At 66.8% G+C, this 57,475-nt stretch carries 45 protein-coding genes and 2 pseudogenes (1 of these 47 only partly in view); 14 read left to right on the top strand and 33 right to left on the bottom strand.

Annotation, left to right across the window (positions count from 1 at the left end; all coding sequences use genetic code 11):
* Nucleotides 1-17: 17 nt before the first annotated feature.
* From ACSQ1X_RS15835 to ACSQ1X_RS15880, 10 genes and pseudogenes are all read right to left on the bottom strand, one after another.
* Nucleotides 18-1,340, bottom strand: a pseudogene (locus ACSQ1X_RS15835) (aspartate aminotransferase family protein); the annotation flags it as partial.
* Between the two features lie 27 nt (nt 1,341-1,367).
* A complete protein-coding gene (locus ACSQ1X_RS15840) occupies nt 1,368-2,534 on the bottom strand; it encodes an RtcB family protein (RefSeq protein ID WP_436058334.1) in 1,167 nt (388 codons plus the stop codon).
* Nucleotides 2,535-2,676: 142 nt separating this feature from the next.
* Nucleotides 2,677-4,500 carry a hypothetical protein gene (locus ACSQ1X_RS15845; protein ID WP_436058335.1) on the bottom strand — a complete coding sequence of 608 codons (1,824 nt, stop codon included), beginning with the start codon at nt 4,498-4,500 and terminating at the stop codon, nt 2,677-2,679.
* Nucleotides 4,497-5,564, bottom strand: coding sequence for a hypothetical protein (locus ACSQ1X_RS15850; protein ID WP_436058336.1), 1,068 nt, complete (start codon nt 5,562-5,564; stop codon nt 4,497-4,499). Before ACSQ1X_RS15850 ends, ACSQ1X_RS15845 begins: the two co-directional genes overlap by 4 nt.
* A gap of 433 nt (nt 5,565-5,997) precedes the next feature.
* On the bottom strand, nt 5,998-7,008 hold the full coding sequence (locus ACSQ1X_RS15855; protein ID WP_055802651.1) for a GTP pyrophosphokinase: 1,011 nt from the start codon (nt 7,006-7,008) through the stop codon (nt 5,998-6,000).
* Between the two features lie 172 nt (nt 7,009-7,180).
* Nucleotides 7,181-8,602, bottom strand: a complete 1,422-nt coding sequence (locus tag ACSQ1X_RS15860) for a sulfate adenylyltransferase subunit 1 (RefSeq protein ID WP_436058337.1) — start codon at nt 8,600-8,602, stop codon at nt 7,181-7,183.
* Nucleotides 8,602-9,681: a sulfate adenylyltransferase subunit CysD gene (gene cysD, locus ACSQ1X_RS15865; RefSeq protein ID WP_436058338.1), complete on the bottom strand. Its 1,080-nt coding sequence runs from the start codon at nt 9,679-9,681 to the stop codon at nt 8,602-8,604. Before cysD ends, ACSQ1X_RS15860 begins: the two co-directional genes overlap by 1 nt.
* Entirely contained in the window at nt 9,678-10,457 is a 780-nt protein-coding gene (locus ACSQ1X_RS15870; RefSeq protein ID WP_436058339.1) for a phosphoadenylyl-sulfate reductase, read from the bottom strand. The genes cysD and ACSQ1X_RS15870 overlap by 4 nt, the downstream gene beginning before the upstream one ends.
* The gene (locus ACSQ1X_RS15875; protein WP_055802657.1) at nt 10,454-12,199 is read right to left on the bottom strand and encodes a nitrite/sulfite reductase; all 1,746 of its coding nucleotides are present in this window, start codon (nt 12,197-12,199) and stop codon (nt 10,454-10,456) included. The genes ACSQ1X_RS15870 and ACSQ1X_RS15875 overlap by 4 nt, the downstream gene beginning before the upstream one ends.
* Before the next feature lie 54 nt (nt 12,200-12,253).
* Nucleotides 12,254-13,036 (bottom strand): annotated as a pseudogene (locus tag ACSQ1X_RS15880) (sirohydrochlorin chelatase).
* A gap of 61 nt (nt 13,037-13,097) precedes the next feature.
* On the opposite strand from ACSQ1X_RS15880, the gene ACSQ1X_RS15885 reads away from it, so the two are divergent.
* Both ACSQ1X_RS15885 and ACSQ1X_RS15890 read left to right on the top strand, forming a co-directional pair.
* Nucleotides 13,098-13,769, top strand: a complete 672-nt coding sequence (locus tag ACSQ1X_RS15885) for a trimeric intracellular cation channel family protein (protein ID WP_436058340.1) — start codon at nt 13,098-13,100, stop codon at nt 13,767-13,769.
* A gap of 14 nt (nt 13,770-13,783) precedes the next feature.
* Complete coding sequence (locus ACSQ1X_RS15890; RefSeq protein ID WP_055802665.1) at nt 13,784-14,209, top strand: hypothetical protein; 426 nt, start codon at nt 13,784-13,786, stop codon at nt 14,207-14,209.
* A gap of 139 nt (nt 14,210-14,348) precedes the next feature.
* Here the strand turns inward: ACSQ1X_RS15890 and ACSQ1X_RS15895 are convergent, their stop codons facing one another.
* The 4 genes from ACSQ1X_RS15895 to ACSQ1X_RS15910 all read right to left on the bottom strand — a co-directional run bounded on the left by ACSQ1X_RS15895 (nt 14,349) and on the right by ACSQ1X_RS15910 (nt 18,842).
* A complete protein-coding gene (locus tag ACSQ1X_RS15895) occupies nt 14,349-15,188 on the bottom strand; it encodes an endonuclease domain-containing protein (protein ID WP_436058341.1) in 840 nt (279 codons plus the stop codon).
* A gap of 421 nt (nt 15,189-15,609) precedes the next feature.
* Nucleotides 15,610-16,713: a polyprenyl synthetase family protein gene (locus tag ACSQ1X_RS15900; protein ID WP_055802669.1), complete on the bottom strand. Its 1,104-nt coding sequence runs from the start codon at nt 16,711-16,713 to the stop codon at nt 15,610-15,612.
* Between the two features lie 9 nt (nt 16,714-16,722).
* Complete coding sequence (locus ACSQ1X_RS15905; RefSeq protein WP_156372408.1) at nt 16,723-18,057, bottom strand: geranylgeranyl reductase family protein; 1,335 nt, start codon at nt 18,055-18,057, stop codon at nt 16,723-16,725.
* Between the two features lie 11 nt (nt 18,058-18,068).
* Nucleotides 18,069-18,842, bottom strand: a complete 774-nt coding sequence (locus ACSQ1X_RS15910) for a demethylmenaquinone methyltransferase (protein WP_436059350.1) — start codon at nt 18,840-18,842, stop codon at nt 18,069-18,071.
* 131 nt (nt 18,843-18,973) lie between these two features.
* Between ACSQ1X_RS15910 and ACSQ1X_RS15915 the strand changes: the two genes are divergently transcribed.
* The 4 genes from ACSQ1X_RS15915 to ACSQ1X_RS15930 all read left to right on the top strand — a co-directional run bounded on the left by ACSQ1X_RS15915 (nt 18,974) and on the right by ACSQ1X_RS15930 (nt 23,094).
* Nucleotides 18,974-20,392, top strand: a complete 1,419-nt coding sequence (locus ACSQ1X_RS15915) for an isochorismate synthase (protein WP_436058342.1) — start codon at nt 18,974-18,976, stop codon at nt 20,390-20,392.
* 188 nt (nt 20,393-20,580) lie between these two features.
* Nucleotides 20,581-21,384, top strand: coding sequence for an ABC transporter substrate-binding protein (locus tag ACSQ1X_RS15920; protein WP_436058343.1), 804 nt, complete (start codon nt 20,581-20,583; stop codon nt 21,382-21,384).
* Between the two features lie 94 nt (nt 21,385-21,478).
* Nucleotides 21,479-22,270: an amino acid ABC transporter permease gene (locus ACSQ1X_RS15925; RefSeq protein ID WP_055802677.1), complete on the top strand. Its 792-nt coding sequence runs from the start codon at nt 21,479-21,481 to the stop codon at nt 22,268-22,270.
* An 11-nt stretch (nt 22,271-22,281) separates the two neighbouring features.
* Nucleotides 22,282-23,094: an amino acid ABC transporter ATP-binding protein gene (locus ACSQ1X_RS15930; protein WP_436058344.1), complete on the top strand. Its 813-nt coding sequence runs from the start codon at nt 22,282-22,284 to the stop codon at nt 23,092-23,094.
* 160 nt (nt 23,095-23,254) lie between these two features.
* On the opposite strand, the gene ACSQ1X_RS15935 is transcribed toward ACSQ1X_RS15930, so the two are convergent.
* Together ACSQ1X_RS15935 and menD are read right to left on the bottom strand one after the other, a co-directional pair.
* Nucleotides 23,255-23,428 carry a hypothetical protein gene (locus ACSQ1X_RS15935; protein ID WP_436058345.1) on the bottom strand — a complete coding sequence of 58 codons (174 nt, stop codon included), beginning with the start codon at nt 23,426-23,428 and terminating at the stop codon, nt 23,255-23,257.
* Between the two features lie 981 nt (nt 23,429-24,409).
* Nucleotides 24,410-26,209 (bottom strand): 2-succinyl-5-enolpyruvyl-6-hydroxy-3-cyclohexene-1-carboxylic-acid synthase, encoded by a 1,800-nt coding sequence (gene menD, locus ACSQ1X_RS15940; RefSeq protein ID WP_436058346.1) that lies wholly within the window; start codon nt 26,207-26,209, stop codon nt 24,410-24,412.
* 329 nt (nt 26,210-26,538) lie between these two features.
* Here menD and ACSQ1X_RS15945 point away from each other — a divergent pair, with 329 nt between their 5' ends.
* Nucleotides 26,539-27,645, top strand: a complete 1,107-nt coding sequence (locus ACSQ1X_RS15945; RefSeq protein ID WP_436058347.1) for a LacI family DNA-binding transcriptional regulator — start codon at nt 26,539-26,541, stop codon at nt 27,643-27,645.
* A 79-nt stretch (nt 27,646-27,724) separates the two neighbouring features.
* Here ACSQ1X_RS15945 and ACSQ1X_RS15950 read toward each other — a convergent pair whose 3' ends face one another.
* The 8 genes from ACSQ1X_RS15950 to ACSQ1X_RS15985 all read right to left on the bottom strand — a co-directional run bounded on the left by ACSQ1X_RS15950 (nt 27,725) and on the right by ACSQ1X_RS15985 (nt 38,649).
* Nucleotides 27,725-29,167, bottom strand: coding sequence for a glycoside hydrolase family 32 protein (locus ACSQ1X_RS15950; protein ID WP_436058348.1), 1,443 nt, complete (start codon nt 29,165-29,167; stop codon nt 27,725-27,727).
* 23 nt (nt 29,168-29,190) lie between these two features.
* Nucleotides 29,191-30,093, bottom strand: coding sequence for a carbohydrate ABC transporter permease (locus tag ACSQ1X_RS15955; protein ID WP_436058349.1), 903 nt, complete (start codon nt 30,091-30,093; stop codon nt 29,191-29,193).
* Nucleotides 30,094-30,101: 8 nt separating this feature from the next.
* Complete coding sequence (locus ACSQ1X_RS15960; RefSeq protein WP_436058350.1) at nt 30,102-31,061, bottom strand: carbohydrate ABC transporter permease; 960 nt, start codon at nt 31,059-31,061, stop codon at nt 30,102-30,104.
* Nucleotides 31,058-32,479: an extracellular solute-binding protein gene (locus ACSQ1X_RS15965; RefSeq protein ID WP_436058351.1), complete on the bottom strand. Its 1,422-nt coding sequence runs from the start codon at nt 32,477-32,479 to the stop codon at nt 31,058-31,060. The genes ACSQ1X_RS15960 and ACSQ1X_RS15965 overlap by 4 nt, the downstream gene beginning before the upstream one ends.
* A 292-nt stretch (nt 32,480-32,771) precedes the next feature.
* The gene (gene argS / locus ACSQ1X_RS15970; RefSeq protein ID WP_436058352.1) at nt 32,772-34,571 is read right to left on the bottom strand and encodes an arginine--tRNA ligase; all 1,800 of its coding nucleotides are present in this window, start codon (nt 34,569-34,571) and stop codon (nt 32,772-32,774) included.
* A gap of 249 nt (nt 34,572-34,820) precedes the next feature.
* On the bottom strand, nt 34,821-36,905 hold the full coding sequence (locus tag ACSQ1X_RS15975; protein ID WP_436058353.1) for a PhoX family protein: 2,085 nt from the start codon (nt 36,903-36,905) through the stop codon (nt 34,821-34,823).
* A 165-nt stretch (nt 36,906-37,070) separates the two neighbouring features.
* Nucleotides 37,071-38,114 (bottom strand): o-succinylbenzoate synthase, encoded by a 1,044-nt coding sequence (locus ACSQ1X_RS15980; protein WP_436058354.1) that lies wholly within the window; start codon nt 38,112-38,114, stop codon nt 37,071-37,073.
* Between the two features lie 346 nt (nt 38,115-38,460).
* Nucleotides 38,461-38,649, bottom strand: coding sequence for a hypothetical protein (locus ACSQ1X_RS15985; protein WP_436058355.1), 189 nt, complete (start codon nt 38,647-38,649; stop codon nt 38,461-38,463).
* Nucleotides 38,650-38,854: 205 nt separating this feature from the next.
* On the opposite strand from ACSQ1X_RS15985, the gene ACSQ1X_RS15990 reads away from it, so the two are divergent.
* Complete coding sequence (locus ACSQ1X_RS15990) at nt 38,855-39,769, top strand: phosphatase PAP2 family protein (RefSeq protein WP_436058356.1); 915 nt, start codon at nt 38,855-38,857, stop codon at nt 39,767-39,769.
* Between the two features lie 8 nt (nt 39,770-39,777).
* On the opposite strand, the gene ACSQ1X_RS15995 is transcribed toward ACSQ1X_RS15990, so the two are convergent.
* Complete coding sequence (locus tag ACSQ1X_RS15995) at nt 39,778-40,605, bottom strand: hypothetical protein (protein WP_436058357.1); 828 nt, start codon at nt 40,603-40,605, stop codon at nt 39,778-39,780.
* Nucleotides 40,606-40,951: 346 nt separating this feature from the next.
* Here ACSQ1X_RS15995 and ACSQ1X_RS16000 point away from each other — a divergent pair, with 346 nt between their 5' ends.
* The gene (locus ACSQ1X_RS16000) at nt 40,952-42,169 is read left to right on the top strand and encodes an aminotransferase class I/II-fold pyridoxal phosphate-dependent enzyme (RefSeq protein ID WP_436059351.1); all 1,218 of its coding nucleotides are present in this window, start codon (nt 40,952-40,954) and stop codon (nt 42,167-42,169) included.
* A gap of 30 nt (nt 42,170-42,199) precedes the next feature.
* On the opposite strand, the gene ACSQ1X_RS16005 is transcribed toward ACSQ1X_RS16000, so the two are convergent.
* Nucleotides 42,200-43,537, bottom strand: coding sequence for a BTAD domain-containing putative transcriptional regulator (locus ACSQ1X_RS16005; RefSeq protein ID WP_436058358.1), 1,338 nt, complete (start codon nt 43,535-43,537; stop codon nt 42,200-42,202).
* Between the two features lie 276 nt (nt 43,538-43,813).
* On the opposite strand from ACSQ1X_RS16005, the gene ACSQ1X_RS16010 reads away from it, so the two are divergent.
* The gene (locus ACSQ1X_RS16010; RefSeq protein ID WP_055804416.1) at nt 43,814-44,425 is read left to right on the top strand and encodes a carboxymuconolactone decarboxylase family protein; all 612 of its coding nucleotides are present in this window, start codon (nt 43,814-43,816) and stop codon (nt 44,423-44,425) included.
* Nucleotides 44,426-44,479: 54 nt separating this feature from the next.
* Here the strand turns inward: ACSQ1X_RS16010 and ACSQ1X_RS16015 are convergent, their stop codons facing one another.
* Nucleotides 44,480-45,127 (bottom strand): TetR/AcrR family transcriptional regulator, encoded by a 648-nt coding sequence (locus ACSQ1X_RS16015; RefSeq protein ID WP_436058359.1) that lies wholly within the window; start codon nt 45,125-45,127, stop codon nt 44,480-44,482.
* Nucleotides 45,128-45,208: 81 nt separating this feature from the next.
* Between ACSQ1X_RS16015 and ACSQ1X_RS16020 the strand changes: the two genes are divergently transcribed.
* Nucleotides 45,209-46,297 carry a flavin-containing monooxygenase gene (locus ACSQ1X_RS16020; RefSeq protein ID WP_436058360.1) on the top strand — a complete coding sequence of 363 codons (1,089 nt, stop codon included), beginning with the start codon at nt 45,209-45,211 and terminating at the stop codon, nt 46,295-46,297.
* A gap of 55 nt (nt 46,298-46,352) precedes the next feature.
* Here ACSQ1X_RS16020 and ACSQ1X_RS16025 read toward each other — a convergent pair whose 3' ends face one another.
* The 3 genes from ACSQ1X_RS16025 to ACSQ1X_RS16035 are packed head-to-tail and all read right to left on the bottom strand — an operon-like array spanning nt 46,353 to nt 49,224.
* Nucleotides 46,353-48,029 carry an alpha-amylase family glycosyl hydrolase gene (locus ACSQ1X_RS16025; RefSeq protein WP_436058361.1) on the bottom strand — a complete coding sequence of 559 codons (1,677 nt, stop codon included), beginning with the start codon at nt 48,027-48,029 and terminating at the stop codon, nt 46,353-46,355.
* Entirely contained in the window at nt 48,026-48,760 is a 735-nt protein-coding gene (locus ACSQ1X_RS16030) for a hypothetical protein (RefSeq protein WP_436058362.1), read from the bottom strand. The genes ACSQ1X_RS16025 and ACSQ1X_RS16030 overlap by 4 nt, the downstream gene beginning before the upstream one ends.
* An 8-nt stretch (nt 48,761-48,768) precedes the next feature.
* Nucleotides 48,769-49,224, bottom strand: coding sequence for a DUF1579 family protein (locus ACSQ1X_RS16035; RefSeq protein WP_436058363.1), 456 nt, complete (start codon nt 49,222-49,224; stop codon nt 48,769-48,771).
* Between the two features lie 81 nt (nt 49,225-49,305).
* Between ACSQ1X_RS16035 and ACSQ1X_RS16040 the strand changes: the two genes are divergently transcribed.
* Entirely contained in the window at nt 49,306-50,298 is a 993-nt protein-coding gene (locus ACSQ1X_RS16040; protein ID WP_436058364.1) for a zinc-binding metallopeptidase family protein, read from the top strand.
* A 54-nt stretch (nt 50,299-50,352) separates the two neighbouring features.
* Here ACSQ1X_RS16040 and ACSQ1X_RS16045 read toward each other — a convergent pair whose 3' ends face one another.
* Both ACSQ1X_RS16045 and ACSQ1X_RS16050 read right to left on the bottom strand, forming a co-directional pair.
* Nucleotides 50,353-50,976, bottom strand: a complete 624-nt coding sequence (locus tag ACSQ1X_RS16045; RefSeq protein ID WP_436058365.1) for a dihydrofolate reductase family protein — start codon at nt 50,974-50,976, stop codon at nt 50,353-50,355.
* A 101-nt stretch (nt 50,977-51,077) separates the two neighbouring features.
* Nucleotides 51,078-52,295 (bottom strand): MFS transporter, encoded by a 1,218-nt coding sequence (locus tag ACSQ1X_RS16050; RefSeq protein WP_436058366.1) that lies wholly within the window; start codon nt 52,293-52,295, stop codon nt 51,078-51,080.
* Between the two features lie 117 nt (nt 52,296-52,412).
* On the opposite strand from ACSQ1X_RS16050, the gene ACSQ1X_RS16055 reads away from it, so the two are divergent.
* Both ACSQ1X_RS16055 and ACSQ1X_RS16060 read left to right on the top strand, forming a co-directional pair.
* Nucleotides 52,413-54,110 carry a multicopper oxidase family protein gene (locus ACSQ1X_RS16055; RefSeq protein WP_436058367.1) on the top strand — a complete coding sequence of 566 codons (1,698 nt, stop codon included), beginning with the start codon at nt 52,413-52,415 and terminating at the stop codon, nt 54,108-54,110.
* 1 nt (nt 54,111) lies between these two features.
* On the top strand, nt 54,112-54,900 hold the full coding sequence (locus tag ACSQ1X_RS16060) for a hypothetical protein (protein WP_436058368.1): 789 nt from the start codon (nt 54,112-54,114) through the stop codon (nt 54,898-54,900).
* A 254-nt stretch (nt 54,901-55,154) separates the two neighbouring features.
* Here the strand turns inward: ACSQ1X_RS16060 and ACSQ1X_RS16065 are convergent, their stop codons facing one another.
* Nucleotides 55,155-57,475, bottom strand: the end of a protein-coding gene (locus ACSQ1X_RS16065) for a peroxidase family protein (RefSeq protein WP_436058369.1). It continues 2,827 nt past the right edge of the window; the window shows 2,321 of its 5,148 coding nt (coding positions 2,828-5,148); the start codon falls outside the window, past its right edge; it ends in the stop codon at nt 55,155-55,157.

The raw sequence follows: 57,475 nt of genomic DNA on the forward strand, positions 1-57,475 counted from the left end.
GCCCTTAGGCAGCACGGCTAGGCGAGGTAGGCGTCGGCTGCCGCAAGGGCATCATCAAGAATGGCAAGGCCCGCGGCGGCGTCGGCGCGGTTCACGTTGAGCGGAGGCGCCACATGGACCCGGTTGCCCAGGACCAGCGGCAACAGGCCGCGCACAAGGCACGCCTTGACGACCGAGACCATCGGTGCGTTCGCCGTACCAGTGGCCCCGGCCGGCACAAGCGGCTCTTTGGTCTGCCGGTCGCGGACCAGTTCGAGGGACCAGAGGCCGCCGATGCCGCGGACGTCCCCTACGGACCCGTGCTTGTCGGCGAGCGCCCGGAGCCCTGGCCCCAGGACGTCCGCACCGAGGCGGGCAGCTGCTGCGACCGTGCCCTCCTCGTGCATGGCATTGATGGCGCCGACGGCGGCTGCGCAGGCGAGCGGGTGGCCACTATAGGTCAGTCCCGCCGGGTACGGGCGCTTGGTGAACATCTCGTAGATCGCATCCCCCACGAGCACGCCGCCCAGCGGCACGTACCCGGAGTTAACGCCCTTCGCAAACGCCATCAGGTCGGGCGCCACGCCGTCGTGGTCGACGCCGAACCAGGCTCCCGTGCGTCCGAAACCGACCATGACCTCGTCCGCGATGTAGACGATGCCGTGGCGGTCACACAGCTCGCGAACCCCCCGCAGGTAGCCGGCCGGTGGCACGATGACGCCCGAGCTGCCGATCACAGATTCCAGGACCAGGCCTGCGATCGTCGACGGGCCTTCCAGGAGGATGACCTGTTCGAGGTGGGCGAGTGCCCGCTCCGATTCCTCCTCCGGGGTGCTCGACCCGAACGCCGACCGGTACAGGAAGGGCCCGAAGAAATGGACGGCACCGGCCGAGCCCGTGTCCGAGGCCCAGCGGCGAGGGTCGCCGGTGAGGTGGATGGAGGCCGCCGTCGAGCCGTGGTACGACCGGTAGGCGGCGAGCACTTTGGGCCGTCCGGTGTAGAGCCGCGCCATCCGGACCGCATGCTCGATGGCCTCTGTCCCGCCGGTGGTGAACAGTACGTGCCCGAGGCCCTTCGGTGCGACCTCCACAATCAGCCGCGCTGCCTCGCTCCGGACATCGGACGCATAGCCGGGTGCGAGCGTGCACAGGCGGTCGGCCTGCTCCTTGATCGCAGCCACAATGCGCGGATGCTGGTGGCCGAGGTTGGTGAACACCAGTTGCGAGCTGAAGTCCAGGTAGCGCCGTCCGGTGTCGTCGATCACGTAGCTCCCGGAACCACCGACCAGGGTGGGCACGTCGCGCGGCCCCTGCACCACCCAGGGGTGGAAGACCAGGTCGTCGGGATTCATGACATCCTCCGTTTCTCTTCGTTGGGCTGCCCGGGTTCAGTCGCCTTTGACGTTGACGAGCTGCCGGAGTCTGTGACCGATCCTCACCAGGTCCTGCGCGTCGCGCATGACGACGTCGATGGGCTTGTACGCCGCCGGAATCTCGTCGATGAAGGCTTCGGTGGCTCGGAATTCAATCCCCTGCATGGCCCTTTTCAGCTCAGCAAGGGAGAACGCCTTACGCGCCGCTGTCCGCGAGTACTCGCGGCCTGCACCGTGCGGCGAGGAATTCAGCGCCACGCGGTTGCCAAGCCCGGCCACTACATACGACGCCGTTCCCATGGAACCGGGAATGAGTCCGGGATCGCCGCGCTCGGCTTTGATGGCCCCCTTCCGGGACACCCAGACGGACTTGCCGTAGTGCGTCTCCTGCCGGGTGAAGTTGTGGTGGCAGTTGATCCGTTCCCGTTCCAGCACCTTTCCGCCCGTCCAGTTGCCGAACTGGCTGATCACGCGGTCCATCATTTCCTCACGGTTCAGCAGGGCGAACTGCTGGGCCCAGTGCAGTTCCTCGATGTACCGTCTGAACTCGGCCGTGCCCTCTTCCAGGTAGGCGAGGTCGGCATCGGGAAGAGCGATGCGTTTCTCCCGCGTGACGCGCTGCGCGACGCTGATGTGGTGCTGCGCGATCTTGTTGCCAACACCGCGGGAACCGGAGTGCAGGAACAGCCAGATGGCATCCGTCTCGTCCGCGCAGACCTCGATGAAATGGTTGCCTGATCCCAGCGAGCCAAGCTGGAGCTCCCACTTCGGGACGTACTGGCCGGGATCAAACCTGGCCTTGGCAGCCTGCCTCCTCAGCTCCGCGATGCGTGGTTCGGCCGTGGCCATGACCCTGCGGTTGTTGTGTCCGGCCGAAAGCGGGATGACGTTCTCGATGGCCTCCCGCAGGCGTTTCCGGTCCGAAGGGAGGTCGTTGAGGAAGTACTGCGTCCTGACGGCAATCATGCCGCAGCCGATGTCCACCCCCACCGCGGCCGGAATCACGGCGCCCAGGGTGGGGATGACGGAGCCCACCGTGGCGCCCTTTCCCAGGTGGGCGTCCGGCATCAGCGCCAGATGCGGATAAATGAAGGGCAGCCGGGACGTTCTCACGGCTTGCTCCCGCGTCTGTGCGTCCAGGATGGAAGCCCAGTTGATGAGCCGGCTGTTGATGCGTTCCACGATCTTCCCTCCCGGCGGGATAGGGCGAAAGTAAGGCCGGGGCCCCGCTGTGTCAACACCCCCGCGGCGACTCATGGGAGGGCAGCCCGGCAGCCATTGCTGACCGGGCAGCGTCTTGCCTGTGAGCGGGAGAGTTACAAGGTCAGGGCGAGGCTGGGCGCACCACGATGGACGAGCCACACTGGTTGATGATGGCGCCCGAACTCGAGGCTGCGGAGGCGGTTTTCGTACCGGTGGCGGACGTGTCGGTCAGCGCGAGGGAGTCGACCTCGATGGCCGCGTTCGACTTGGAGGCAATGCTCGACGTTACATCGCCGACCTCGGCCGTCCCCAACGGAGGCGTGAAGGTCGTTGTCGCCGAGTTGGTGCCGTTCCTCACGCCGTGTGCGGTCAACAGCAATGCTCCCGGCGTCACCGGAGTGACCGACGGGGCCCTCACATTCGGGTAAGCCACCCCGCTGTTGGTGTCAGTGGAGGGCGTGACGTCCAGCGGTGTGGTGGGGTCTGCGCCCTGCACGGCAACCGTCGCCCAGGCATACCTGGAAGTGGGCTCAGGCACGCTCGGCGCTGTATCGCCTGACTGCATCACCCGATACCAGACCGCCTGGTGCGCTGAGGTGGATCCGGCGCTGGTGAAGTCGGCGATTGCCCGCGTCCACCCGGCGGGAGTCGTGCTGTTCGCGGACCCGGACACGGTCACCTGCGAGAACAGGAAGACTGTATCGCCGGGCTGCCAGCCTGCTGGCAGGGTGGGCGTGTAGGAGCCCGAAGCGGTCAGCTCGCCCGCTCCGGTTGCCGACGACCGGACAGAGAGCGGTGTCGATGTCGGTGTGGGGGTTGGCGTTGGGCTCGGCGATGGCGTTGGTGTTGGCGAAGGCGAGGGGCTCGGCGAAGGCGTTGGTGTTGGCGAAGGCGAGGGTGCCGGCCGGGTGAGCGTGAAACTGTCAGTGAAGGTCCCGCCCGAGGCGCCGACGAACTGGCCGGTCAGCGTCGTATCGGTCACGGACACCTTCAGGAAGCCATACGTCGGGTTGTTGTTGCTGCCCATGAACCGCTGGAAGTACGGCGCCGTCGTCGTGTTGCTCTCGCTGTTGATCGACTTGCCGCCCGAACCCACTGTGGCGAGGATCGTCCCGGTGCCGGCGGCGAACTGGCCGGTCGGGTTCGTGTCGGCGACACAGTCGGGGTTGAAGCTGCTGACGGGGATCGCTGTGCACGTGCCCTGGAGCGCGAGCGGGTAGCTGCGTGCGTACGCGTGGTCGTGCGCCTGAAGGTAGAGGTCCACCTTCTTGGCCACCAGCAGGTTCATCAGGTCAGGACTGGCGGCGCAGGGGTAGTTGACCATCGACAGGCAATACATGTGCATCCCGACGACGACGAACGGGATCCCGGCAGCCCGTGCTGCGTCGATTGCGGATGACACGAAGTTGTAGCCCTGCGTGCCGGCCTTGTAGGACCAGTCGAGGTTGGTTCCGTCGAAGGACAGCTTCGGGGACACCATGATTGTCCGGACCAGTGGGCTGCCCGCCGGGTAGTCCGAGTAGAACTGCTGGCCGTAGGTTCCGGTCACGCCGAGGCGGTCCGGGAGGCACTCGGCAAAGTTCGACCACACCCCGTCAGGTCCGTTGTCCTCATGGTTCCCGGACAAAAGCTCATAGGGCATCGTCCCGGCGTGCTGCGTGACGAACGAGCACCAGGACGACTCCGGGGTGATCTCGGAATAGGACATGTCGCCGAGGTTGTACATCGCCGCGAGCCCCGCACTGCTTGCTGCGTCGATCACCTTGCCGGTCCTCGTGTTGCCGCCGGTGTCGCCGACGAACCCCAGGCTCACCGAGGCTGCGGCGGTGGCCGGAGTCTCTTCCGATGTGGCGAGGACGAAGGCATTGGCGAGAACGAGTATGCCGCCGAGCAAGACGGCCATCGCCCGGCGAAGTGGGCGGCGCACGAGCCGGCGGTCGTTCATTGACAGCTCCATTCGGTCGCGCGGCGCAGCCCGTTGGCTGCCGCCGAGAACCCGACGACAACAGTGGTGGCGCCCTGCCGGGACACCGAGGTGGCCGACCCGGACACGCCGGTGAACTTTCCGTCCGAACCCGGAGGCAGGATCGAGACGCTCTTACCCGCCCACATCACCGCCTGCGGTCGGGACGCGCGGAAGGACGGCTTGCTGCCCGTTCCCACGGACACTCCCGAGACGCCCGCCACTGCGCCCGAGTCGGGGCCGGCGGCTGCCGCGCCCAGGTCGTTGATCCGGCCTTGGACGTCCCAGGCGACGGCGTGGGTTCCCCCGGGCACGGCACTCTGGCCGAGCGCCTGGCCGGCGGAGTCGATCCCGAGCACCACGCCGCCCCGCCCGGCAATGGTGGGCAGGGTTCTCGGGGTGCCAGCCTGCGTCCACAGGACCGGCGTACCGCCGTCGGCGAGGGCCACCCCGCCGATCGTGCCGTCCGCGCCGATCGCGAACGCATGACCGCCCTCCGCCCCGGAGGGAAGCCCAAGGTCGCTGGGTGCCGCAGTAACTGAGGACCAGACAGCGGGGCGCTCGTTCTCGTCGGCGCCCGGCCCGTCGGAGTGCTCCTCGTCGCTGATCAGCGCCCCGACGACGACGCCGCTGTCCGACACCATCGAGGGGAGCGCGATGTCACCGGGGCTCACGGGGAGTTGGTGGTACACCCCGTCCTGCCACCACCAGCCCACCAGCACCTCATGCGTGTCGTCATACCCCGTGCCGACGACGACTCCGCTCTGGTTCACGGAGGTGGGGGCCACAGCCTGGAGCGGGATCGCCAGCGGGGTCGGCTGGCCGTCCCGCCAGAGTACGGGTGCGGACCCGCCTGCAGCAGTGTCGGTGATGCCGACGACCAAGCCATTGCTGCTCGCAGCGATCGCGTTGCTCCCCGGCCCACCCAGGCCGGCGAGCAGCCGCACCCCACAGTTCATCGCAGGGCGCATGTCACTCCCGGCAGCCGACGCCGCCACGGGCACCATGACCAGGCCACCCTCCAACGCGAGCAGCAGCGCGGTCACCAGTGCCTGAGGCCGCGTACCCGGTGACCTGCGCGGGTGAGGACCGGCCGGGCGGTCACCTCCCCGCCCTACGCCAAGCCAGGAAGTCCTGCGGCCTGGACCACGTACGCCCATGTGAAGAAATCGATGGTCTATCAATGTTCCCCCCGGAGTTGAACCCTGCATATCCAGCAGCATCTGCAGCACAATCGATAATTGCCATGGCCGCCCTGTGATGACGAGCCTAGGGTTCAGCTCAAGCGGGTGTCACGAGTAACAGGTACCTACTTCGAAGCATATTTAGGAGGTACTCACCTCTGGTCCTTGCGAGTACTCACCATAGGGGTGTGACCTCGGGAGCTTGAGCAGGAGCCCCGTCACTGTCCGGTCCGTCCCCGCCCGGACGGCAACCCCGCCGGGACTTTAGCCACACCCCAGCGGGCTCAGGGGTAATTCAATCCTGCATGCGCTCCAGCCGGTACGTCAGTTTCGCCTCACGTTTGGGGTCGTCCCCCAGGGATTTGGTGCGCGCAATGTAGTCCACGCCCCAGGTCTTCAGCAGGAAGTCGTCGGCAATCCGGACGTGGCCGGCGGGGAACTTGTAGTCCATTCTCTTGGCCACCCCGGACCAGTCGGCGGTGCCGAAGAGCTCCTCGGCATCGGCCACTGTCCGCACACCGTTGGCGGCAAGCAGGTCCCCCAGCCAGCCGTACTGCCGGGCCTGGCTCCTGGGGTGTTCGGAGAGCAACCGGGCCAGCATGTCCTGGAGGATGTCCCCGGTGAGCTCGGTTGCGGCGGGGTTGGCGGCGAACTCGGCCGTGCTTTCGGCCTGACGGCGTTTGACGATGTCGTTGATCGCCGAGAACTGGGCGTCCGCGAGTTCGATGAGGGTTGACGCCATGGTGAACGCGCGGTCCACTTCCGCGTTGGCCTCCGCGAGGCTCTTGTAGCGGATGTCATGCTCGAAGGCAGCCCATGCATGCTGCAGCACGGTGCGGATTTGGACTTCGAAGCGATCCCCGATGAACGGCTGGCAGCCCACGGGAACGTTCTCGGCGGGGACTTCCAGGATCAGGTGCCGGCCGGCGTAGCCGATCTGGCCGTTGCGCCGCTGGGAGCTTGTTTTGTCATCGTCCTCGCGGCAGTTGAACTGCCCCTTGAGTGCCGTTGCAACGTCAGCGATGTCGGGTTCGAGGAACATGATCACCCGGACACCGATGAGGTCGTCGAGCTGCTCGAGTCCGTGTTCATACTTGAATCTGCCGTCCGCAGTGAGCCGGTCCAGCTTTCCCTTGACCGAACCGGGGTCCTTGACGCGGGCCTGCACGGTGTGGTGGTTGAGGCCGTCGTCGCGGAGCCGGGCCCGGATGGCATGCCCGATGGCATCGGAGGCCGCATTCAGCCGGGGCAGCAGCGCACTGTATTGCTCCAGGGAGCTGGCAACAACGGAATCATGATCTTCCAACCGGTCCCCCTCAGATCGTCGCGCAGCGCATCTACCCAGCAGAGTATCCAAGGCAGCGGTTTTCAGCTACTGCCGGGCTCCGGGTCCTCCGGACAAAAACAGCGGCCTGTTCGCAGAACCTGTCCTCGAGGGTCAGGTTTGGCGAACAAGCCGCTGTTTCGTGCTGCAGGAATCAGATCGAGTAGCGCTCATCCTCGTGGTCGCCCGGGTGGTCGTTGACCAGGCCGGCGGCCAGGGTGTTGCCGTCCAGCGGATCAATCACCAGGAAAGCACCGGTGCGGCGGTGGTGAAGGTAGTTTTCCAGCGGCAGCGGGGCGGCGAGCCGGAGCTGCGCGTGGCCGATGTCGTTGAGTTCCAGGCTGGACGCGCCCTCAAGTTTGAAGGTGGCGAGGTCCAGTTTGCCGCTGACGCTGCGGACCAGGGCCTGCACGGTCCGGGTGCCGTGCTTGACCAGCACCTTGGCGCCTTCGCGGAGCGGCTTCGGGGACAGCCAGCACAGCGCGGCGTAGAGGTCTGCCGAGGCTTCGCGGACGGTGCCTGCGGCGGCGATGGTGTCACCGCGGGCGACGTCGAACTCGTCTGCCAGGCGCAGCGCCACGGACTGCGGCGCAACAGCTTCGGTGAGCTCGGCGCCCGCGAAGTCGATGCCCGTCACCGTGGTGGTGCGCGGGTCCTGGCCGGGGGTCAGTACGCTGACCTTGTCGCCCACCTTCACCGAGCCTTCAGTGATCTGCCCGGCGTACGCGCGGTAGTCGCGGTAAGCCTCGACGTCGAGTCCGCCGGCAACCGCGTCGGGAGCCAGTGCCCCCTGCGGCCGGATGACCAGCTGCACGGGGAAGCGGAAGCTCTCCAGGTGGCTTTCCAGTTCGTCGGCGGCGGGCAGGGTCTCGAGCACCTCGAGCAGCGCCGGCCCGGTGTACCAGGGGGTGCGCTCCGAGCGCTCTACCACGTTGTCGCCGTCGAGCGCGGACACCGGAACCACCAGCAGGTCGGTGATCCCATCGGAACCGAGGCCCAGCTCGCGGCCCACCTGCTGCACGTCGGCTTCGATCTCGCGGAACACGGACTCGCTGAAGTCCACCAGGTCGATCTTGTTCACGGCCACAATCACATGGGCCACGCGCAGCAGCTGCAGCACGGACAAGTGACGGCGGGTCTGCTCCAGGACACCCTTGCGGGCGTCGATGAGTACGACGACGGCATCCGCGGTGGACGCGCCGGTCACCGTGTTCTTGGTGTACTGCACGTGCCCGGGGCAGTCGGCCAGGATGAAGCTGCGGCGGTCCGTGGCGAAGTAGCGGTAGGCGACGTCGATGGTGATGCCCTGCTCGCGCTCGGCGCGGAGGCCGTCGGTCAGGAGTGCCAGGTCGATGCCGCCTGCCGAGCCGCCGAAGCCGCGGTCTGCGGACGTGCGGGCAACGGCGTCGAGCTGGTCGGCCAGGATTGCCTTGGAGTCGTGCAGGAGGCGGCCCACCAAGGTGGACTTGCCGTCGTCGACCGATCCGGCGGTAGCGAAGCGGAACAGCGAAGCGTGCGCGAGCGGTGCCTCGTCAAGAAGGGCAGCCGCGCGGGCTGTATCGATTTCGGTGCTCATTAGAAATAGCCATCCTTCTTGCGGTCTTCCATGGCGGCCTCGGAGATGCGGTCATCCGCACGGGTGGCGCCACGTTCGGTGATGGTGGAGGCGGCAACTTCAATGACGACGTCGCGCACCGTGGCGGCGGCTGACTCAACAGCGCCGGTGCAGGACATGTCGCCCACGGTCCGGTAACGGACGGTTTTGGTGATGACTTCCTCATCGGGGCGCGGTTGGGACACTTCGCCCACGGCGCGCCACATGCCGTCGCGGGCAAAGACCTCGCGGTCATGGGCGTAGTACAGGCCGGGCAGCTCGATGTTTTCGCGCTCGATGTAGCGCCACACATCCAGCTCGGTCCAGTTGCTGATGGGGAACGCGCGCACGTGCTGGCCCACGGTGTGGCGGCCGTTGTACAGGTTCCACAGCTCGGGACGCTGGTTGCGCGGGTCCCACTGGCCGAATTCGTCGCGGAGGCTCAGGATGCGCTCCTTGGCGCGGGCCTTGTCCTCGTCGCGGCGGCCGCCACCGAAGACGGCGTCGAACTTGTTGCGCTGGATCGCGTCCAGCAGCGGGACGGTCTGCAGCGGGTTGCGGGTTCCGTCGGCACGCTCGGCCAGTTCGCCTGAATCGATGAATTCCTGGACCGAGCCGACAACCAGCTTCAGGCCAAGGCGCTCAACAGTGCGGTCGCGGAAGTCGATGACCTCGGGAAAGTTGTGTCCGGTGTCCACGTGCAGCACGGGGAAGGGAACCTTGCCCGGCCAGAACGCCTTGGTGGCGAGGTGCAGCATGACCACGGAGTCCTTGCCGCCGGAGAACAGCAGCGCAGGCTTCTCGAACTCGGCCACTACCTCGCGGATGATGTGGATGGCCTCGGACTCGAGGGTGTCCAGCGAGGAAAGGCGACGTGACTCCAGAGCCGGAGCGGCAGATGCCGCCCCGGGAGTGGCATCGGGCCTGTCGGAGCCGCGCGCATCGTCCGAAGGACGGATGCCGCGCGGCGCAGGGCCGGGGGCGGCATCTGCCGTGGAGGCGGTGGAGGTGAAGGGGGCGGCATCGGGGTCGACGGCCACGGAAGTTGGGAAGTTGCTCATACGTGTAGTCCGCATTCTGTCTTGTCGGTTCCTGCCCAGCGGCCGGCGCGGGGGTCATCGCCGGGCGCTACCTTGCGGGTGCAGGGCTGGCAGCCAATGGACGGGTAGCCCTGTGAAAGCAGCGGGTTGACGGGAAGGAGGTTGTCGTCGGAGTACTGCACCAGCTGGTCGAAGCTCCACGCTGCCACCGGGTTGACCTTGACCAGGCCGTTGGTTTCGTCCCAGGTGATCAGCGGGGTGTTGGTGCGGGTGGGGGCTTCGTCGCGGCGCACGCCGGTGAACCACAGTTCGTAGCCGGCGAGCGTGCGGCGCAGCGGGGCCACCTTGCGGAGGGCGCAGCACTGGGCGGCGTCCCGTGCAAAGAGGTCCTTGCCGAGGAGTCGGTCCTGCTGCTCGACGGTGTTCTCCGGGAGGACATCCACCACGTTGACGCGGAGGTTTGCGGCAACCTCGTCGCGCGTGGCGTAGGTTTCCGGGAAGTGGTAGCCGGTCTCCAGGAACAGTACGTCGACGCCGGGAAGCTGGTCGGCGACCAGTGCAGGCAGCACGGCGTCGGCCATGGAGCAGGCCACGGCGACGGCGGGCAGGTCGAAGTTCCGGGCAACCCAGGCGATGACGTCGCGGGCCGGAGCGTCCCAGCCGAGCTCGGCAGCGCCGGCCTCGGCCAGTGCCTTGAGCTCGTCGTGGGAGCGGAGGGTTACGGCGGTCGAGCTTGTCGAGGCCGGGGTTTCGGCGGGCTCAACCACCGGGTCTATTCCAAGTGCGTGCTTGCTCATTGCAGGTCCTCCTCATCTGCTGCGTGGGCCCACTCGGCGAAGGTCTGGCCTTCGGTGTGCTCGGCCACGAACTTACGGACGACGCGCTCGACGTAGTCCGGCAGGTCCTCGACGTAGACCTTCAGGCCGCGGACGGTGCGTCCGAGGCCGGCCTCTTCACGGGTGGAGGAAGCCAGCCCGCCGCCCAGGTGGACCTGGAAGCCGGGGGTGGGATCGCCGTCGGGCGTTGGCAGCATCATGCCCTTGAGTCCGATGTCCGCGGTCTGGATGCGGGCGCAGGAGTTGGGGCAGCCGTTGATGTGCAGGGACAGGGCGTGGGGCAGCTGGCCGCTCTCGGCGAGGTCCGCGAGGCGGCGTTCCAGCTCGGCCACAGCGGTGGCGGCGGTCATCTTGGTTTCCACGATGGCCAGCTTGCAGTATTCGATGCCGGTGCAGGCGATGGTGCCGCGGCGGAACACGGACGGGCGGGCGGAGAGGCCCAGGGCGTCGAGCTCGGCCACCAGCGGTTCAACCTCGTCCTTGGGCACGTCCAGCACCACGAGCTTCTGGTGCGGGGTGGTGCGCAGTCGGTAGGAGCCGCGGGCTTCGAGAGTGTCCGCGAGCTTCACCAGCTGCGCGCCGGAGAGCCGGCCGGCAATGGGGGTGGCGCCGATGAAGAACTTGCCGTCCTTCTGTTCGTGCACGCCCACGTGGTCGCCCGGAGTGGAGGGCTTGGGGGCGGCGGGGCCGTCAGCCAGCTTGTAGCCGAGGTATTCGTCCTCGAGGATCTGGCGGAACTTTTCCGGACCCCAGTCGGCCATCAGGAACTTCAGGCGCGCCTTGGTGCGCATGCGGCGGTAGCCGTAGTCGCGGAAGATGCTGGTGACGCCGAGCCACACGTCGGCAGCCTGCTCGGGCGTGACGAAGGCGCCGAGGCGCTTGCCCAGCATGGGGTTGGTGGACAGCGCGCCGCCGGCCCAGAGGTCGTAGCCGATGCCGAGTTCGGGGTGCTTGACGCCCACGAGGGCGAAGTCGTTGATCTCGTGCACCACGTCCTGGCTGGGGTGGCCGGTGATGGCGGTCTTGTACTTGCGCGGCAGGTTGGACAGCAGCGGGTTGCCGATGAACCGCTCCCCCAGCTCGGCGATGAGCGGGGTGGGGTCGATGATCTCGTCCTTGGCGATGCCGGCCACGGGCGAGCCGAGGATGACGCGGGGAACGTCGCCGCAGGCTTCGGTGGTGGACAGGCCGTTACTTTCGAGGCGGCGCCAGATCTCGGGGATGTCCTCCACGCGGATCCAGTGCAGCTGGATGTTCTGGCGGTCGGTGAGGTCCGCGGAGTCCCGGGCGAAGTCGACGGAGATCTGGCCGATGACGCGCAGCTGCTCGGTGGTGAGTGCACCGCCGTCGATCCTGACGCGGAGCATGAAGTACTTGTCCTCGAGCTCGTGCGGCTCCAGTGTGGCGGTCTTGCCGCCGTCGATCCCGGGCTTGCGCTGCGTGTAGAGGCCCCACCAGCGGAAGCGGCCGTGCAGGTCCTGGCCCGGAATGGAGTCGAAGCCGTCCTTGGAGTAGATGGACTCGATACGCTCGCGGACGTTAAGGCCGTCGTCCTCCTGCTTCCAGGTTTCGTTGGCGTTGAGCGGCGTGGTGCCGTCCACCTTCCACTGGCCGTGCGGCTTCGCTGCCGGTCGGTTGGCGCGTGCGGGTCGCTTGGCGGCAGCGGAGTCCGCGGACGCTCCGGCTAGAGCTGTATCAGTCATGCATCGACTGTAGGTCCCACCGGAAAGCCGTCACAAAGGGTCAGAAACGCGAGGTCACCTAGGGAAATATTTCGTCATGAATCGCCGGGAAGCCTTGAAGTAGCCCGGGGCCTGTGCATGGTCCGGGGGCTTTTAAGCACCCGCTGCGACGGCGGCGTCATAACGGTCCAGCGCGATCTGAGCCATGAGCCGGGACGGCAGCAGCGGCTCCGTGACGATGTCCGCTTCGGCCTTGGCCAGCTGGTCGTGGAAGAAGCCGTGGGCCAGCAGGTAGGACGCGATGATCACCCGTCCCTGCCCCTCGCTTCCGGGGTATTCGGCACGGAGGGAGGCGACGGCGTCGGGCACTGACGGTTTGGCGGCCGCACCGTAGGCGGGAACAATCCTGTTGCCCCGCAGAGCCCGGAGGTGTTCGGCGAGCTCCTCGACGCTGACCGAGGCTTTGGGGTTGGTGGATCCGGCGGCCGCCAGCACCACGGCGTCGTGCTCGGTGGCCCCGGCTTCCCGCAGCCGCTGGTCGAGGATCTCCGCCAGCCGGGGGTCCGGGCCGAGCGGCTCCGAGGCACTGGAACCTTCCCTGCTGCGCGCCGCCTTCGCGATGTCCACCTTGGTGTGGAAGCCCACGCTGAGCAGCAGCGGCACGATGACGGCTGCTTCTCCCTCCGGCAGCCCGGCCATGACGTCCACCAGGTCCGGGTCCTGGACATCCACATAGGCTTCCCGGACATCCAGGCCGGGGCGCAGCGAGCTGATGTCGGCACGGAGGCCGTTGACCTCGGCGCCGCCCAGCGGGCTGGACGTTCCGTGGGCACAGGCGATCATGATGGGGCTATTCATAGGGGCTAGCGTAACGTTGGAGCAGCCCCATCCGCCCCTTCCACACTGACCGGGACGCCCATTGACCATCTCATTCGACGCCGTTCAGGTATGGCTGGATCTGGCCGGTGTCTTCTTCTTCGCGGTCTCCGGATCCCTGCTGGCGGCGCGGAAGCAGTTCGACATCCTCGGGTCCCTGCTGCTCGCCTCCCTGGTGTCCCTGGGCGGCGGCGTCATCCGCGACATCATCCTCAACAGCGGCCCTCCCGCGGCGTTCACCAACCCGGCGTACCTGGCTCCCCCGCTGCTGGCCACCGTGCTGGTGTATTTCCTGTTTTCCAGCGTCCAGCGCTACACGTCGCTGCTCATCCTGTTCGACGCCGGCGGGCTGGCACTGTTCTGCATCACCGGCACGCTGAAGGCACTCTCCGCCGGGATGAACCCGGTGGCGGCGGTGCTGCTGGGGGTCACGACGGCGGTGGGCGGCGGCCTCCTGCGCGACATCACTGCCAATGAGGTGCCCCAGCTCTTCGACCCCAAGGACCTCTATGCGCTCCCCGCGTTCACCGGGGCAGCGCTCACCACCATCCTGTGGGTTTCGGGTTCCTTCAACGCCCTCACGGCCGGCGCCGTCGCCGCCGTCGTATTCGCCTTCCGGGTGACGGCCTGGCGCCGTTCCTGGTACGTTCCGCTGGCCGTCCGGGGGTGGCACCGGCTGGGGCTGGGGACGGCGGAAAAGGGCGGCCGCGATTAGCTAGGATAAGAACCATGACTGACATGTTCCTCGAGAAGTTCCGCGCGCTTGTTCCGAAGTATCTCGAAGACGAATGGCAGGAAGAGGACGGGCTGTCCCCCGAAGAGCTCGACGAGGCCCTGTCCGAGCACCAGTTCCAGGTCCCCTTGGTCCTGCGGGAGTTCTACCAGGCAGTAGGCGGCTGCGAGGACCTCATGGAGGCCTACCACTACTTCTGGGACCCCGAGGAACTCGAAGTTGATGACGAAGGCTTCCTCATGTTCCTTGAGGACGAGGAAGAACAGTTCACCTGGGGTTTCCGCGTGGGCGACCTCGGCGTCCCGGACCCCATCGTGTACCGCCGCAACAACGCCCGCGGCCAGTGGAAGAGCGAAGAAGGCACGTTCTCCGAGTTCGTGTTCGACATGTTCGAGTGGGCGTTCGAGGGCGAAGAGGACTAGGGTCCCTGGTTCCGCCGCTCCGGTGGCGGCCACCGTCGCCGTCGTGACCTTGTTTCAACCCCGGAGCCCGGCGCCACGCCGGAATCCGGGCGTGTCCGCCGGCTGGCTGCCGTAAACAAGGTCACGACGGCGTGGCGGCTCACCATGGCGCGAACCCGCCATCGGCGTGAAGGCGCAGTATGGCGCGGATCTCCTCCACCATGGCTTGGGGATTGCGCACCACGTCGTCGTAGTAGTAGCGGAGGGTCAGCCGGCCGCCCAGGATGCTGGACCTGCTCCGGCGATTGTCCTTCTTGATCTGTCGAGGTTCAAAATGAGACGCTCCATCGAGTTCCACCACCAGCCAATCGTCCACGAGGCAGTCGACTTCACCGACGCCGGGCAGTTCAACATGCATGCGAACATTGAGGCCCGCACGGACAAAATGCGTGTGGGCCAATATTTCCAGCAGTGAGTCCGCCCTGGGAATCAGGAGACCCAGCACGGCGCGTGCCCTGCCGTTTCGTTTCCCCGGCAGCTTCTTCAGAAGGAACTCGCCCGTGATGTCCCCGCGCTGGGCGGCGCATTGCACCATCACCAACGCATCCAACTCGGGCAGGCACCTCAGGGCATGCAGCAGCACGTCAGCGAGTCCGGCCACCGGTAGCGACGGATGCTTGGGGTGGGTGCAGGGTGAATGATCCACCACACCCGGCTTGGGGACTCCGTTCCCGCAGCTCAGGTGAAATGCCTGTGCCGGGTGCAGCGTCCAGAGGTTGTAATGGGCGGCGGCCGAGATACACGTGAGCAGTCCGTTTGACCGAAACGCGGCCACCACGCCGTCGTCCGCGGTTGCTGTCGAGTAGACGCCCCGCAACGGACGGAACAGCAGGCCCGTTGCCACCGCGGCCTCAAGCTCCACCCGCTGGAAGCCGGAGGCCACCAGCTGACTTCGTTTGGCCGCACCACCCCGAAGCCGCAGAAATGTGAGGAGGTCCATCAAGCCAGCGTGGGTCCGGCATTCAGGCTGCAACATCCCGCGGCGAGGCTATGTGGACAACCTACAGCCGCCGTGCCGACCCGGTTTCGACACCAATGGCCTGCAACACGCCGTGGCGTGGGCGCTGTGGTCAAGGAAGTCAGCGATACAGGGTCACAACGGGAGCAGCCAGGTTCAGCCAGGTTCAGCCAAAGAACTGTGACACGCCGATTAACACTCCGGCTCGCATTCGTGACAAAGCTGTCATAGACTTATTCACGGATCCACTAAATGCCTCCGGTGGATCTGATGCGAACGGAGAAATGGCCCCGGTTCGACGCAGCGTATGACTCGTATTGCTGCAGAGAACCGGGGCCATACCGTTTTGAGGCCGGGAGTTTAACGCCGGGAGCCCTGGAGGCCTTAGTGAGGCCAGCGGGTATTAGCTCGCGCGGTCCACCACTGCCAGGGCGAAGCTGGTGAGCGAGGACTTGACCACGCCTTCAGGCAGCGGCGCCAGCGCGGCGATGGCTTCATCGGCCCAGGCGCGCGCCACAACCCACGATTCCGCAGTAACCCGGTGGTCCCGCAGGCCGGCGACGGCGGCGGCGAGTGCCTCATCCGAGGAGAGGTCGCCGTCGATCAGCTTCAAAAGTTCGACGGCGGACTGGTCACCTTCGGCGGCGGCGTTGCGCAGGAGCAGGACCGGCAGCGTGGGCACGCCTTCGCGCAGGTCCGTGCCCGGGGACTTGCCGGACTTGACCTTGATGCCGGTGACATCGATGACGTCGTCGGCCAGCTGGAAGGCCACACCGATCTTCTCGCCGTACTCCACCAGCAGCGGCTCGTAGGCTTCGTCGGCACCGGAGAAGATGGCGCCGAGCTGGCCGGAGGCAGCCACCAGGGAGCCGGTCTTGTCCGCGATGACGGACAGGTAGTGCTCCACGGGGTCCTCGTCGGGGCGGGGTCCCACGGTCTCGTGCAGCTGGCCCAGGCATAGCCGTTCGAAGGTGCGGGCCTGGATTCCCAGCGCGCGCGAGCCGAGCTCGGACACCAAGATAGACGCGCGGGCAAAAATCAGGTCGCCGGTGAGGACGGCCACGGAGTTTCCCCAGACCTCGTGGGCGGTGGGCGCGCCGCGGCGGAACGGGGCCGAGTCCATCACGTCGTCGTGGTACAGGGTAGCCAGGTGCGTCAGCTCGACTACCACGGCAGCCTGCACTACGGCCGGGCGCGAGGCGTCACCGAGGTGGGCGCAGAGCAGGGCCAGCAGCGGGCGGATGCGCTTGCCGCCGGCTTCCACCAGGTGGCGCGACGTCGCGTCAGCCAGCGGATCGGAGTTGGCAATGGCCTCGCGGAGCTTCTTTTCCACCCGGGCAAGGTTGGTGGTGAGGGCGGGACCCAACTCCGGGTCTTCCGCGATGGCGGCGAAACCGGCGGGCAGCTGGAGTCCGGTGGCGATGGCGGTGGTGCTGGGCTCGGGCTCCCTGGCGTCCGGCAGGCCGTGTCCGGCGTGGGTCCAGCTGTGCTTGGCAGAGTTCGTCACGGGTTAACCCTAACTTTTTGTTGCGGAAACCGCGGAGGTGTAGCTGGACGGGGACAGGGTGGTGTTGGACGTGGCAGGCACCAGGGCCTCCAGGAGCCTGATCACCCTGTCCTCGAATCCCTTGGCTGATTCATCCGTGACGTTGGCCATCAGCCGGACTACGAACTTCATGAGGGCGGGCAGCGGCATGCCCGTCCGGAGCGCGAGCTTCATCACCGACGGCTTACCGATCACCGAGGCGAACGCGCGGCCCAGGGTGAAGTGGCTCCCCCACTGGCCGCGCACATAGTCCGCATACCCCTTGAAGTGGAGGTCGGCGTCGTCGTGTGTCCACTTGGCGTAGCGGCTCTGCCAGGTGCTGGCGTCGATGACGTATTCGGCCGCAAAGCGGGCGGATTCCATCGCGTAGGAGATGCCCTCGCCGTTGAACGGGGACACCATGCCGCCGGCGTCGCCCAGGAGCAGCAGGCCGGGATAGTAGTGCGGGGTGCGGTTGAAGCCCATGGGCAGGGCGGCGCCGCGGATCTCGCCCACCTGGTTTTCCGGCGTGAAGCCCCATTCGGCGGGCATGCCGGCTGTCCATTCGCGCAGGACCTGTTTGTAGTCGAGCTTGCCGAATTCCGCGGAGGAGTTCAGGATGCCCAGGCCCACGTTGGAGGTGCCGTCGCCCACGCCGAACACCCAGCCGTAGCCGGGGAGGAGTCCGCCGTCCCGGCCGGGGAGCTCCAGCCAGCCTTCCATCCAGTCGTCGTCGTGGCGCGGGCTGGTGAAGTAGGTGCGTACGGCGACGCCGAGCGGGCGGTCGTCGCGCTTCTGGATGCCCGTGGACACGGCGGTTCGGGACGAGTTTCCGTCTGCTGCCAGTACGACGTCGGCATGGAAGTCGCGCGTCTCGCCCGTCTTGCGTCCGGACTCGTCAAGGAGGGCCGCGCGGGCGCCGATGACTCGGCCGTCCGGCGCGCGCAGGGCTTCGGTGACGCTGTGCCCTTCGAGGATGGTGGCCCCGGCAGCCTGGGCATGGCGGGCCAGTTCCTCGTCGAAGCCCAGGCGGGTGCGGATCAGGCCATATGTGGGGAAGTCGGAGACTTCCGGCCAGGGCAGCTCAATGGTGCGGCCGCCGGCGATCAGCCGAAGGCCCTTGTTGCGGCGCCAGCCGGCCTCCTCGGAGTGCGGGAGGCCGAGCTTCTGGATCTCGCGGACGGCGCGGGGAGTGAGCCCGTCACCGCAGACCTTCTCGCGCGGGAACCTGGTCTTCTCCAGCACCGTGACGGGGATGCCGGCCTTGGCGAGGTAGTAGGCGGCTGTGGACCCTGCGGGGCCGGCGCCGACGATCAGTACGTTCACGGCAGGTTCGGCTAGCCCGCGGGCCGGGTGATGTTGCGGCGGAGCTTGGCCACGGGGCCGGTGTGGTTGGCGATGGCCGAGGCACTGCCGGACAGTGGCTTGTGCGCGCGGTGCACGGCCACGATGCCGCCGCTGAGGTTGCGGTAGGTGACCTTTTCCCAGCCGGATTCCTGCAGCCAGCCGGCCAGGTGGTCCTGGTCCGGCCAGGCGCGGATGGACTCGGCCAGATAGACGTACGCGTCCGGGTTGGAGGAGACCTTCACGGCGATGGCGGGCAGCGCGCGCATCAGGTATTCGGTGTACATCGTGCGCCACAGGGGAATCACGGGCTGGGAGAACTCGGCGATGACCAGCTTGCCGCCGGGCTTGGTGACGCGCAGCATTTCCGCCAGGGCCTTCTTGGGCTCGTTGACGTTGCGCAGACCGAAGGAGATGGTGGTGGCGTCGAAGCTGTTGTCAGCGAACGGCAGGCGGGTGGCGTCACCGGCGATGAAGTCAATGTCGGGGCGGCGGCGTTTGCCCACTTTGAGCATTCCCAGGGAGAAGTCGCAGGCGATGACGTCGATCCCCGCGTCCGCGTAGGGTTCGCTGGAGGTGCCTGTTCCGGCGGCGAGGTCCAGCACGCGCTGGCCCACCTTCACATCCATCGCTTCGACGACTACCCGGCGCCAGCGGCGCGTCTGTCCCATGGACAGGACATCGTTCACGACGTCGTATTTGGGGGCGACGTCGTCAAACATCGTGGCTACTTCGTCCGGACGCTTATCCAAGGATGCTCGGTTCACCATGACATTGTCTCAAATGTTGGGCGGACCCACGAACCGGGGCCGGGGCAGCGCGGCGGCGGCTGCCCGGGCAGCGCGGCGGCGGGGGTCAACAGGGTGCCGGCCACACTCGGGAGTACTGTTATCTCATCATGACGAGCACGCTCCGCACCGGCACTATTAAGACACTCACAGTCCCCCTGGATGGAAGATCATTCTCCGGGGGGCTGCCGTCATTTCTGGTACGGGACGACGTCCTCTGCTGGACCCGCCGCGAAGCCGGGCTGGTGGGCTTCGGCGAAATCGCCCGCTTCACTGCCACCGGGCCCGAGCGTTTCCTCGAGGCCGACATCTGGTGGCGGCACCTGGTCCTCGAGGCGGACGTCACCGACTCCGTGGACTGCCCCGGCACCGGTCCCGTGGCCTTCGGCTCCTTCGCGTTCTCCAAAGTTTCCACGCACCGCTCCCGGCTGATTGTTCCCGAAGTCGTGGTGGGGGTCAGGGACGGCCGCGCCTGGCTCACCCAATTAACGTTCGACGACGGCGAACTCACCGAAGCGGGCGCTCTCGCCGCCCTGGAGCGCTGGCTTGACGCCGACCCGCTTGACGCTCCGGGCGACGGACCCGAGGACCTGACTGCCGCCGTCGGACTCCCCTCAGGCGGCAGTTCCGCTTCCGGCGGCCGTCCCGGCGGCGGCAGTGCCGCGAACCTGGGCGCCGACGTCGTACCTAAACTTGAAACCGGATCGCTCAGCGAGCATGACTGGATGGCGGCAGTGACGGCCGGCGTCGCCGAGATCCGCACCGGCAAGCTGGAGAAACTGGTGCTGGCGCGGGACATTGTGGCCACAATTCCTGAAGGCGTGAATGCCGCCGAGATCCTCCGCCAGCTTGCCGTCAGGTACCGCGAATGCTGGACCTACGGCGTCGACGGCCTGGTGGGTTCTACCCCGGAAATGCTGATCCAGGTGGAGGGACGCACGGCGCAGGCCCGGGTTCTTGCCGGAACCCTGGACCGGCGCGACGCCGAGGGAATGGACGGCTCGCCGCTGGAATTCGCCGAGCGCGTGCTGGCCGGGTCCGAGAAACAGCGGCACGAACACGAGATCGCGATCCAGTCGCTCACCACGCAGCTGGCGCCGTTTTCCGAGGCGATGAACGCGCACAGCGAACCGTTCATCCTGGAGCTGCCCAACGTGTGGCACCTGGCCTCGGATGTGAAGGCCGAGCTGACCGAGGTGGAGGGACACGTGCCCACCTGCCTCGCCCTCATCAACGCGCTGCACCCCACGGCGGCGGTCTGCGGAACCCCCACCACTGTCGCCGGGGCGCTGATCCGCAAGCTGGAGCACATGGATCGCGGACCGTACGCCGGTCCGGTGGGCTGGCTGGATGCGGCGGGGAACGGCGAATGGGGCATCGCGCTGCGCGGCGCCGTCGTCGAGGCGCCGGACACCGTGCGGCTCTATGCCGGCTGCGGCATCGTGGAAGGCTCCCATCCCGAGGCCGAGCTCGCGGAGACCTGGGCCAAGTTCCGGCCGATGCTCGAGTCGCTGGGCATCAAGAGCTAGAGCCACGGGGGAAGGCCTGGGCCGAAGTCCGGGATTACAGACAATGCTGCGGCGTGGGGTCTTGCGCTAGCCTCGGTATTAGTTATCCAATAGTGAAACTAAGTTTTCTGTGATGCACATCTCTTATTCGGCGATACACTATAAGCCGTTTTAGTCACGCATACCCCTGCAACAAAAGGTAAGAAACTATGCAGCCCATGTCCTCCGCCACGGCAAAGCTGGCCGCCAAAGCAGCCGCAATCCTCGCCGTCGGCGCCCTCTCCCTCACGGCCTGCGGCGGCAGCTCCACCCCCGCTGCGTCGTCCGCGGGCGGCGTCCAGCTCATCAACACCGGCAAGCTGACCGTCTGCTCCGACGTTCCCTACGAGCCGTTCGAATTCCAGAAGGACGGCAAGATCGTCGGCTTCGACATGGACATCGCCGCCGAGGTCGCCAAGGACCTGAAGGCCGAGCTCAGCGTCGTGGACAGCTCCTTCGAAGCCATTGAAACAGGTACTGCCCTGACCGGCTGCGACGTCTCGATCTCCTCGGTCTCCATCACGGACACCCGCAAGGCCGTCATGGACTTCTCCGACCCGTACCTCAACGACGATCTGACCCTGGTGGCCACCGAGGCTTCAGGTATCACGAACATCGACGGCGCCAAAGGCAAGAAGGTGGGCGTGCAGCAGGCCACCACCGGCGCCCAGTACGCCAAGGACAAGGGCCTCGACGCGCAGCAGTTTGAAGACACCGGACTCCTGGTCCAGGCACTCAAGGCCGGCACCATCGACGCCGCCCTGGGCAACCAGTCCGTTCTTGGCTACGCCATCAAGGATGACTCCAAGTACAAGCGCGTGGAGAACTACGCCACGGGCGAGAAGCTGGGCATCGCCATCAAGAAGGGCAACACCGCCATGGCTGACCAGGTCAACTCCACCCTCAAGCGCCTGACCGACGACGGCTCCCTGAAGAAGTACGAGACCACCTGGTTCGGCGAAGCCGCCAAGTAGCACCCCGGCCTGAGACCGACGCAGTTGAGGCCCCGTACCGCTGGACGAGAGTCCGTACGGGGCCTCAACTGCGCAAAACGAATGTGAGAACACCATGGCAATGACCGCACGTCAACGAGCCAAAGTCAGCCTGTACGTCCAGGCCGGAATCTTCGTTGTGGCTGTGGCCGCGCTGATTCTGGCCACGGACTGGAAGACCATCGGCACCAGCGTCTTCAACTTCGGCAAGATCGGCCCGATGTTCCCGGACATCTTCCTGTCGGGCCTCAAGAACACCCTGATCTACACGGCCCTGGGCTTCATCGTGGGCCTGTCCGGCGGGCTGCTGCTGGCCCTCATGAAGCTCTCCAGCTTCCCGCTCTACCGCTGGATCGCCACCGGCTACATCGAGTTCTTCCGCGGCATTCCCGCGCTGCTGGTGTTCATCGCCTTCGGCTACGGCGTTCCGCTTGCGTTCGGCGTGCAGTGGAACGTGACCATCGTGGTGATGATTTCGCTTGGCATGGTGGCCGCGGCCTACATCGCAGAAACGCTCCGCGCCGGCCTGCAGGCCGTGCCCAAGGGACAGCTCGAAGCCGCCCGGTCGCTAGGCATGCCGCAGTGGCGGGCCATGGTGTCCATCGTGATCCCGCAGGCATTCCGGATCGTGCTGCCGCCGCTGACCAACGAGGTCATCCTCCTGACCAAGGATTCCTCGCTGATCTACGTGCTGGGCCTCACCGCCTCGCAGTACGAGCTCACCAAGTTCGGCCGCGATGGCATCTCCAGCCTCGGCGCAGGGCTCACCCCGCTCCTCGTGGCCGGCGCCTTCTACCTGGTGATCACCATCCCGCTGAGCCTCTTGGCCCGGAAGTTCGAAAGCCGCTCCGCGCGGACGAAGCGATAGGCAGGACAGTCATGAACGACGTCGTACATCCCTCAGGCAACGCGGGCACCCGCGGTGCCGCCGTGAAAGCCGCCGGAGTCTCCCTCAAGGACCTCCGCAAGTCCTATGGCTCCAACGAAGTCCTCAAGGGCATCAGCCTGGACGTTGCCCCCGGCGAGGTTGTCTGCTTGATCGGCCCGTCCGGCTCCGGCAAGTCCACCCTCCTGCGCTGCGTGAACCTCCTCGAGCAGCCCAACGAGGGCACCATCCATGTGGGCGGCTTCGAGGCCACCGACCCGGACGTGGACATCGACAAGATGCGCCGCAAGGTGGGCATGGTGTTCCAGCAGTTCAACCTGTTCCCGCACCTGAACGCCCTGCAGAACTGCACCATCGCGCAGACCAAGGTGCTCAAGCGCGGGCAGGCCGAGGCGGACAAAGTGGCACACGCCAACCTGGAACGGGTGGGCCTGGGCCATCTGGCCGACCGATTCCCGGACCAGCTCTCCGGCGGCCAGCAGCAGCGCGTCGCCATTGCCCGCGCGCTGAGCATGGACCCCGAGCTCATGCTGTTCGATGAGCCCACCTCGGCCCTGGACCCGGAGACCGTGGGCGATGTCCTGTCCGTCATGCGGAACCTGGCCAAGGAGGGCATGACCATGCTGGTGGTGACGCACGAGATGGGCTTCGCCCGCGAAGTGGCCGACCGCGTGGTGTTCATGGACGGCGGCGTCGTCGTGGAGGAAGGCGTGGCCGAGCAGGTCATCAGCGCCCCCACGCAGTCCCGCACCAAGGAATTCCTGAAGCGCGTGCTGGACCCGACCCACATCGACATCTCGAAGTAGGCTCCTCGGCCGCTGTCGCGGGTCGGGTTCGGGTCGGTTTCGGGTCGGCCCCGGTTCGGTTTCGGGCCGGCCCCGCGTCGGTTTCGACGCGGCCTGTGCCTTTCGACGCGCAAATGCCCTGGCGCACCTGGAATTCCGGGTGCGCCAGGGCATTTGCGCGTCACGGGACCTTTTGCGCGTCGAAACCGGCTGAACGGGCACGACGGCGGGGCACCCCGGCCGCCGCCAGCTTGCGTTCCAGCCGGCCCGGCTGCATCAGATCGGCCCACACCCACCGGACCACGGTGAACCCGATGGCGCGGATCCGGTCCTCGCGGTACTTTTCTTCGACCACGACCTGGGACGGCGTGCGCCCCCCTGAGATACTCCGGTTTGAGGTACTTCTCCTCGCCGTCAAACTCACCAACCACGTTGGCGCGCTTCCAATAGAAGTCGGTGTAACCAATCAAACCCTGCCCATCCCGAAGTTCCTGCTGGAGGACCGGCACTTCAAATCCTGCAAGGTGAAGGAGCGATCGGCTGTAGGACTCCCCCGCGGAACCGGCCCGGGCATCAGCGAAGTCCAGCGCCGCGTGGATCCTGCGCTGTCTGGCCGCGCTATAGATTGATCCGATTCCCGCCCTGAGCTCGTCTTTGCTAAGGGCTGGCAGCTGTGCGGCAGCGTCCGGCCGAAGTACATGATCCAGCGGGACCACACCCTCGGCGAACGGGGTGAACGCAGCCAGATCCAGGACTGTGCGGACCCGGGACGTGACCAGCAGCCCGTCCCGCCGTACTACTTCCAAGCCGGACGGTGCCGCGAAGTGGCGCCTGACCCCCGCCCGCGACCTCCCGCCGTCGTTCGTCAGTGCCAATGCCTGAACAGAGTGCACGGCGCCAATGGTGGAAACTCCCCACACACTTGCCGCGGAATGCCTGGCAAAAATGGTGGGCTTTTCGAACATCTCACCCGCGGCCTGGATCTGCAGCCGATACTTTTGCCAGTCTTTCAGCTCCCGCCAGGCTGCCCCGTCCGTGTACACACCATGGCGGATCCTCACCAGGGCGCCGGACCGCACCCGCTTCGCCAGGTCCTTGGCAGTAAGCCCGCGCAGCCCGCAGTCACGGGCAAGGAGGAGGGGCGGGAGGTCCGGCATGCATTCAAGCTGTCAGGAGCATGCCGCAGGCACCAGGGACGTGTGCTCGTATGTGGAGAACCCTCGTGGCACCTTTTCGACGCGCAGATGTCCCGGCGCGCGGGTTATGCGGGGCGCGGGAGCACATTCGCGCGTCGCAGATCCATTTGCGCGTCGCCAGGCCGGAAACGCGTCGCGGGCTATGGAGCCAGCACACCCCGCACTGCGTCTCCCACTGCGGCCTTGATCCGGCCGTGCAGCTCCCGGAGGCCCTGCCGGTCCGTGCGGACCTCAATAATGCTGCGGCCCTGCCGCGGCGCGGTAAGCGCATCGGCGAGTTCCGCCGTCGTACTTACCGAGCAATGTTCGACGCCGTACGCTGCGGCGAGTGCCGCGATGTTCACTCTGTGCGGGGTGCCGAAGAGCCGTTCAACGGCGTTCCCGTACGCACCGGATTCCTGCACAGCGCCGTGCTCCAGGAGGTTGAAGATGGCCCCGCCGGCGTCGTTCAGGACCACGATGCGCAGCAGCGGGTCGTTTTCGGCGAAGCCCAGGAGGAGGCCGCCGGCGTCGTGCAGGAAGGTGACGTCGCCCACCAGCAGGGTGGTTTCCTGCCGGCCGCCCCACGCGATGCCCGTGGCGGTGGAGATGGTGCCGTCGATCCCGGCGAGGCCGCGGTTGGCGAAGACGGTGGCCTGCGGTTCGGGGGTGGGCTGGCCGGCGAGGTCCACGTCGCGGATGCCGTTGGAGGAGCCAAGCATCAGCTGCCCGCGCGTGTGCTGCCACACCAGTGCGCCCACCGTTGGTCCCGTGGCGGACGGCTCGTCGGCCAGCGCCCGGTCGAGCGCATGCTGGGCGGCGGCACCAGCCAGAAGCCATGTGTCGAGCCATGCCGCGGAGCCGCGGCCGGAGAAATCGGCGAGGTCGCTGAGGTTGTCCAACGGGAGCTCGGTGCGGCGGCCCGGCTCATACCAGGCCACGGGAACGGGCTGGTAGAGGGCAGAGGGGACATCGGCACGGGCCAGCAGCTGCGCCACTGGCCGCGACAGCGTGGGCCTCCCGAACAGGACGACGCGCTCGATTGGCTGCGCGGCCTCCGGGCCGAAGTGTTCCAGCAGCAGCCGGTAGGGGCCCACGGCGTTGGGTCCGAACCGCGAGTTGGAGGACGGCTCGGCCAGCAGCGGCAGGCCGTGCGCGCGGGCGAAGGCTTCGGCGACCGGCCCGGCGTCGTGCCCGGCGAGCACCACGGTGCGCCGTTCCTCGAGCCCGGCGTCAGCGGGCGTAAGGGTGAGCGGCTCCGGGCCGCGGCCGATCTGCCAGATTCCGGGACCGGCTGCTTCCGGCAGGTGGTCGCCGGCTGCCGGGACCAGCGGATCGCGGAAGGCAAGGTTCAGCTGCACGGGTCCCGGCGGGGTGTCCTCAAAGGCGCCGGTGGCCGCGCTGAGGGCGGTCTCCACGGCGCGCTGCGGGTCGGTGCCGGCGGGGACGTCGACGGCGAACCGGACGTGTTCGCCGAAGAGGTCCAGTTGGTCCGTGGTCTGGTTGGCACCGGTCCCCCGCAGTTCTTCGGGCCGGTCGGCGGAGAGCACGACCAGCGGAACGGCGGCGTGGTTGGCTTCCATCACGGCCGGCATGAGGTTCCCGACGGCGGTGCCCGACGTTGTGAGCACCGCAACCGGCGCTCCCGTGGACAAGGCCAGGCCAAGGCCGGTGAACCCGGCCGAGCGCTCGTCGATCCGGACCAGGAGTTCCACGCGGCCGGAGGCGTCGGCCTCGGCGAGCGCGTAGGCCATGGGTGCCGACCGCGAACCGGGCGAGACCACCACGTACCGCACGCCGCCGTCGAGCAGGGTTTTGACAGCCACCCGGGCGGCCTCGATCGCGGTGAGGGTGCCTACTGCCGATTCAGTTGGGGTGCCTGCGGGCTCGCCTTCGGAGAGGGGGGCATCCTCGGCGGCGGTGTAGGCATCGAGCGGGTCCAGCGGGTTCTCAGAAGTCACCAAACCAGTCTGCCACCAACCCCGGACGCTCTCTCACTTCCTGCCGGTCTCACGCCGACGCTCTCTCACTTCCTGCCGGTCTCACCCCGACGCTCTCTCACTTCCTGCCGGTCTCACCCCGACGCTCTCTCACTTCCTGCCGGTCTCACCCCGACGCTCTCTCACTTTCTTCAACGCAGTGAGAGAGCGTCGCCAAAAAGCCGGCAGGAAGTGAGAGAGCGTCGCCAAAAAGCCGGCAGGAAGTGAGAGAGGATCGCAAGCCGCACACCAGCTCACACGAGTTAGGTAAACTGCAGCAAAGCAGTGTTTCCCACCCGGAGGATCAGCCCATGAACCGCAAGGCCACCGCACTGGACGTCGCCAAGCTGGCGGGTGTCTCGCGCAGCGCTGTGTCGCTCGTGCTCAACGGGCGGGGCGACGGCAACGTTGCCCTCGAAAGCCAGCAGCGCATCCGGGAAGCGGCGGCTGCCCTCAACTACTCGCCGAACAAGATCGCCCTGAGCCTGCGCAACCAGCAGTCGCGCGTCATCGGCATCGTGTCGGACCAGGTCGTCACCAGCCCGTTCGACGGCAACATCATCGCCGGTGCGGACGCGGTGGCACGGTCGCACGGCTTTGTCACCGTGGTGATGGACACCGAACTGGACGAGTCCCGGGACGAAAGCGCCGTGGAAACGCTGCTGGATCGGCAGGTGGACGGGCTGATGTATGTGACGGTGGGCCTGCGTCCGCTGCACGTCCCGCCGAACATGGCCCGGGTCCCGTCGATCCTGGCCAACTGCTTCGACGACCGCCCCGAGGCAGGGCTTCCGGCCGTGATTCCCGACGAGGTCCGCGGCGGACGCGAAGCTGCCGGGCACGTGATGTCGCTCGGCCACCGGGACATCGCATTCCTGGCCGGTGACTCCCTGACCCCTGCGGCGCCGCGGCGGATCGACGGCTACCGCGATGCCTTCAAGGTCGCGGGCATGCCTGTCAACGAGGACCGGGTCATCCAGGTGGGCTGGGATATTGACGCCGGATTCCACGGCGCCATGAAACTCCTCGACGGCGTGGAACCATTCGACCGCCCCACCGCGATCCTGTGCGCTAACGACCGCCTGGCAATCGGCGTCGTGCTGGCCTGCTACCGGCTGGGGCTGAGCGTTCCGGAGGACGTGTCCGTCATGGGCTACGACGACGAATTCCGCGTCGCCAAAACCATGGTCCCGGCGCTCAGCACCATGGCCCTTCCGCTCCGGGAAATGGGCGAAGCGGCCATGACGGCGCTGCTCACAGAGGTGGAAGCGGTTCCGAACGGAAAGGACGACGGCGGCGGCCCGGGCGCCAGCGCCGGCGCCGCTACCGGCACTGAGCCCACGACCAGCTCCCAGACGATGGTTCCCTGCCGCCTGGTGGTCCGGGATTCCACCGGGCCCGTCCCCGCCGGGCGCTAAGGCCAGGCGGACTGACTCCAGGCGGACGCTGACTCCGGCCGGGCGCTAAGGCCCGGCCGGTTTAGCCGCGAGGGACTCGTCAGCCCTGCCCCGAGGGCTGCTCCAGTTCCCAGACGTCCGCCGTGGCACCGGACGGAAGCTGCAGCTGCCACTGCTCCCCCGCAGCCGGGTAGGCCCGCAGCGTCGTGGCCACGGAACCCGCCCGGTAGACCTCCACCAGTGAGGCATCCACGAAGACCCGCAGCTCCTCCCCCGGTTCGATGGTTCCGCTGAACACTGTCTGCCGGCTGCCGTCCCCCACGAGCAGGAGTTCGACGGCGGTGTCCCCGCCACCGCCGGAACCGTCCCCGCCGCCCGAACCAGTCCGGCCTGTCACTAAGACCTCGGCAAACGCAGGCAGCACAACGGATCCAGCGGCGTGGCTGGCCGTCATCGCCCCACGGTAGGCGTCGATTTCCGGAGCGGGGCTGACAGCAAGGGCACCGTCGACCACCGACAGATCACGCGGAAATGTCAGGACACCGGCCCAGCCGGCGGCGTCGATTTCGTCCTGGCTGCGGCCGCGGCGGCCGTCGCGGCCCGGTCCCTCGTTGGCCCAGCCCCACAGCAGGGCCCTGTCTTCGAGCGCCACGATCTGGGGCGCATAGAAGTCGCGCCCGAGGTCGGACTTGCCGCCGCCGCGCGGCGTGAACACCGGCAGTCCGGTGGCCGGGTCCTCGGTCAGCGAACCGACCAGATGGCCCACGCCGTTGGCGTGTTCGTGCGCGTCACCCGAAAGCCAGAGCGAAAACATCATCAGCCAGGTTCCGGAATCGCCTGCGCCGCCGGAGGAATCCACGGACGCATCCGGCACCCGCACCAGCTGGGGGCATTCCCAGATCTCGGCCGGCGTGGACTCGGCGGCCACCGGGTTCTCCGAGGTCAGCCAGATGCCTTGGTACTTCCAGTCGGACATGTCCTCGACCGTGTACAGCAGTAGCGCGGCGTGCCCGTCGGCGAGCCCGGCACCCTGCATGGCGTACCGCCTTCCGTTGAACCGGAAGATGAACGGGTCACGCACCGCAGTGACCTGTTCATCGTCGGGCATCGAGGCCGCCACGTGGCCCGTCTGCTCCCAGTGGACCAGGTCCTCCGAGCCGCGGGCGATGACAACCTGCGAGTGGCCGCCGTCGCCGCGGACGCCCGAGTAAGCGGCGGTGGGAACACCGCCGTCGTCCGTCACCACACCGGTCCAGCAGCCGTACTCATCCGGCCCGCCGTGCTGCGGGCGCAGCGCCACCGGGTGTTCCTCCCAGCGCACCAGGTCCGCGGAGCTCACGTGGCCCCAGGCGATTTTGTGGTGCCGGGCGGAGTCCGGGTTGTACTGGAAGAACACGTGGTAGCGGCCGTTGATGAAGCTGATGCCGTTGGGGTCGTTGATCCAGCCCCGGGCGGGGCGCGGGTGGAAGTGCGGGAACGCGGGGTCGGGGTGGGAAGCGGCAACGTCGTCGAAGTGGACGGCGGCGAGGTCCGTGGCGGGCATTGCGGGGCCTTTCGGTGAGTAGGTCATTTTCCGGTGCCGGCAGTGAGGCCGTCCTGGAGTGCGCGCTGGCCGAACATAAAGACCACCAGCGCCGGAATCATGGACAGGACTACGCCTGCGAGAACTACTGAGATGCTGCCGGTTCCCAGGTTGCCCTGGAGCGAGACAAGTCCCAGCGGAAGCGTGAAGTTCTGCTCGGAGATGGTCAGGATGAGCGGGCGGAAGAACTCGTTCCAGTGGAAGTTGAATGCGAGGATTCCCACGATCGCCATGCCGGGCATCGCCAGTGGTGCATATACGGAACGAAACGTCCGCCAGGGGCTGGCTCCGTCGATCGAGGCGGCCTCGGCCAGTTCGGCGGGGAGCCCCATGAAGTACTGGCGCATCAGGAAGGTACCGAACGCCGTCGGAATGGCCGGGAGGATCAGCGCCAGCAGCGTGTCCGAGAGGCCCATGCCGCGGATCAGCATGAAGACGGGCACGATCGTGACCTGCACCGGCACCATCATGGTGGCCAGCACGATCGAGAAGAGTGCACCGCGGCCGCGGAACTTCAGGTGCGCGAAGGCGTAGCCCGCCATCGCCGCGGACACCATCTGGCCCACCGCGATCAGGCCGGTCACCAGGGCACTGTTGAGGACGAGGAGAAAGATATTCAGCTGCTGGAATACTTCACCGTAGGACGTGAAGTCCGGGTTCCACGGGAAGAACGACGGCGGCAGCTTGAAGGATTCCGACGGCGACCGCAGCGAGGTCGACAGGGTCCAGAGCACCGGGCCCAGCGTCAGGGCTGCCGCGATCAGCAGCAGGCCGACGCGGAGGGCGAAACTCCAGCTGAACCTGCGCCGCGTGGGAGACGTTTCGGGGAGGCCTTCCGAGAGCCGGGGGGAATGCCCAGCCAGGCCGTGGTCTGTAGTGGTTGTCATGGCTGGCCTTACTGGTAGAAGACGAATCGTTTGCTGAGCCGGAACTGCGCGGCCGTAATGGCCATGATGATGAGGGTGAGAAGCACGCCGATGGCGGACGCCTGACCGAACTCGAGGCGCTGGAAGGCCGATTCAAAGATGACCATGACGGCGGTGCGCGTGGAGTCGCCGGGGCCGCCGCGTGTCAGCACGTAGGGCTGGTCGAACACCTGCAGGGCGCTGATGATGGCCATCACCGAAGCCACGAGGGTGGTGGGGCTCAGCAGGGGCAGCGTGACGTGCAGGTGCTTGCGCCAGCCGGTGGCGCCGTCGATCGATGCTGCCTCGTATGTCTCCACGGGAATGGAAGCCAGGCCGCCGATGAACAGCAGGAAGGAGAACCCGAAGTTCTGCCACACGTAGACAAGGATCACGACGGCGGCGGACCCGCCCGGTGTGGTCAGCCACGGCACCGCGGGGATGCCTACCAGGGACAGGAACCAGTTCACCACGCCGAACTGTTCGTTGAAGAGGTATCGCATGAAGATGGATACCGAGGCCGCGGACAGGATGAGCGGGAAGAAGAAGGCCGAACGGAAGAACACGCGCAGCCAGGCCGGCATCTTCTCCTGCACCATGATGGCCAGCGCCAGGGCGAGCCCCAGCTGGAAGGCCACCGCCACCACCACGAACACGATGGTGTTCAGGAAGGACACGCGGACGGTGGGGTCCTGGACCACTTCGGAGAAGTTGTCGAAGCCCACGAACGTCGGCGCAGAAATGATGTCCCAGCGGAAGAAGGCAAGGACCACGGAGGCCACGATCGGGATCAGGGTGAACAGGCCCATGCCGAGGATGGTGGGGGCCAGGAAGATCCAGGCAAGCCAACGCTGGCTGTGCCGCGACTTGGCCGTGGGTTGGTGCTGGGCCGGCACGGCCTGCCCGGCCGCCTGCCTCGGCCGCTCCCGCGGCGGGGTGGTGGTGCTCATGACTGCCTCCTCAGGGCCAGTTCAAGGTCGCGCTGCATGGAGGCGAGGGCCTGCTTGAGCTGGCGCTCGTCGCCGCTGACAGCCAGCGAAACGTTCTTCATCAGGGCCGTTTCGACGGCGGCCTGCTGCGGTGGGGCCGGGATGGGGCCTGTGGTGGGGAACCTGTCCAGGGTGTCGTAGAAGACCTTCCAGTGGGCGGGTCCCTTGCCGGCGTAAAGCTGCTCGTTGACCATGGAGCGGCGCGCCGGCGTCGTAATCGGGTTGGGGAAGATCAGTTCCATGGCCTCGTGGCTGGAGCTGAACTTAATCCATTCCCAGGCGGCGTCCTTGTCCTTGGCGGTCTTCATGATCGCGTAGCCGGCGGTGCCGAACTGGTGCCGCTGGGTCTTCCAGCGCGGGAAGAACTGGACGTCGAAATCGCTTTCGCCCATCCCGGCCTCGTGCAGGCCCTGCACCCAGTAGCCGCCGGCCGGCGTCGTACCGATGCGGTTGGACGCGAACAGCCCGACAAGCGAGCTGCCGCCGCCCTCCTCAGGGCGGACGCCGAGCCCGTCCTTGACCAGTCCGCGGAGGTAGTCGAAGGACTCGAAGACGCGGTCGTCGTTGGCGTTCGGCTCCAGCCACTGGTATCCGCCTGAACGGAGGCTGCGGGAGGGATCGCTGGCGTAGAAGCCATCCCAGAGCCACTCCCCGCCGGTGGACCGGGTCTCTTTCAGGAAGCTGGTGTCGTTCGCGTAGAGCCACGGAACCACACCGCCGAAGAGCCGGTTGGTCCAGTAATACGGGGTGAAGTCCGAGGTCCGCGCCTTGCGCATGGCGGCGAGGCTGTTGCGGAAGTCCAGGTGGGTCCAGTCATCCGCCGGGCGCTCCAGTCCGGCCTGCGCGAACGCAGTGGTGTTGTAGTACATGTTGGCCGCGTTCCAGTCCATGGGGAGCTGGTACAGGCTGCCCTTGTACATGAAGGCCTCCACCAGGCTGGGGTGCACGTCCTCGAAGAACTCCCGCATGTCAGCGGCGTCGCGGCGCACGTACTCGTCGAGCGGATGCGCGAGCTTTTCCGCGAACAGCTGGGCGCCTTCGGTGGCCACGTAGACCACGTCCGGCGGCGTGCCTGCAGCCACCATGGTGAGGATCTTGGTGAAGAAGTCTTTCCAGTCCACGGCCTGGATGGCCTGGACCTTGACCTTGATCTCCGGGTGGAGTCGGGTGAAGGCGTCGATGGCGCGCTGGCGGGCGGCGGCGTCTGCGGCGGTGCCCATGATGGCGATGCTGAGGCTGTTGTCCCCGCGGCCCGGAATGTCCGTTCCGGAGAGCCGCGGCCACGATGCCACGGTTGCTCCGATAATTCCCGCGCCGAGGGCACCAAGGGCGGTACGGCGGGTGATTTCCCGCAGGTGCCCGTTTGTGGCTCCGGTCATGTCAATTTCCTTCCTAACACGTGTTAGGAACTGTAGATGAACGACCTAACACGTGTCAAGCATCACAACCCTGCGCCTCACTGCGACGCTCTCTCACTTCCCGCCGCATTTTTCGCGACGCTCTCTCACTTGCTGCCGCTTCACCCCGAACCCTCTCTCACTTCCTGCCGCAAAACGAGAAACGCCCTCCCATCTCGAGCGGCCATGCCGCGAAAGATGAGAGGGCGTTTAGGCTGAGCCCGACGGAACCGAAGAGAGCGTCGGGCTCAGCCTGCAGCTACATGTTCTCCGGCTACATGTTCTCCGGAGTCTCGATGCCCAGCAGGTCCAGCCCCTCGGAGAGCCTGTGGAGGACGAGTGCGCACAGGGCGAGCCGTGACTGGCGGACGGACTCGTCCGCCTTCAACACCGGGCACTGGTCGTAGAACGAGGTGAACAGCTGCGAGAGTTCGAACAGGAACGCACACAGCCGGTGCGGCTCCAGCAGTTCGCCCACCCTCCGGAGGGTCGCGCCGTACTCCAGCAGGTGGAGCGCCAGGGCCCGCTCGGCCGGTTCGACGACGGCGATACTCGCTCCCGCCGTCGACTCCCCCGCCACGTCGCCAGAGTCCGCCACCTCGCCAGAGTCCGCCACCTCGCCAGACTCGAAGGCCGACGCAGTAGCGGCCTCCTCGGCCTTCCGCAGGATGGAGCGGATCCGGGCAGCGGCGTACTGCACATAGGGGCCCGTGTTGCCGCTCAGTGCCAGCATCCGGTCGAAGTCGAAGACATACTCGGTGTCGTGCCCCACCGACAGGTCGGCGTACTTCACGGCCCCGATCCCCACCTGCCGGGCGGTGACGGCGCGTTCGTCCTCCGAGAGGTCGGGGCGGCTCGCATCCACCACGGCGCGGGCGCGGTCCACGGCCTCGTCCAGCAGGGCCATGAGCTTCACCGGAGTGCCCGAGCGGGACTTCAGGATCTTGCCGTCTTCGCCCAGCACGTTGCCGATCTGCACATGCGTGGCCTCTACGGTGTCCGGCAGCCATCCGGCTTCGCGGGCGCTTTCAATGACCATCCGGAGGTGGACGTTCTGCGGGGCTCCCACCACGTACAGGATGCGGTCGGCATGGAGTTCCTGCACCCGGTACCTGATGGTGGCGAGATCGGTGGTGGCGTACCCGTAGCCGCCGTCGGATTTGCGGATGATGAGCGGCAGCGGCTCGCCGTCCCTGCCGGTGAAGCCCGCGGGGAACGTGCACAGCGCCCCCTCGCTCACACGGGCCAGGCCGCGCTCCTCAAGTTCCTGGCACAACTGTGCTAAATGGGGATCGTAGGAGCTTTCGCCGGCGATGTGCTCGTCCTCGAGGCTGACTCCCAGCGTGGCGTAGATGGCATTGAAGTAGACCTTCGAATGGTCCACCAGCCGCCGCCAGACCTCCAGCGTCTCCTCGTGGGCCGACTGGAGTGACACCACGCGAAGGCGTGCACGCGTCGCGAAGTCCGCATCGCCGTCGAACTTTGCCCGCGCGGCCTGGTAGAACGCGCTGGGATCTTCCACCAGCAGCGCGGCCTCAGGTGAATCCTCGCCGATCTCCAGCCAGTGCTCGATCAGCATGCCGAAGGGCGTGCCCCAGTCGCCGATGTGGTTCTGCCGCATCACCGTATGGCCCAGCGCCTCAAGGACCCGGACCAGGCTGTCCCCCACCACGGTGGTGCGGAGGTGCCCCACGTGCATTTCCTTCGCGACGTTTGGGGAGGAATAGTCGACGACGACGCGACGGGCTTGCGTCTCCGGCCCGCCTTGGGGCTGGGAAGCCCGGGTGGGGTCAGCCTGGGCGTTGAGCAACTCCTCGATCCAGGTGCCGTCGAACGTGAGGTTGATGAAGCCGGGGCCGGAGATCTCCACGGCGGTGCAGAGGCCGTCAAGCTCCAGAGCCTCGACGATCCGGCCGGCAGCCTCGCGTGGCGGCAGTCCCACCTTCTTGGCAAGGGCCATGGCGGCGTTGATCTGGATGTCGGCGAACTGCGAGGGCCGGACCACCGGATCGGTGTCCCGGAACTCTTCGCCGAACGCTTGGGCAATAGCTGCCTGGACTCTGGGGACAACCATCTCGGCCGGATTATTCACAAACTCAAATTATCAGCCCAACCCCCATCCGACGCTCTATCTCTTCCTGCGGCTAAATCCGGAACCCTCTCGCACTTCCTGCCGCCTAAATAGAAACGCTCTCTCACCTCCCGGCCGTGCGGCCGTGGAGGTGAGAGAGCGTTCTGAAGAAACCCGCCAAAGGTGAGAGAGCGTCCCAATAAACCCGGCAGGAAGTGAGAGAGCGTCCGTACTGGATGGGGCCAGTCGGTCCTAGGCGTCCGTGCGGAAAACCTGGACCACGGACGGGCGCGGGGCACGGACCTGGCCGCGCGCCGGCGTCGTGCCTGCCGGAACGTAATCCGGGAAGTACGAGTTGGGCGCGTCAAACGTCCCGTCCTCGCCCGGGTGCTGCACAGAGACGAAGACGGTGCGCTCGTCGTCGTGGATGATCGGTCCGCAGGTCTCGCCGTCGCGCGGCACGGCCAGGAACTGCTCCACCTTGCCGCGCTCAGCACCGTCGAGCGTGACCTTGAACAGGCCGTCCGCGCGGCCGATGCCGGAGGGGGCGCCGTCGGTGGAGATCCAGAGGTTGCCCACGGAGTCGAACGCCAGGTTGTCCGGGCAGGAGATCGGCGAGACCTGGTCCACCGGGAAGCCGGAGAAGTAGGTGACGTCGCCCTGGGCCGGATCGCCGCAGACCATCAGCAGGTTCCAGGTGAACTTGGTGGAGGTCTGGTCGCCGGTTTCGGTGATCTCCACGATGTGGCCGTCGCGGTTGGCGTTGCGCGGGTTGATCTCGGTGGCGCCTTCTTTGCCTACCTTGCCGCGGTCGGAGTTGTTGGTGCAGGCCACGTAGACCTTGCCGGTGTGCAGGCTGGGCTGGACATCCTCGCAGCGGTCCATCTTCGTGGGGCCCACCTTGTCCGCGGCCAGGCGGGTGTAGACCAGCACCTCTTCCACGGACATGCCCGTCACCTTCGACACGCCGTTCTCAACCAGCGCCAGCCACTCGCCGGTGCCGTCGAACGAACCGTCGGACGGAACCGCTCCGGTGCCAGTGATCTCCGCGGCGGGCGAGTTGCCGGTGAACTTGGCGACGTACAGGTTGCCCGCGGACAGCAGAGTCATGTTGTGCTTGCGGTCGCCCTCGCGGTACTTGTCCTTGGAGACGAACTTGTAGAGGTAGTCGAAGCGCTCGTCGTCGCCCGAGTAAGCCACCACATGGCCGGACTCGGCCACGATCACGTTGGCGCCTTCGTGCTTGAAGCGGCCCAGCGAGGAGTGCTTCTTCGGGGTGGAGGTGGGGTCGAACGGGTCAACTTCCACGATCCAGCCGAAGCGGTTGGCCTCGTTTGCGTAGTCGGCGTTACGGGTGTCGAAGCGGGGATCGTCGAGTTCCCACTGGCGGGCCGTGGGCTTGTTCGTCAGGCCGTAGCGCTTGTCGTAATCGGACGTGCCCGGGGAGACGAAGTAGCCGTTGAAGTTCTCTTCTCCGGAGAGGATGGTGCCCCAGGGCGTCGTGCCGCCGGAGCAGTTTCCCAGCGTGCCCTTGATCCAGCGGCCCGCATCATCGCCCTTGGTCTTCACCAGCGAAGAGCCCGCAACGGGACCCGTGAGTTCGTAGACCGTGCTGTTCAGGTAGCGGCGGTTGAGCCCGGCGCCCTTGACGTAGCTCCACGGCTGGTTCTTGTTCTTCCGCTCCAGCTCCACCACTGTGAGGCCGTGCGCGGCCTGGCCGACTTTCCGGACGTCTGCGGCCGGCATGGTGGCCGGGAACATGATGCTCTCGTTGGTGTATTCGTGGTTCGCGAACAGCAGGGCGCGGCGGCCCTTGCTGCCGGGGATCTCCAGGATGTCCGAGTAGTCGTTGTTGTAGCCGAACTGCTGTTCCTGGGCGGCGGCCGTCTGGTTGTTGAGGTCGAAGTCCGGCGCGGTGTTGAAGATCGGGTCGCCCCAGCGGATCACCGGCTGCCAGGTGAACCCTGCGGGCACGGTCAGCTTGTCCACGTCCGCGGCGATGGACGGGATCGCGGTGAACTGCAGCTTGGACTTGCCGAAGCCGTCCTTTGCTGCGGCGGCGAGGCCGGTGCCGCCGTCGGCCACTGCAGTTCCGGCGGACGTTACTGCACTGCCGAGCACGACGGCGAGCGCGCCGGCGGCGCCGAAGCCGAGGGCGGCGCGGCGGGACATCGTGGCAGAGGCGATGTCGCGGAAGTAGCTGTTGGAGCTGGTGTTGCAGACCTCGCCCGAGCAGGCGTTGTCGCACTTCAGCGCACAGGTGACGGGGCTGCGCTTGCCTTTGGTGTGGCCGAGCATGGGTAGCAGGGCAAACTTACGTCCGGTCGTATCAGACATGGGGGCCTTCCAAGGGATGTGATGCGGTCCCGCCCACCCTTCCAGCGGATCCCAACCGGCAGTTGTCAGACAGGTGAAGATCCGGTGAACAGGAAGGAGTGAGAGCGGGTCACAGGAAAACCCGCGGGAAGTGAGAGAGCGTCCGGGGTGGGGGCAGCGGGGAGGTTACGGGCGGTCGCCTGCCGGGGATGCCAGCAGGGCGTGGACGCGGCGGAGGCGCTCCAGCCACCAGTCCCGGCGGTCCGGGGAAGCGGCGTAGCGCTCCAGCAGCCCGGCGTCGGCGGCGACGTCGCGGACGCGGATGGCGCCGTCGTCGGCCACCAGCGGGTCCAGCGTGATGTCCTGCTCAAACAGTGACACCGTTCCCAGCCCGCACGCGTACGGCAGTTCGGGGAGCGCCGCCGCCAGGGCCAGCCCGGCGCGGATCCCCACGGAGGTGTCCAGCGCGGAACTGACGACGGCGGGCAGCCCGGCCTGCCCCACGATGTCCAGGGCGCGCCGCACTCCCCCGAGCGGCGCCACCTTCACCACGATCAGGTCGGCCGCGCCCGCCCGAGCCACACGAAGGGGGTCGGATTCCTTCCGTACGCTTTCATCCGCGGCAATCAGCACGGGGATGCCGGCGGCCCGCAGCCGGCGGCGCACTTCGGCCAGGCCCTCGATGTCCGGCACCGGCTGCTCGGCGTATTCAAGCCCGACGGCGGACAGCCGGGTCAGTGCCTCGACAGCGGCGGGCACGTCCCAGCCGCCGTTCGCGTCCACCCGGATGGCTGCGTCCGGGAGGGCGCTGCGGACGGCGGCAACCCGGGCGGCGTCGTCGTCGAGCGTCTGGCCCCGTTCGGCCACCTTGACCTTGACGGCGTCCACCCGGCCGAAGCGGGCCAGGACGTCCGGAACACGGTCCGAGGCAACGGCGGGAACGGTGGCGTTGACGGGAATCACGGAGCGGACGGGAGGCGGAAACCCCTCCCAGCCGGCCTCGATGGCGGAGGCGAGCCAGGGGGCGGCTTCGGCGTCGTCGTATTCGGGAAAGGGGCAGAACTCCCCCCAGCCGAGCGGGCCGTCCAGCAGCAGGGCCTCGCGCCGGGTGATGCCCCTGAACTTCACGCGCATGGGCAGGCTCACCACATGGGCGGACGCCGCAAGCTGCTCCAGCGAAGGCAAAGCCGGGAACGAATCAGGCAACTGGCGTTTGACGTCGGCGGGCATGATTTCACTCTACCGGCCACGTCTGACGGTGACGGGGCCCGCGCTTCAAGCGCCTGGGCCAACAAGTCCTTGGTAGGGCCGACGGCGACTGGGGGCGAGCTTCACGTTTTATGAGACTCGTCGCCGTCGGCCCAGCTCAAGGAGCCCCGGGCATGCATTCCCTGCGGTTAGCCGCCTGATCTGCTGCGGGGCGGCCGGTGTAAAACCCGACCGTTAAGAAGATCGTAGGGATTGAATGCCGGGCCCACATGAGTGAGTGCTACTCGTTTTTGCCGGTGGATGGTACTCAAGGAAGCGGCCATCACGCGCCGCCAACAGCGCATGATGGCCGCCTCCCTGACTTGGGCTACCGGTGCCCGCGGCCGTCATCCTTGGCGCGGTCCAGCAGCTTGCAGATGTCCTTCGCGTGCCGGATGCTGTTGTGTTTAAGGGCCGGGGCCTGGAGACGTATTTCCCCCGATAGCAGCGCCAGCGACAGAGTGTCGGGCATGGTTTTGCGGATGCCAATGCCCGGAGTGTCACCGTCCCAGGTCATTGGCATCCGCTACGGCCGCCGGCTTAGTGCTGATCGGCTGACGCCCGCTACGTCCCAGCGTAGGAAGAATGGCCGCCGCCCGGCACGAGTATTTGCTACCTGTTTTGGTGGCGGATTGTTGCCAGTGTCGGCGGCGGATACGGTGCTCTCCTCCCCCAATCCAGCACCGGTCTCCGGCCTGTTCCCAGCTTTCTGTGGGACGCTGATGGTGATGAGTTCCCACCTTAAAGATTCCCGACGACGGCGGCCCGCCGGGCAGGTGCGTGGCGCCGTGGCGCTGGGTGCGCTGTGCATCCTTGCGACGCTGGCCTGTGTGGCCGGCCTGATCGCGACGTACTACTTCTTCGTGCGGACCACCACGGGCCAGTACATTGACGAATCGGCGCTGGTGGAGGCCGTGGCCATCCACGGCCCTGCAGGGAAGGCCGCCACCCGGTTCCTGGACTGGCTGCCCACGGTGTCGCTCGTGGTGGGCGCCGTCGTCGTCCTCCTCGTCTCGGTGATCCGGAAGCGCTGGCGTGCCGCCGGCATTGCCGTTGCCGCGTGCATCGGGGCGAACATCGCCACGCAGGTCCTGAAGGCGCTGTTGCCGGAGCGGCCGTTCCGCGGCGTGGAAACGCTGGAGCTGAACTCCCTGCCCTCCGGCCACACCACGCTCGCTGCATCCGCCGCTGCCGCGGTGTTCCTGATGGCCTCACCGCGGTGGCGGCCGTTCGCAGGATTCGCAGGCGGCAGCTTCGCGATCATTTCCGGGGTTTCCACCGTGGTGAACCAGTGGCACCGCCCGTCCGACGTGATTGCGGCCTTCCTGCTGGTGGGCGCATTCGTCATCCCGGCCGGCTGGCTCATCATCCGCACCGGGAACACCTGGAACGTGTGGGACGGCTTCGGCGGGCACTGGGCGTCCTCGCGCTGGTGGCTGCGGCTGCCGGCCCTGATCTGCCTGGTATTCGCCGCGGCCGCCGCCTTCCTGCTGACCCGCTACGTGCCCGGCGAGGGCGGCAGCGGCACGAGCTACTTCTGGGGCGGCATCTCGCTGATCGTGGTGGCCGGCTACCTCGCCGCGGTGGCAACCACCGCCCTGTTTGCGTTTGCCGTACGACGGCGGGCGGCTGGCTGACAGTCCGGCTACATCAGGAACGAGGCGTTGAAGGAGTTCAGGTCCACCGGAATGCCGTTGAGGCTCTGCTCGAACTTCTGCTGAATGCCGATCCGCATGGTGCTGGAGGTGTTCCAGCCGCCGTACTGCACCGGCGTAGGCGCGAGGTAGTCGGCCGTCCAGGTGGAGTAGTTAAGGTTGCTTGCAGTGTTGGTGTCCCAGAGCGGCACGTCGGCGAAGGCCGTGCTGCTGCCCATGAGGTCCGGCCACATGCCGCTGCCGCTGTAGATGACTGGCCGCACGCCCATGCTGCGGACGCCGTCCACCATCTCCCGGGTCACCGGAGGGCTGGCCGGTTCCACGTCCAGGGCGAAGAACTGAAGCTGGGCTGCATACGGTCCCGCGGCGCTGATGCCGCCCCGCCAGCAGGAGGCGTCCCGCGTGTACACGGCGATTTTCAGGCCCGCGTCCAGCGCCATCTTCAGCTGGGCCTGGGTCCGGTACCAGGGGTCGCAAGTACCCCATGCGGTGGAGTGCATCACGTAAAGCCGGATCCCGGCGTCGTACGCTTTTTTGAACCAGGCGGGATCTGAGATCGCGGCCGTCGTGTCCACTACCTTCACCGAAGGGCTGGTGGCGGGAGGGCTGACCTTGGCGGGCTGCATCTTCACCTCCTGGACTGAGTTCTTAAGGGCTGAGTCGTTACGCGCTGAAGCGGGCTGCAGCGCTGCCGCCTGGACTTCCGATGCCGGAGTGGCCGCGGCGGGGGTCGAAACCGGTGCCGCGGCGGGGGCCGTTCCGAGGCCCAGCAGGAGGGGCAGTGCCGCGAGGGCGGCAACCAGGTTGATCTGAAGCAAAACGATACTCCTGGGTCTGGCCGGCCCGGTTGGATCGGGGGCAGGCATGGCGCAGCGAAGGCCGCGTTCGGGTGAGATGCGCAGTTGATCGAGCCCAGTTCCCGGTCAACCCATGGGACCGCGCACAAGGAGCGCCGGGGTCCGCCCCCTACTTTACGGATGTTGCGGCAGGTAGCGAAAAGCGGAAAAGCGAGTGTTGACCTGGCGGGTCCCTCATTGGTATGGGCCAGCGGAGTTCCGTCCCATTTACATTGCCGCCGGCGGGGGCCAGAATAAATCGCACAACAGCCTCCACTGGCTCAGCAGCGAGCTGACTTCCGTGCTGCTTAACCAGGGGGCTGATTTCATGGCCGGCATCTACGATTCAAAACTCTCCACCCGCGTGGATTTCCCGGCCCGGGCCAGGGCAGTGGCGTCCATTCCATCCTTGCTGAGGGTGCAGGGATTCCTGCGCACCCATGCCCGCCGCCAGCATGACCCAGGAATCTGCGATTTCACTTTGGGCAATCCGCATCAGATGCCGCAGGAGGCGTATGTCTCGGCGTTGCGGGACCAGCTCGAACCCCGGAACGAAAGCTGGTTTGCGTACAAGACGAACGGCGCGGAGGCCCAGGTCGCCGCGGCCCAATCGCTGCGGCGTCTGCTCGAGATGCCGTTCGAGCCGGAGGACTTCCTGCTCACCACGGGCGGTTTCACGGCCATAGCCATGGCGTTGAAGGCCGTGGCCGATCCGGGCGACGAGGTGATTTACAGCCTGCCGCCATGGTTCCTGTACGAACCGATCATTGTGGAGGCCGGGCTGGTGCCGGTCAAAGTGCACATCAACCCCGAGACGTTCGACCTGGATCTGATGGCTATAGCCTCCGCCATTACGCCGCGGACCAGGGTGGTGATCGTCAATACGCCCAACAATCCCACAGGCCGGATCTACCCGGAGACGCTGCTGGTGAAGCTGGCCGCGATGCTGGAACTCGCCTCGGAGCGTAACGGGCGGCGGATCTATCTCCTGTCTGACGAGGCCTACAACCGGATTGTGTATGACGGCGCCCGCTTCCACAGCCCGGCCGAGTTCTATCCGTACACGCTGCTGGCCTACTCCTACGGCAAGACGCACCTGGCACCCGGGCAGCGCGTTGGGTACCTGGCTCTGCCGCCCACCATGCCGGACCGTGACGGTCTGCGCGAAATCCTGAGCGCCCTGCAGGTTGCCCTGGGCTGGATCTACCCCAACGCCCTGCTCCAGTACGCGTTGCCCGCACTGGAGACGTTCACCATCGACGTCGGGCAGTTGCAACGGAAGAGGGACCGGCTGTACCAGGAGCTGACCGGGATGGGCTACCAACTGCACCGGCCGGAGGGCTCGTTCTACCTTTTTGTGCACTCGCCGGTGGCCGACGACGAAGCGTTCACCGAAACCCTGGCCGCCCGGAACGTCTATGTCCTGCCGGGCGTCCTGTTTGAAACACCCGGGTTCTTCAGGATCTCGCTGACCGCCAACGAGGACATGGTGGAACGCAGCCTGCCCGTGTTCGCAGAGGCAATCCGGCTCGCGGAGGTTGGGTAGGGGCGGAAGCAGAAGCGCGAGCCAGGGGCCCTAATCGTTGCCCTGTCCGAGCCTGGCCACTATGGACGGGTGCACCAGCATGTTGCCCGTTTTCGCATGACGGAGCGTTTCCAGCAGGAGCGCCAGGGGGCCTTCCTTCGGAAGGAAGGCACACACTCCCATTGCCGCGGCTTCGCACAAAGCCGCGGGCGTACATTCGGCGGTCAGCATCACGATTCTCGTCTCCGGTAACGCCAGCAAGATCTGCCTGGCGGCGTCCAGCCCGCTACCGTCAGGCAGCCGATAGGACATGATCACGGCATCGGGCTTCACGGAACGCGTCATGGCCACACCTGACTCGACTGACGTTGCTGCCCCCACGCCATGCAGGCCCGGCTCGCGCTCCAGGGCATCAGTGAGCTGCTCGACGAACATTTCGGGGTGTCCAATTGTCAGGACCATCCGTTCGGCCGCCCCCGGCTCCGGTCGCCTTGGCTCGGGTCGCGCGTGTCCGGTGCCTCCAGTGCCTGGGGTACCCGCAATCTCGAGTACGGTCTCCGGTTCGTCGGTAGCGGCCGTGCCTTGCAGGAGGCGGGCGTGCGCCGCCTGCAGGATCGGCCCCGGCGCGCACCCCATTTCCTGGTCCATCACGTGCCGGCACCGGTCAAATTCCCGCAGCGCTGCGGTCAGCTGCCCGGACCGTTCCAGCCCGAGGACCAGCACCGTCCAGGCGCGTTCGGCCAGGGCATCGTCCTCCAGCGCGGCGGCTGCCCAGAGGATGGCGGTTTCTGATTCTCCCAGCGCGCACGCCGCCTGGGCAGCTTGGACTTTGGCCTCCACCACCCGCGCCGCGTGCAGGGTTCTTTCCTCCTCCGCCCAGGCGGGCAGGAGTTCTCCGCCGAGCAAGGGCGCTGGAGCAAGGGCGAGTGCCTCCGTCAGGAAGCTGAGAGCCCGCCGCGGTTCAGCCTGCGCGGCCAGGCGGAACAGGACGTCGAACCGGTCGAGGTCCAGGTCCACCAGGGCCCTGTCCATGAGGTAGCCGCCGGTCACTGTCTTCAGCGGTCCGGCCCGTCCAGACCCGGGCTGCAGGTGGCGGCGCAGGACACTGACGTGGCTTTCCAACGTTGGATGCGCCAGGACGGGGGCGCGACCCTCCCACAACAGGTCGATCAGCCGCCCCTTCGACACCGGGCTGCCCAGATGGAGCAGAAGGATTTCCAGGATCTGGCGTGGCTTGGGTCCGCCCAGGTCATGCGCGCCCAGCGTCAGAGCCCCGCGTCGAACGGTCAGCGGACCCAGGATGCTGACGTCCAGCTTGCCGGACGGAACCATGGCCTCCGAAGCCGACAACCCTCTGTGCGGTTCTGAAACCAATTCCACTTCCAGCATGCGGGAAACCCCCAATTCCACACCGACGGCGATTAGGGACCATCCTTACTCAGCAAGCTGATCATTAGCCTGAGTAACCGCTACTTGTTAATCGGCCCCGGCTCCCTCAAAAACCGCCGTCGGCTACCCACTGCCCCTGCCGTTCCGCCGAACACGCCGGGCCATGTGTTGACTCACCGCGGGTCGCGGAGGAATATCGCAGGTGTCCGCACCGGCGCTGTCAGGGCTCCCGCCGTCGTGCAGCGCGGGTGGCCCCAGCCGGAAGAAGGATCGCGCATGTCCATATTCGCCACCACTCCCGAAAGCCAGGCGTTCGGCCAAAAGGCGAAGATTTACGACGACGAACTCCGGTCCCGCGGTTACGTCGCCAAGCACGCCAAGGACCTGGCGGTGAACCCGGAAGCGTATCTGGCGTTCGAAGCGCTCATCAGCGCCATCACCCAGAACATGGACCTCCGGCGGTACGAGCTGGTCACCCTTGCCGCAGCCCAGGCACTCGGATCCGCCCATTGCCGGCTTGCCCACGGGCTAAAGGCCCTGCGGGCCATTGACGAGGAAGAGCTGATCCAGATCGCCCGGGACTACCACAACGCGGGGCTGTCACCGGCGGAGGTGGCCATGATGGAGTACGCCGAACGGATCAGCACCGACGCCGTGAACATGACGGACTCGGACACGCTGGAGCTCAGGGACCACGGCTTCACCGACCGGGAAATCCTGGACATCACCCTCGCGGCCGGCGCCCGCAACTACCTGAGCCGCGTGCTGCAGGCCATCGCCGCCGAGGTGGACGTACCCACCAAGCTCTCCCCGCAGCTCCGCAGCGCCCTGTTGGCGCCGCTGGCCAAGTATGGAGCCGCCGCGAAGCCCCGCCACCGGGACGCCTGAACCCGCCGCCGTCAGGCCGCACGCCAAAGCCGTTCCTTACGCCAAGGGGCTTCCCTACGCCAAAGCAGCGGCGAGCGCCCTGAGCATCCACTCCCGGTATGCCTCCGGGGTCCAGCCGGCGTCATTCACCAGCGTGCGGTAGGCCTGCGGGTGCCCCAGCGACCAGATGGCAGCGGCAGCGTCCTCGTCCGACATCCCCGACGTCAGGCCGCCCCGCTCGCGGACAGCCGCGGCCGCCTCGTGGTACCGCGTCAGCCGTTGCAGCGCCCGGGCCTTTTCCAGCTTCGCCACCTCCGTATCCACCGCCGCCGCCTGGGCAATGACACCCAGCACCGCCCCTGTCCGCTGATGGACTTCCACGAACCAGTCCGCCAGCACAGCCAGCATGGATTCGAGATCCGGAGCCTGGCGGGTCCGTTCCCGCATGAACTCCAGCACCTGCGCCGGCGCGTTGGGCCCCGATGCTGCGGCGTCCAGCACGGCGGAGAGGAGCGCCGCCTTATTGCCCACGGAGTTGTAGACGGTCTGCACCGCAACCCCGCTCTCCACCGCGATGCCTTCGATGGTGGTGCGCACGTAGCCGTTCGCCAGGAAGAGCCGGCGGGCGGTGGCCACAATGTGCAGCCGGGTGTCCGCCGCCTGGGCCGTCCTGCGGGTGACCTTGGGTGATGCATGGGTAGGTGCTGTGGTTTTTCCTGGCATGAACTTAGACTATCCCTCCACTCACTGGAATGGTATTCTAACGACATCGGAATAGGGGTTGTTCGGTCAAGGGAGCCAGTCATGGACCAGGACGTGCAGCAGTTTGATGTAGTGGTGCTCGGCGCCGGGCAGGCGGGTCTTGCCGCGGGCTATCACCTGTCCAGAGCGGGGCTGCGGTTCGTCATTCTGGAGCAGGCACCCCGGATCGGGGACGGCTGGCGGGCCAGGTGGGACTCCCTTCGGCTCTTCACCCCGGCCCAGCGCGACGGCCTCCCCGGCCTTGCCTTCCCGGCGGCCCACAACACATTCCCTTCCAAGAACGAGTTCGCCGACTTCCTTGAGGCCTATGCCCGGGAGTTCAGCCTTCCGGTCCGGACCGGGGTGCACGTGGCGGCCGTTCGCCCAACGGACACCGGCTTTGCCGTCACCACAGGCGATGGCCTGCTCCAGGCGCGCAACGTCATTGCCGCCGTCGGCGCCAACGCGGTCCCCCGCATCCCGGCTGCGGCCGCCGGGCTGGATGACGGGATCCTGCAACTCCACAGCTCGCAGTACCGGCACCCGTCGGACATTCCGGAGGGCGACGTCCTGGTGGTCGGCGCCGGGACCTCCGGTGCCGAGATTGCGCTGGAGCTCGCTGCCACCCACCGGACCTTCATCGCCGGCCGCCCCACGCCGCACGTTCCCGACCCCGTGCTGCGCTGGGCCGACCCCCTCTACTGGCGCTTCATCCATTTCATCCCGACGACGGACAACCCGCTGGGACGGAAGGTGCGCGCCAACTTCCACCGGCGCGGGGCGCCGCTGATCCGGATCTCGGTCAAGGACCTGGACAGGGCCGGCGTGGTCCGGCTGCCGCGGTTCAGCGCCGTTGCCGGCGGACAGCCGGCGTTCGACGACGGCACGTCCCGCAGCGTACGGACCGTCATCTGGGCGACGGGCTACAAGCCGTCGCTCGAGTGGATCGAGGGCCTGAACCTGACGGACTGGGGCTGGCCGGAAACCCGCCGCGGCGCCGTGCCGGAACTGCCCGGGCTGTATTTCGTGGGCATGCCGTTCCAGTACTCGCTCACGTCGGGCCTCATCGGCGGAGTGGGCCGGGACGGGGCGTATGTTGTGGACGGAATCCTGGCGCGAACCAGGCACGGCGTCCCCGCTCCGGTTAAGTAGCCCCGCCCCCCAACTAGGTAGCAGTTAATGTCGTCATGGGAGCTCAAAACGACATCTAATGCGACCTAGTTGGGCGGGGCGACCTAGTTGGGCGGGGCGAGTTCGAAGATCCCGCAGCCGAGCCGTCCGCGTGGATTCCGACGTCGTCGACCGTCACGCCGTTGCCGAATAGGTGCCGGACTGCCGACCCCGGAGGAAGCTCCCCCGCCACCCGGGCCGCACGCCGGAGCGGGTTGACGACGACCAGGTGCGTCTCGTTCCTGAGGTAAACGAGCGGATAGCCGACGGCGAGCAGTCTTCTGGACGGCCGGGTTCCCAGAGCCGGGGTTGATTTACGGAGTTGGACCAGGCCCCGGACAAAGTGCAGGAGCGACTGTGGATCGTCCATTTGTTCCGCTACGGCGGGCCGTTCCGGGTCGGGATCCTGCGGAAGGTACAGGTCCTGCGGCGGCGCTGTGGAAAATCCGGCGTTGGGAAGGGAGTCGTCCCACTGCATCGGGGTCCGGCAGCCTGCACGGTTGTATTTGGGCGTCCAGATGCTGCCTTCCTTCTCGGGGGCATCTTCCAGATAGCGCATGCCGATCTCGTCGCCGTAGTAGATCGACGGAATGGAACCCCAGGTCAGCAGGAACGTGAAAGCCGCCGGGAGTTGTTCCCGCGTCCGGTTCCCGCACACCAGCCGCGAGAAATCGTGATCGGCGGAGGGCAGCACCACCAGGCGATCCGCCCCGTTGGCCTCGGGATGGAGATTCCACAGGCTGAGGAACCTCTCAAAAGCACGGGTTCCGTCAGCAGCGTCAGCGTCAGCGTCGAAATAGCAGGGCTCGGTGCTCTCCTGCCAGGGCAGGATGCCCGCGCCGCCATTGTTGAAGAGCGCGCTGTGTTCGTCGTGGATGACGAGCGAGAAGTCCGCATCGAAGCCGCCGCGCACTCCGGCGTCCGCGGTCCTCAGCTCGTCGCTCTCCGGGATGAGGACGGCGTCCGGATAGGCGCCGCGCATCCACTCCCCCAGCTCACGCCACAGAGCCGTGGTCTCAACGAGTCCGGGGTCGTCCTTCACCAGGGAGAATGCCATGTCCACGCGGAAGCCCGCGATGCCCTGATCCAGCCAGTACCCGATGATTTCCCGGAGCGCGGCCCTGTTCTGTTGGGGTCCCTCCGCGTCCGGCAGTTGCCGCCACGGTTCGTCCGGCGTCAGCCGCGCAAATCCAAAATTCAGCGCCGGCTGTTCCGGAAAGAAGTTCTTCAAGTACCAGCCGGGGCGGCTTCCCGGCGCGGCGACAAGGGTATCACCGGCGCGGTCCGACCAGACGTAGCGGTGGTCGGACTCGTCGTTCATGGATGCCTGGAACCACGGATGGTCAACGGACGTGTGGCCCGCCACCAGGTCCAGCAGCACCCGGATTCCGCGCGCGCCCGCTTCCTGGACGACGGCGATCATGTCCTCGTTTGTCCCGTAGCGAGGGGCGATGGTGAGGTAGTCCGAAACGTCGTAGCCCGCATCGCGGAAGGGCGAGGCGAAGCACGGGTTGAACCAGATCACGTCCACCCCAAGCCACTCCAGGTAGTCCAGGTGCCGCCGCACCCCGGCGAGGTCACCCACACCGTCTCCGTTCGAGTCCGCGAACGACTGGGGATAGATCTCGTAGATCACGGCGTCCGCCAGCCACTGAGGGGCCGCCACGGCGCCGGCGGTTGCCTCCCTGCCAGCAGATGCCTCCACGCCGGTCACGAAGGCGTCCCGGGAAGTGCGTGGTGCGCGGCGGGGTCGAACGGGTCGAATGCGGCCGTGCCCATCATGAAGATCCCGCGCTGGGGAATCCAGAAGTCACCCAGCCGGGTCTGCACGGGGAGGGGCTTCAGGCTGCCCAGGTCCTCGCCCCGCAGCGTGGCGGTGCTTCCCGAGATGAACCACACCCGCTTGGGGTTGGCCCGGAAGCCCTGCCCGTTGGGTACCCGGCCAATGAGCCCCATCTTTCCCGACTGCAGCACCGGGCCCGCCACTGCTCCCATGACCCGCAGGAAAGCCGGGTTTTGCCACAGTCTGGCCGGCAGCGCGGAGGCGACCGCGGACATCGCCCGGGTGATTGGTGTGGCGGCGAGGCTGACCTCCCAGTGGAGGCCGACGTCGTCCGCTACATCCACCGTGAAGCGGTGGTCATCAAGCCATGCGACGTCGATCCGGTGGACCGAGGTGGATTCCAGGGCGCTGCCGAAGTAGCGCGGGCAGGACACCGCAGCGGGCACACTCGTGTACATGGTCCAGGAACCGGAGGGGCGGCGCACCCACACCGATGTGTAGCCCGGCCCAACAGAGGTGACGGGGAACCTGCGCATGGCGAGCAGGTAGCCGGAGCTGAACGCCTGGCCCATGAGGCCGTAACCGGAAAACCGCTCGTCTTCCCCGTCCGGCAGCCGGGATTCGCGTTCGGCGGAGGCGATGAGCGCCCTGATGGACTCCATGGCGCGCCCTACTCCTGCCGCCGGTAGGTGGCCTCAACCACCTGGTACGGGTCGTGGCCCGGAACCACGTTGTGCATGGTGATGCGTCCGCCGTTGCCGTCGCCGGGTTCGACGTGGATCTGCCAGCCCCAGTCGGGGCCCTCCGGAGCGGGATACGTGCAGGCCAGGCGGACCACGCCGTCGTCGTCGATGGTTCCGGACAGGGTGAGCCACTGCGGCGCCGCATGGAAGGAATCCACCCACACGGCGGTCGCGCCCGCCGGACCTGAGCCCAGGAGCAGCAGGCCGTTCTGCGGCTGGCCCTCGTGCGACCACGTGTACTCGATGGTCACGAAGTCCTTGGCCGTTACCGCGACCGTCGCGGCCGACACTGATTCCTGGTACTCATCGGTGGGCATGAACCGGAAACGGTTGTGGCCCTGCCAGCTTCCGGTGAACGGCGCCAAAAATTCGACAATTTTCATACGGGCAGTCTGTCCCGGATCCGCCTGCACCGCTAGTGGCGCAGCCCGGCGAAGCACATCTGACAAGGGTAGGATCGTGAGGTGAAAAAACAATCCTGCGGTGCCTGCGGTTCGGCCGTTTACTTTGAAAACTCGGTCTGCCTGCATTGCGGGTCCAATCTCGCTTACCTGCGGAACTCGCGCGCCGTGGTGGTTGCGGACAGCCAGGGCCGGCACACGGATGCGTCCGGAAACACCTGGTACCGCTGCGTCAATTTGTTGCTATCCGGGTGCACTTGGCTTGCGCCGGAGAGCGGCCGCCAATGCTTCAGTTGCGAGCTCACGCGCACTCGACCGAACGACAGCGATGCCAAGGGCCTGACGCAGTTCGTTGCCGCCGAGCAGGCCAAGCGCCATCTCATTGCCGAACTCGATGAACTTGGCATGCCCATCGTCACCCGCGCCGAAGGTCACGACGGCGGCCTGGCGTTCGACCTGTTGTCCAGCGTCAAGGAAGATGTGGTGATCGGACACGCTGAGGGTGTCATTACCATCAACCTGGCCGAGAGCGACGACGCCTATCGCGAAAGAATGCGAACCCAACTCGATGAACCGTACCGGACCATGCTTGGTCATTTCCGGCATGAAGTGGGGCATTATTTCGAGACGGCGCTCGTGTTCGGCCACGAGGGACGGACGCGCGAGGCGAGGGAACTCTTTGGCGACGACACCAAGGACTACCAGGCAGAAATAGACCGCCACTACAGCGAAGGCGCTCCGGCGGACTGGAACGAGCAGTACATTTCAAAATACGCCACCATGCATCCCTATGAAGACTTCGCCGAGTCCTTCGCCCACTACCTGCACATCTGCGACACCCTCGACACCGCACGGGAGTTCGGACTAATTTCTGCCGCTTCCCGGGATTCCTCTTTCCGTACGCGCGTGGAGAAGGAGTGGCTGCCCCTCTCGATCGCTTTGAACCAGGTCAACCGCAGCATGGGGAAAGCCGATCTCTACCCGTTCGTTCTCTCAAGTGCCGTGATCGACAAGCTCGAGTTCGTCCACGGGCTGCGCACTTCAGCGACCGCCTAAGCCTGCCTGCGGCGGGCGGCCCCGGCCTCCTGTTTAGGCTGCCAATGGGCCCGCTTACCCTTCCGGCTCGCCGGCCGCCATATCGCCGACGCCGGGCGTGCCCTCGGCGAGCGCGTAGCGCTGCAGCACCGCACCCTTTGGTGAGGCGAGCACCGGCTCGATGAGGGTGAGGTTCGTCGGCACCACCCCGTCGGCGAAGACCTTCTTGCCGCTGCCGAGGAGGATCGGATACACCCAGAGGGTGAGCCGGTCGAAGAGCTTCTCGGCGAAGAGGGTCTGCACGAAGTTGAGGCTGCCGATGACGTGGATGTTCTCGTGCCGGTCGCGCAGTTCGCGCACGCCGGCCGCCACATCAGGGCCGAGCAGTGTGGAGTCGGCCCACTCGAGGGTTGGCGCCTGCCGGGAGGCGACGTATTTCGGGATGCGGTTGAACAGCTGCGCGATGTCACCGTGCTGATGCGGCCAGTACGCGGCAAAGATATCGTAGGTTCGGCGCCCCAGCAGCAGCGCGTCCATCCCGGCCATCCCGGACTGGATTTGCTCGCCGACCACCTCGTCGATGAGGGGTGCCTGCCAGCCGCCAAACTCGAAGCCGTCCGCAGGGTCCTCGTCCGGGCCGCCGGGCGCCTGCGCCACGCCGTCGAGCGTCGTGAACAGGTCTATATGGATCAGTCCCATGCCGTGTTCCTCCTCTGTCGCCCGTCGTCGTCCCGGCGACGGGATCACTTCGAGGCTGGCACACGATTCCCGGCGAAGCAACAGGTAATGGACGCCGGCCGCTAGTAGTTCCGGCGGTGCCTGAGCCGGGGAATGGTGATGGCAAATACGACGGCGGCGGCGAACCCCAGTACGCCGGTGGCCCACACGCCGGCCCCCAGTGAGACGGCGGCGGTGACGCCGGAGAGGAGCACCGGGCCGCCGGTGGCGCCGGCGTCGGCAATAAAACGCCAGAGCCCCAGGAACTGGCCGCGGCCGCGGTCCGGGGAGAAGTCGGCGCCGAGGGTCATGATGAGGCCGGAGCTGATGCCGTTGCCGAACCCGATCAGCAGCGCCGCCAGCAGCAGGCCCACAAAGCTGCCCGTCAGCGGGATGAGCATCAGAGCGGTACCCATGATCACCGTGGACGGGATGGCCACCCACTGCCTGCCCTTGCGGTCCATGAGCTTGCCGGCCGGGTAGAACACCAGCATGTCGATCGCCCCGGAGAGTCCGTAGATCAGCGAGGCGTGCGTGGCGTCCATGCCCAGGCTGTCCGCCCACAGCGGGATGACCACCTGACGGGACGCCCGCAGTGCGCTGAGCAGCAGGATGCCGGCGCCCACGGTGAGGAACACCCCCGCGTGGGACCTGGCGATGCCGCGCATGGTGGGTTCCGGTCCGCGGTGCGCGTCGCCCGAACTGCCAACAGCGGGCAGGTCGGGGATGGTGACGGACAGGACGGCGGCCGCGGCCATGGCGGCCACACCCACCCAGTACGCGCCGCTGATCCCGGCAAACTGCATGACACCGGCGCCTACGAACGGCCCGATGAAGATGCCGATCCTGCTCACGCCGCCCAGGGTGGACAGGGCGCGGGCGCGGAAGGCTACCGGCACCGCTTCGGTCAGGTATTTCTGCCGGGCCAGGCTGAAGACGCTTGCAGCCATCCCGACGACGATCATCGCCACGGCGAGCAGCCACAGTCCGTTGGGAATCACCGAGGACAGCCCCGCCGCCGTCAGCGCCAGTGCACCCGCCGCGGCGGCCCCTACGATGGACCAGCGTTCCCCGAACTTGAGGGTGATCAGTGAGGCCGGCAGGTTAAAGAACCACGAGCCCAGGCCGATCAAAGTGACGATCAGCGCGGCCACCGCCACGGACGCGCCAAGGTCGCGGGCCGAAAGCGCCACCACCGGCAACACCGCTCCCTCACCGATGCAAAAGAGCAGCGCGGGCCCGAACGCAGGGACGGCAATGCTGCGGAGGCTGAAGGGTTTTGTGGCTTGTGCGGAGGTCATCCCTTTCATCCTATGCAGGCCCGGCCCGGACGGCCGCCGGCGGACCCCGCTCCAGCCTTTTTACAAGTTGCGCGGAGCATCATCTGATCAGGATTGAGCAAGCCATGAGGAGAGGTCATGACAACTCGCAGGGAAGTTCTAAAGCTGGGCGGAACGCTAGGGGCATTCAGCCTTGTGGGGATGAAGGGGGCCCCGCTCACCGTTCCCCCACCCACCACGCCGCCCATCACCACGAGCCAGCTGGCGCCTCAAAACACGCCGGTTCCCTATGCCGGCGTCTTCCGGCGGCCGCCCGTGCTGGAGCCGTTCGAGACCGGCTTCGATGACGGCGATCCCAGCCGGCCGTATGCCAAGTACGCGCTGACCCAGAAGCTTGGCCAAACCCAGTTTGTTCCCGGCCTCACCACCACGCTGGCCGGCTACAACGGCATTTTCCCCGGCCCCACCATCCGGGCCATCCAGGGCACCCGGACCGAGGTGCGGATCCGCAATGACTTCCCGGCGCTGGGCCTGCTGCATCCCCTGGCCTTCCAGACCGTCACCCACCTGCACGGCTCGGCGTCGCTGCCGCAGTACGACGGCTACGCCAACGACACCACCTCGCCTGGGTACGTGAAGAACTACCACTACCCCAACTGGCAAACCGGCCGCACGCTCTGGTACCACGACCACAAGCACCACGTGACGGCCCAGAACGTGTACTCAGGGCTGGCCGGCTTCTACCCCCTCTCCGACGCGTTCGAACGTGACCAGCTGCCGCAGGGTGAGTTCGATGTGCCGCTGATGATCTCGGACGCACTGTTCAACGCCGACGGCTCCTTCGGCTACAACGACAACGACCACGACGGCCTGTGGGGCGACATCATCATGGTCAACGGGGTTCCGTGGCCGACGATGAAGGTGAAGCCGCGAATCTACCGTTTCCGGGTCCTTGTGGCCTCGATTACCCGTTCCTACCGCCCCACGCTTTCCACGGGCGAGCCGGTCTATATCGTTGGCACCGACGGCGGCATGGTGCCGAAGGTCCAGGCTGTCCAGTCCTGGCGGCAGGGAACTGCCGAGCGCTACGAGATCCTGATCGACTTCCGGAGGTACAAGCCCGGGCAGAAGATCCAGCTGAAAAACCTGAGCAACAAGAACAACGTGGATTTTGCCAATACGGACAAGATCATGCAGTTCGAGGTCGTGCGCAACTCCGGCTCAAGCAAGGGGACCATCTCCGCGATTCCCAAGACGCTCGACGACGGCGGCTCGCCGAATGCGGCCCGCGGCGGGCTGCCCACCATGAGCCTGACACCGGACCTGGTGGTCGCCAAACGGGAGCTGAGGGTGGAACGCGAGAACGGCGAATGGGTCGTCAGCGGCGTCACCTGGGCCGACGTGGAAGCTTCCGGATTTACCAAGCTGCTGGGCAACCCCCAGGCCTTTGACGTCGAGCAGTGGACCATCACCAACGCTTCCGGCGGCTGGTTCCATCCGGTGCACATTCATCTGATTGACGCGAAGATCATCGGCCGCAATACCAACGGCGGGCAGCCGTTCGCGTGGGAGACGGGGCCCAAGGATGTCTTCTATACCGGAGAGAACGAGTCCGTCACCTTGCTTACCCAGTTCGACACCGGAGCGCACACAGGCGGCCGCTACATGGTGCACTGCCACAACCTGGTGCACGAGGACCACGACATGATGGTCCAGTTCTCCGTGGGTGACCTCCGGAACAACGACCCGATCACCTCGGACCCGGCCGTCCCGGACACCCTGCCCGCCAACTTCTTCGTCCCGAAATACCAGCCGGGCTTCCCGGCGGGTACGTGAGATGAAGGCACCTGAGATGAAGGCGGCTGCCGTTGCCGTCTCGGTGGTGCTGGCTTCTTCCCTGTTGGCCGGCTGCACCGCCGGAGCGCCCGGTCCCCGTCCTTCCGACCCGTCCGGCGTCGTCCTGACGTCCGGGTCGGGCGCCGAGCTGGGGAACGGCCGGCCCCAGGTGAGCCACGACGGGCTAATGGTCCGCCGGCGCATTGCGGTGGCCATCCACCCTGCCCCGGACGCGGATGTGGACAAGCTCCGCACGGCTCTTTCCTCGGCCGCGGGCAGCCTTGGACTGGCCATTTCCCCGATATCACCGGACGTCCTGGGGGCCAGCGTGCTGCAGCATACGGTGCCTGAACTCATTGTTGCGTTTCCGGGTGATGCCACCATCGCAGACGGCGGTGAGCTGGTTGACCTCGCATTCGGCCACGACCAGGCGTTTCCGGGACTGGACCACGTTCACGTGGCCCAGGTGCTGGTGCACGATCTCCGCTTCACCGTCAGCTCGCCGAACCCCGGCACCGTGGCTGAGTCCGTCGCGCTGGAAGGAATCCTCGCCGACGCGCTGGGCAACTATGACACGCGTGTAGGCGACGGCGAGCTCGAATTCGCGTACACCGGCCCGCTGCTGAGCGACAAGACGGTGGAGGCTGTCCGCCGCGGCGTTGCCCGCGCCGCAGGCAACACCGCGGACGACGTCAAAGTGGCTCCGCGGTCGGAAACGGGAACAGGCGTGGACATGACTAAGGAGCCGGCGGAGGCCGCCGCTGCCGAGGAACCCGTGCACGGCCACTGACGGCAAATAACGACGACGGGCCAGGCCGGCTGAGACAACAACATCTCAGCCGGCCTGGCCCTTCTTTATGCCTGTCTGGACCATGACCACACGGCAGCCTCTGGGCAACGCTGGGCACACAGCCAGGCACACAGCCGGGCACGGCAACAGGAAGGCCCCGGGGCCGCACGCACAAGGCGAACGCACAGCAAAGGGGGTGGCCGGTGGGCCACCCCCTTCACTTGCCAGCAACTGCTAGCTGCGCTGCGCCTTGGCTACCGCGCCACCACGCTGTTCGAACGGGCGGACTCCGGGCTGGTGCCCGCCGCGTTGATGGCTACCACTATGAAGCGGTAGTTGTTGTTGGTCAGGGTCATCTCCAGGGACCTGGCCGTCGCCGGCAGGACTGCAGAGTCTGTCCGTGAGACCACGGTGGCGTTGGCTGCGGCCGAGCTCATCCGCAGTGCCGTTACCTTGTAGCCCGTGATCGGGGAACCGCCGGTGGCGGCTGGCGGCGTCCAGTTGGCGATGGCCGTCACTGCTCCCCGGTTGGCCCCTTGCCTGGCGGTTCCGATCACCGGAGCGCTTGGCACGGTTGGCGTGTTGATCGCATTCGACGGTGCAGAACCCGCACTGGCACCGGATGCGTTGACCACCCGGACCACGAACGTGTACTGGGTACCGTTTTCCAGGCCCGTGACCACCTGGCTGGTGGCCGCGTTGGTGAAGGTGACGGTCCTGACCACCGCGGTTCCCATGCGGACGTCGATCTGGGACCCGGTAATCGGTGACCCACCGTCACTGGCCGGCGCCGTCCACGTCACGGTTGCCGAAGCAACCCCCGCAGTGGCCGCCACATTGGTCGGTGTACCCGGAGCCGTAGCAGCCGGTGTCACCGCGTTGGATGCCGCGGACAGCGCCCCTGCACCGAACTGGTTCAGCGCGCGCACCTGGAAGGTGTACGAAGTGCCGTTGGTCAGTCCCGTGACCGTGGCGCTGGTGGCCGTGGCCGCAATGCCGGTGACAGTCCGGACCGCGGTGCCGCCGGTGTTCACGACGACCTCGAAGCCCGTTATCGGCGAAGACCCGTTGGCGGCCGGGGCCGTGAACGTCACCGTGGCGGAGCTGTTGGCTGCGGTCACCGAACTGATGGTCGGCGCATCAGGCACCGCCAGCGTGACCACCTGGTCGGTGAACTGCAGACGCTCGATGTTCCGCAGCGTGTCGATCCCGTCGCTGGCCCGCTGGCCGACCACGTCGGCGCCGGTCTGGGTGACCGTCACCTTGGCCAGCTCGGTGTCCGTTGCCGGGGTGGCAACGACCGTGTAGTTGGACAGCGGTCCGGAGAACACTGCCGTGTCGGTGCCGCCGGTACCCGTCAGGATCTCGCGCACTGCCACGATGTTGCCCGGGTTCACGGTTCCCGCGAACACTGCTTCCTGGAGGGTCGGACCGGTAAGGTTGCCGGCGCCGTCCCGCAGGTACTGCGTGGTCATCCCGGCCGCGCTGCCAATCTCGGAGGCCGGATTGTTCGCGTCCGTGCGGACGCTGAGCCGGACACTGAAGTACCTGTCGCCGTCGATGATGTCATCGGCGCCACGTCCTTCGATCAGGTCGCTGCCGCCGCCGCCGAGGAGGATGTTGCCATCGCCCCAGACGTTGCTGCCGGGGACCAGCAGCGGGCAGTTCCTGGATGCCGATGCCGCGATGACCGTGTCAGCGGGAGTGCTGAGCGCGGGTACCAGCGGGTCAAGGCCCGCGATGCGGTCAAGGCCCGCCTGGTCCAGCACGTCGCATCCGATGAATCCGGCACCGCCGACGGCGCTGGGAACCACATCGTCGCCCCGAAGGATGTCGTCGAGGTTCGCACCGGAGAGCGCCTCAAGTTCGTTGAACTTGTCGCGGACGCCCACTTGCAGGATGTCCAGCGGCGGGATCGGGAGATTCAGGTCGGCGTCCTGCGCCTGCGGATCCTGAAGGCCGATTTCCCAGTCGTACCCTGAGGCTCCGGCGACCTTCTCGATGCCGGGTCCTGCGAGACCAACGTCGTCGCCGCCCTCCATGTCGTAGTCGTCGTCGCCGCCCTGGCCGATGAGGATGTCATGGCCCGGCTTCTGGGAATCGTCCAGGAAGAACAGGTTGCCGCTGTCTCCTTGGAGGAGGTCCGGCTGATCGCCGCCCTCCTGCCAGTCATCGCCGCTGTCACCGAACACTGCGTCTTCTCCCTGTCCGGCGATGATGAAGTCATCACCGGCACCGGCGAAGGTTTCGTTGATGTTGGCTCCGCCGTTCGAGAAGTCCTTGCCGTCGCCACCCATGAGGATGTCCAGGCCCGGACCGGCGTCGATCGCGTCGTTTCCGGGACCGCCCTTGGGTACGTCGTCGCCGGCGAGGTCGGTGATGATGTCATCACCTTCACCGCCGAGTGCGACGTCGGCGCCGTCACCGCCCTGGATGATGTCGTTCCCGAGGCCACCCCAGAAGGTGTCGTTGTCGTTGCCTCCGTACATCCGGTCCACGCCGGCAGTGCCGTTGTAGACGCTCTGGCCATTGATCCCGGAGGGGTCCACGGTGTTGATGGCCCGGTACTTGATGG

It is taken from the genome of Arthrobacter sp. LjRoot78, assembly GCF_964254335.1.
Taxonomy (GTDB): Bacteria; Actinomycetota; Actinomycetes; order Actinomycetales; family Micrococcaceae; genus Arthrobacter.

What these genes read in the sequence shown, in the direction of transcription:
- ACSQ1X_RS15990 (WP_436058356.1), top strand. Translation starts at nt 38,855, where the DNA reads ATGGTGATGAGTTCCCACCTTAAAGATTCCCGACGACGGCGGCCCGCC.
- ACSQ1X_RS15920 (WP_436058343.1), top strand. Translation starts at nt 20,581, where the DNA reads ATGCAGCCCATGTCCTCCGCCACGGCAAAGCTGGCCGCCAAAGCAGCC.
- ACSQ1X_RS15945 (WP_436058347.1), top strand. Translation starts at nt 26,539, where the DNA reads ATGAACCGCAAGGCCACCGCACTGGACGTCGCCAAGCTGGCGGGTGTC.
- ACSQ1X_RS15890 (WP_055802665.1), top strand. Translation starts at nt 13,784, where the DNA reads ATGACTGACATGTTCCTCGAGAAGTTCCGCGCGCTTGTTCCGAAGTAT.
- ACSQ1X_RS16030 (WP_436058362.1), bottom strand. Translation starts at nt 48,760, where the DNA reads ATGGAGTCCATCAGGGCGCTCATCGCCTCCGCCGAACGCGAATCCCGG.
- ACSQ1X_RS16015 (WP_436058359.1), bottom strand. Translation starts at nt 45,127, where the DNA reads ATGCCAGGAAAAACCACAGCACCTACCCATGCATCACCCAAGGTCACC.
- ACSQ1X_RS16010 (WP_055804416.1), top strand. Translation starts at nt 43,814, where the DNA reads ATGTCCATATTCGCCACCACTCCCGAAAGCCAGGCGTTCGGCCAAAAG.
- ACSQ1X_RS15930 (WP_436058344.1), top strand. Translation starts at nt 22,282, where the DNA reads ATGAACGACGTCGTACATCCCTCAGGCAACGCGGGCACCCGCGGTGCC.
- ACSQ1X_RS15870 (WP_436058339.1), bottom strand. Translation starts at nt 10,457, where the DNA reads ATGAGCAAGCACGCACTTGGAATAGACCCGGTGGTTGAGCCCGCCGAA.
- ACSQ1X_RS15975 (WP_436058353.1), bottom strand. Translation starts at nt 36,905, where the DNA reads ATGTCTGATACGACCGGACGTAAGTTTGCCCTGCTACCCATGCTCGGC.
- argS (WP_436058352.1), bottom strand. Translation starts at nt 34,571, where the DNA reads ATGGTTGTCCCCAGAGTCCAGGCAGCTATTGCCCAAGCGTTCGGCGAA.
- ACSQ1X_RS16005 (WP_436058358.1), bottom strand. Translation starts at nt 43,537, where the DNA reads ATGCTGGAAGTGGAATTGGTTTCAGAACCGCACAGAGGGTTGTCGGCT.
- ACSQ1X_RS15960 (WP_436058350.1), bottom strand. Translation starts at nt 31,061, where the DNA reads ATGAGCACCACCACCCCGCCGCGGGAGCGGCCGAGGCAGGCGGCCGGG.
- ACSQ1X_RS16060 (WP_436058368.1), top strand. Translation starts at nt 54,112, where the DNA reads ATGAAGGCACCTGAGATGAAGGCGGCTGCCGTTGCCGTCTCGGTGGTG.
- ACSQ1X_RS16045 (WP_436058365.1), bottom strand. Translation starts at nt 50,976, where the DNA reads ATGGGACTGATCCATATAGACCTGTTCACGACGCTCGACGGCGTGGCG.
- ACSQ1X_RS16050 (WP_436058366.1), bottom strand. Translation starts at nt 52,295, where the DNA reads ATGACCTCCGCACAAGCCACAAAACCCTTCAGCCTCCGCAGCATTGCC.
- ACSQ1X_RS15965 (WP_436058351.1), bottom strand. Translation starts at nt 32,479, where the DNA reads ATGACCGGAGCCACAAACGGGCACCTGCGGGAAATCACCCGCCGTACC.
- ACSQ1X_RS15875 (WP_055802657.1), bottom strand. Translation starts at nt 12,199, where the DNA reads ATGACTGATACAGCTCTAGCCGGAGCGTCCGCGGACTCCGCTGCCGCC.
- ACSQ1X_RS15925 (WP_055802677.1), top strand. Translation starts at nt 21,479, where the DNA reads ATGGCAATGACCGCACGTCAACGAGCCAAAGTCAGCCTGTACGTCCAG.
- cysD (WP_436058338.1), bottom strand. Translation starts at nt 9,681, where the DNA reads ATGAGCAACTTCCCAACTTCCGTGGCCGTCGACCCCGATGCCGCCCCC.
- ACSQ1X_RS16035 (WP_436058363.1), bottom strand. Translation starts at nt 49,224, where the DNA reads ATGAAAATTGTCGAATTTTTGGCGCCGTTCACCGGAAGCTGGCAGGGC.
- ACSQ1X_RS15955 (WP_436058349.1), bottom strand. Translation starts at nt 30,093, where the DNA reads ATGACAACCACTACAGACCACGGCCTGGCTGGGCATTCCCCCCGGCTC.
- ACSQ1X_RS15895 (WP_436058341.1), bottom strand. Translation starts at nt 15,188, where the DNA reads ATGGACCTCCTCACATTTCTGCGGCTTCGGGGTGGTGCGGCCAAACGA.
- ACSQ1X_RS15985 (WP_436058355.1), bottom strand. Translation starts at nt 38,649, where the DNA reads ATGACCTGGGACGGTGACACTCCGGGCATTGGCATCCGCAAAACCATG.
- ACSQ1X_RS15860 (WP_436058337.1), bottom strand. Translation starts at nt 8,602, where the DNA reads ATGAGCACCGAAATCGATACAGCCCGCGCGGCTGCCCTTCTTGACGAG.
- ACSQ1X_RS16020 (WP_436058360.1), top strand. Translation starts at nt 45,209, where the DNA reads ATGGACCAGGACGTGCAGCAGTTTGATGTAGTGGTGCTCGGCGCCGGG.
- ACSQ1X_RS15980 (WP_436058354.1), bottom strand. Translation starts at nt 38,114, where the DNA reads ATGCCCGCCGACGTCAAACGCCAGTTGCCTGATTCGTTCCCGGCTTTG.
- ACSQ1X_RS15950 (WP_436058348.1), bottom strand. Translation starts at nt 29,167, where the DNA reads ATGCCCGCCACGGACCTCGCCGCCGTCCACTTCGACGACGTTGCCGCT.
- ACSQ1X_RS15845 (WP_436058335.1), bottom strand. Translation starts at nt 4,500, where the DNA reads ATGAACGACCGCCGGCTCGTGCGCCGCCCACTTCGCCGGGCGATGGCC.
- ACSQ1X_RS16000 (WP_436059351.1), top strand. Translation starts at nt 40,952, where the DNA reads ATGGCCGGCATCTACGATTCAAAACTCTCCACCCGCGTGGATTTCCCG.
- ACSQ1X_RS15915 (WP_436058342.1), top strand. Translation starts at nt 18,974, where the DNA reads ATGACGAGCACGCTCCGCACCGGCACTATTAAGACACTCACAGTCCCC.
- ACSQ1X_RS16055 (WP_436058367.1), top strand. Translation starts at nt 52,413, where the DNA reads ATGACAACTCGCAGGGAAGTTCTAAAGCTGGGCGGAACGCTAGGGGCA.